Here is a 40,879-nt window from a genome sequence, read left to right as displayed (position 1 = left end):
TCCACGGCGCGGCGAGCGCCGACGTCACGGTCGTCGACGGCTGGGTCGTGCTGCGCGCGGATGCGTCGAAGCGCGACCCAGCCGCCGCCATCATCGCGCGCGCGGGCGGCCAGCCCATCGAGGCGCAGGCCACCGCGAAGCCCGGCGCGGAAAAGCAGCAGTTCGCCTTCCACTCCTTCGGCGCGGTATTCGCGGAAGTGCATGTGGATGCCGATCTCGGCACGCTGCGCGTGGCGCGCATCGTCGGCGCTTACGACGTGGGGCAGATACTCAACGCCAAGACGGCGCGCAGCCAGTTGATGGGCGGCATGGTCTGGGGTGTGAGCACGGCGCTGCACGAGGAAGGCCTGCTCGACGCGCGCAGCGGACGCTTCGCCAATGGCAATTTCGCCGAATACCACGTGCCGGTGAATGCCGATATCGGCGATCTGGACGTGCTGTTCGTCGGGCCGCCCGATCTGCATTTCAATGCGCTGGGCGTGCGCGGCATCGGCGAAATCGGCATTACGGGCGTGCCCGCGGCGATTGCCAACGCCGTCTATCACGCGACCGGCGTGCGGGTGCGCGATTTGCCAATCACACTCGACAAGGTCATGCTGCCCGCGCACACGATGACCTAAGCGCTTGAGTGCCTCGCCGCGCCACACACAAATGCGCGCTTGCCTCACGCGCGGTTGCGCCGCACAATCTGCGTTCACCCCTCTCGCGCGGCGCACCCGCGGTACTCCCCATGGCCTATGCATCGCTCGCCACCGGCGTACTGCTCGCCGCCGGCACAGGTTCGCGCTTCGATCCCGAAGGTCTGCGCAATAAACTCCTCGCCCCGCTGCCCAATGGCATCGCCGTCGCTCATGAGGCCGCGCACCGGCTGCTGCTGGTCGTGCCGCGCGTGATCGCGGTCGTGCGGCCTGGCGCGGAAACGCTCGCCCACACGCTCAACGAAGCGGGCTGCGACGTGGTGTTCGCGGCTGACGCCGTGCGCGGCATGGGCGCGAGTCTCGCCGCCGCCATTGAAGCCGATACCGAAGGCGAAAGCTGGATCGTCGCGCTCGCGGACATGCCGCGCATCGCCGTCAGCACCATCGAGGCGGTCGCGCGCGAACTCGACGCAGGCAAGCCGCTCGTCGCGCCGTTCTACGAGGGGCAGCGCGGTCATCCGGTGGGCTTTGGCTTCGGGCATCGCGAGGCGCTGCTCGCGCTGGACGGCGACGCAGGCGCGCGCGCGCTGCTGACGTCGCAGACACTCACGCGCATCGACGTGAACGACCCCGGCATCCTGCGCGATGTCGATACGCCCGCCGATCTCGACGGACTCTGAAGCGCCCCGGCGTTCGACGGGAATCTGCATTGCGCGGGTGGTCGCGGGCCAGAAACTCCGCGCACGCGGTTTTTCATCGCCTACGCTATGAAGACCACCCACACGTCCTGCGCGGCACACGTCGCCGCCGCACGAGGTATCCGCGATGATCTGCTCGCATACGAACCCGCTTCCCGATCCGCTCGCCGATCCGACGCGCGATCCCGAACGCGATCCGCTCACGCCACCGCCTCCGGGCCACGTCGAGGAACCGCAGCGACCTGACGGGCCGCCGAACAAAGACCCGGTCTAAGCGGCTGGGCGCGCCTTCCTCGTCCGCTGTCCTGTCGTTTCCCTCGCCCGCCGCGGATGGTCTTCGCGGCGCGGTCGCCATGCATCAGTCTGTCCCTCAAACGGGCTGATTGATCCCCACCCGCACATGCTTTCGATCAGCTTTCTATGAAGCTTGCATCAGTCTCGCTCACTCCGTAAAATGCAAACGATTCGCATTTGCGATCAACTATTTACCTTCAATCCGACCGCCGACGCCATCGTGACCGTTTTGCTCCACGCGCCCGTTCCAGTCCGTCGGCGCACGCGCCGCTTTGCCAGCACGACCGCCCTATGAGACCGCTGCTGGTACGCCTGCATCGCTGGTTCGGGCTGGGCATCGCGGCCTTCCTGTTTCTGGCCGGTATAACGGGCGCGGTGATCGCCTGGGATCACGAACTCGACTCGGCGCTCAATCCGTCCTTCTACGACGCCAACACGCCCGGCACCCCGCTCGCGCCGCTCGAACTGGCGAGGCGCCTCGAAGCCGCCGATCCGCGCGCCACCGTGTCCTTCATGCCGCTTGCCGTGGAGCCGGGCCACACCTTCCAGGTGCGCGTCTCGCCGCGGCTCGATCCGCAGACGAAGCAACCGTACGCGCTCGACTACAACCAGGTCGCGCTCGATCCCGTCACGGGCGCCGTGCAGGGCCGACGCATGTGGGGCGCGCCGTCGCTCGCGCGCCTGAACCTGATTCCCTTCCTGTACCAGTTGCACTACACGCTGTTTCTGCCGACCAAAATGGGCATCGACTTCAGCGTCTGGACGATGGGCGTGGTCGGCATGGTCTGGCTGCTCGATGGGTTTATCGCCATCGTGCTGGCGTTCCCGAATCTGAAAAGCTGGCGCAAGTCGCTGGCGTTTCGTGTCAAGCGCGGCGGTTACGCGCTCACGTTCGACCTGCATCGCTCGGGCGGCGTGTGGCTGTGGGGGCTGCTGACGGTGATGGCGCTCACCTCGGTGTCGATGAATCTCGGCACTCAAGTTGTGCGTCCGGTCGTGTCGGTGTTCTCGACGCTGGCGCCCGACGCGTTCCGCTCCGTCGCGCCGGAAGGCGCGCTCGCGCCCGCCGACGAAGCCGCGGCGCGCGATCGCATCGTCGCCGATGCCACCGAAGCGGGCCGCCGCGCAGGCATCAGCGCGCCGCCGGGCGGCATGTTCGCAGTGCCGTCGCTGGGCTATGTCGGCGTGGGCTATTACGCAGCGGGCAAGGATCACGGCGATGCGGGTCTCGGCAATCCGTGGCTCATCATGGACGCGCACACGGGCAAGGTGCTCGCGAAGCAGATTCCCGGCGAGGGCAGCGCGGGCGACATCTTCATCCAGGCGCAGTTTCCGCTGCACTCGGGCCGTATTGCCGGGTTGCCGGGGCGCATCGCGGTCAGCTTCGTGGGCGTCATGGTCGCGGTGCTCAGCGTGACGGGCGTGCTGATCTGGCTGAAGAAGGCGCGCGCGCGACGCAAAGCCGCCGCCAAACCTGCGAAAAAGGCATCGGCGGTGCGCACCAGCGAACGCGCGACGGGCTGAATCGCGGTAGAAACCTCGCGCGAAAAACACAAAAGGCCTTGCAGCGATCACTCGCTGCAAGGCCTTTTTTACGGGCTAAGGCGCTGCCTTACTTCGCGATCTCGTCGAACGAGGCGAGCAGGCGCTCGACGTCGGCGGCGTGGATATCGCCCATCGTCGAGATACGGAACAGTTCCTTCGACAAACCACCCTGGCCTGCGTAGATCACGAAGCCGCGCGCCTTGAGCGCGTCGTGCAGCTTCGGATAGTCGATGCCAGCAGGCAGACGGAACGCGCGCAGAACCACCGACGATTCTTCCTTCGGCAGCACGCAATCCATGCCGCGCGCGGCCAGACCGGCACGCACCTGCTCGGAGAGCGCCGCATAGCGCGCGTGACGCGCCTTCCAGCCGCCTTCGTCGGCGAGTTCGCGCAGCGCTTCGACGAGCGCGTAGTACGCGTGCACCGACGGCGTAAACGGCGTATTGCGCTGATCCTGCAGCGTCGCGAGACGCTTGAGATCGAGGTAATACGTGCGGCTAGCAGCCGTGGCGAGCGCCGCGCGGCGCACTACCACGAAGGCCGCGCCAGGCACGCCGTGCAGGCACTTGTTCGCGGTCGCGGCCACAGCGGCGATGCTCGTATCGTCGAAATCAATCGCTTCCGAGCCGAAGCTGCTCACGCCATCGACAAGCATCTGCACGCCGCGCGCACGGCAGGCCTCGCCCAGCGCGCGCAGATCGTTCAGACGGCCCGTGGTGGTTTCGTGATGAATGATCGCGACGTGCGTGATCGACTTGTCGGCGTCCAGCGCGGCGGTGATACGCGCAAGGTCGGGCGCGTCCATCCACTCATGCTTCACGACTTCATGCGCGATACCGTACTGCGTGGCGATGGCGGTGATGCGCTCGCCATACACGCCGTTTTCGACGATCAGCAGCTTGCCGTTGGCGGGCACGAGCGAAGCGATCATGCTTTCGACCGCCGCCGTGCCGGAGCCGGTCATGAGCACCGCTTGCCACTGCGCCGGATCGAGATCGTAGACGCCGACGAGACGCGTGCGCGCCTCTTCCTGCACGTCGAAGAACTCGCTTTCGCGATGGCACAAATCTTCCTGCAACAGGCTGCGACGCACGCGTTCAGTGAGCGTGACCGGGCCGGGATTGAGCAACAGCATGGGCTGAGTGTCCTTAATGAGCGGCAGCGCCGATGTGGCGCATCAGACGCGTCTTGACGTCGGGCGGCGTGATGGTCGGGCGCGGCAGGCCGTCGGGCGTGCCGCGCTTGATCGTCAGGCATACGAAACGCGTGCCCGCGACGCCGCTTGCGCCCTTTGCGCGATCCTGCGCGGCGGCCAACACGGCGTCGAGCGTGGCGAGTTCGTCGCCTTCCACGGCATCGGCGTAACCGCATGCGGCGGCCACGTTCGCGAACGAAACCTGCTGCGAGACGGTGGCCTGACCGCCGGTCGAATCGTGCGCGCCGTTATCGAGCAGCACGTGCGTGAGGTTCGACGGACCATAAGCGCCGAGCGTCGCGAACGCGCCCATGCGCATGAGCGCCGCGCCGTCGCCGTCGAGCGCGACCACGTTCAGATCCGGACGCGCGAGCGCAAGACCGAGCGCGAACGGCGTCACGCAGCCCATCGAGCCAACCATGTACAGCTGGTTCGAACGATCGTCGATGGCGTAGAGTTCGCGGCCGCAGAAGCCCGTCGATGCCACCACGACCGTCGATTCGGCGGGCGTTGCGGCGATCACGCGTTCGAGCGCCTGCTGGCGCGTCGGCAGTTCGTCGTAGCCACGGCCCGTGAACTTCGACTGCGCGACCGGCAGCGCATGCTTCGCGGGCATCGCGCCGCCGCCCTTGAGTTCGTACGACGCCACGCTGCCCTTCTGCATCACGAGCGCGTACGGGCGGCCCGTTTCGTCCATGTGCTTGACGGCGCGTTCGAGCGCGGGCGCGATCTGGTCGGCTTCCGTGGGGAACAGCTCCCAGGGAATCTCCATCGTGTCGAGCATCTGCGGCGTGACCGGGCCCATCAGCGCGTGCTGCGGCTCATCGGCGACGCCGGGCTGGCCGCGCCACGTCACGATCAGCAGTTGCGGCAGACGGAAGGTCCAGGTGAGCGACGTCAGCGGGCTCACCGCATTGCCGAGACCCGAATTCTGCATCATCGCGATGCCGCGTTTGCCCGCGAGCGCCACGCCCGCCACCAGCGCGACCGCGTCGCCTTCATTGGCCGCCGAGACGTAATGCAGCGTATCGTCCTGCAGCACGTAGTTGATGAACGGCGTGAGGTACGAGCACGGCACGCCTGCGTACCATTCGAAGCCGCGCTCGCGCGCCGCTTCGACAAACTGTGCTGCTTCGATCATGCCTTGGCCTCCGGCTTCGCGCCTGCCGTGCCGCCGCCGATCGGCGTTTGTGCGTGCGCGAAATCACCCGCGCGACGGAAGTCTTCGAGGTCGTTCACGCCGCGCCAGTGGCCGCGCACGTATTGCACTTCGATCTTCTCGCCGTCTTCGATCAGCGCATTGAGCAGCGCCGGCATGTCGAGCGAGTCGAAATCGGCGCGCGTCTGCAGTTGCGCAATCTTGGCCTTGAGCTTGTCGCGGCCCGCGCCGCGCACGCTCGTGAGACCGATCCAGCGGCCGCTCGGCGCGGTGGCTTGCGATGCCTCATCCGACGACACGCGTTGCAGATACACCTTGTTGCCGAACAGACCGCGATCGTCGCCCGCCGAGCACCATGCGAAGTCGCGCACGCTGGCGTTTTCCGATGCCGGCGACGAGTCGATCACGACGCTGAATTCGGCATCGCTATCCACCAGATCGCGCAGGATGTAGCTGCGGAACAGCAGATCGCCGTACGAAATCACCGTGTCGTTGTCGAGCGCATTGACGGCGCACGCGAGCGAGGCGAGTTCGTTGGTCTGCGCATAGCGTTCGTTGCGCGCGAGCTTGATGCCGGCCGTGTCGATCGCTTCGGCCTTGTAACCGCCCACCACCGTGATGTCGTTGATCGCTTCCTTCTTGAACGCGTCGACCAGCCAGCGCAGCAGCGGCTTGCCCGCGACCGGCAGCATGACCTTCGGCTTGTCTTCGGTGACGGCGTCGAGGCCCGATCCGCGGCTGGCCGCCAGCACGATCGCCGAGCCCGCCGAACGCGTGGTCGACAGGTAACGGTTTTCGGCTTCCGAGTATTCGTCGGCGTCCTGCAGACGGAAAATTTCGTTGACCGTAGCAATGCGGTCTTCGACGTCGACGAGCGTTTGCGTTTCGTAGATCGTCTTGGTCACGGCCTGCATCGCCGAAACGGCTGCGCGGATCTGGTGATTTGCCCAGATGATCGTGCTGATACCCGCCTTGCGGAACACGTCGGTGGGCGTGCTGTAGTACTTGGTCGGCACGATCACGAGCGGACCGCGGCCTGCCCATTCGCGTGCAAACGTGAGGATCTCGTCAGCTTTCGAGAGCTTGCTGTGGATCAGGATCGCGTCCGCGCCTGCCTGGCGATAGGCTTCGGCGCGCTTGAGCGCTTCGTCCATGCCCCAGCCGGCGATCAGCGCTTCCACGCGTGCGACGATCGAGAAATTCTCGTCCGTCTGCGAGTCCTTGCCCGCCTTGATCTTGCCGCAGAATTCGTCGATGTCGGCGAGCGGTTGCGCTTCGCCGCCGATGAAGCTGTTGGTCTTCGGGAACACCTTGTCTTCGATACAGACGCCGGCGATGCCGCGCTGTTCGAGCTTGCGCACGAGGCGGCGCACGTTGTTGAAGTTGCCGTAGCCGGTGTCGCCGTCCAGCAGGATCGGCAGATCGCTGGCGTCGGCCATGAATTCGAGGTTATCGACCACCTGCGTCCAGCTCGCTTCGTTGTTGTCACGCACGCCAAACTGCGCCGAAATCGATAGGCCCGAACCCCAGATTGCCTTGAAGCCCGCTTCGCGCGCGATACGCGCGGACAGACCGTTGTGCGCTTCCATCAGGAATTCGAGTTCGTTGCTCAACAGCATCTGACGCAGGCGTGCGCTGCGCGAGGTGGCCGAAGTCGGAAGTGCGTTGGAAACCATCGAGGGTTCGCGTGCGTTCATTTTTTTACTCCAGTGGACGTCGTCGCGCCGCGCTTTAAAAGGCTGCGTCGCGTGCGTCGCATCGTTGGTTAAACCGGTTTCTGGCCCGTGGATCGCCAATGCGCAAATCGATTTTTGTGGCTGCCATTAAATGTGGAATTCAAGGCGGCGATCGATGCAAAGACTCATTAAAACGAGTCAAAAAACAGCGCTGGCTTTGGGCCGAAGCCGCGACTATAGCGGAAATGATTCGCACTTGCCGTCGATCCCCACCAGAAGTGGCAAATCATGGTGTTGCAGTGAAATTTGTGGCTTTTAAAGGCTTTTTGCGCCATTTTTTGTGCACTTTCGCGGCAAGCCAAATGGTGCTCTACAAGAGCGTTGGTTTCCTAAGAGGAAACAGGGTTCGTCCCAGGTCACGCGGCGGTTTGTGCAGGCCGTAAACACAGGAAGGCGAAGCGTCCCATTCGCTGGATGAAAAGCTGGCTAGAAGCCCCACGCCCCTCTGACCGACCAAGCAGACGATGACTCTCAACAAGAAACTCCGCTCGATGATCGCGATCCTCTGGATCGGCCTGCTTCTGATCGTTGCCTTCGGCGCATGGCAAAGCCGCGACGGCATGATCCGCGAACGCCGCGCGCAACTGACGACGCTCGTGGACGAAGCCACCAGCATCGCCAACTACTATTACGGCCTCTCGCAGCACAACGTCATGCCCGAAGCCGATGCGCAAAAACAGGCGCTCGCCGTGATCGGTTCGATCCGTTATGGCAAGGACGGTTATCTGAGCATCAACAACTCGCAGGCCGTGATGCTGATGCATCCGATCAAGCCCGAGCTGAACGGCAAGGCGCTCACCGATTTCGCCGATCCTTCGGGCAAACATGTTTTCACGGCGCTTTCCGAAGCGGCCAACCAGCCGGGCGGCGGCTTCGTCAACTACCTCTGGTCCAAGCCCGGTCATAGCGAACCCGTGCCGAAGCTGAGCTTTGGCAATCGCTTTGCGCCGTGGGACTGGGTGATCGTCACCGGCATGTATATGGACGACGTGAGCGCCGCGTTCTACAGCAGCCTGCTGCGCTGGGTGCTCGTGACCTTCGTGCTGGGCGGCGCGGCGACCGTGGTAATGGTGTTCGTGGTGAAGAGCGTGCGCGGCAGCATCGGCGGCGAACTGGAAACCGCGGTGGAAACGGCCAATCGCATCGCCCAGGGCGATCTCACCTCGCGCGTCGAGGTGCACGGGGCGAACGATCACAGCCTGATGCGCGCGCTCGCCACCATGCAGGGCGCGCTGGTGCAGACGGTCGCGCGCGTGCGCAGCGGCGCGGAAAACATCAACGTGGGCGCCAACGAAATCGCCGCGGGCAACACCGACCTTTCGCAACGCACCGAAGAACAGGCGGCCGCGCTGGTGCAAACCGCGTCGAGCATGGACCAGATGACGGCCAACGTGCGTCAGAACGCGGATAGCGCGCAGCACGCAGCCACGCTCGCCAGCCAGGCCGCCGACGTCGCCACGCGCGGCAGCGTCGTCGTGGACGACGTGGTGCGCACGATGGGCGACATCACGCACAGCTCGCAGCAGATTGGCGACATCATCGGCGTAATCGACGGTATCGCCTTCCAGACCAATATCCTCGCGCTCAACGCGGCGGTGGAAGCGGCGCGCGCGGGCGAACAGGGACGCGGCTTCGCGGTGGTCGCGGCGGAAGTGCGCAGCCTCGCGCAGCGCTCGGCAGCTGCGGCGAAGGAGATCAAGGCGCTGATCGAGAAGTCGACCGGCACCGTCACCGAAGGCCAGCAACTCGTGACCAACGCGGGCACGACGATGAGTGAAATCGTCCAGTCCGTGCGGCGCGTGCATGAGATTCTCGAAGAGATCAGCAACGCCTCGCGCGAACAAAGCGCGGGCATCGAACAGGTCAATCGCGCGGTGGGCGAGATGGATCAGGTGACGCAGCAGAACGCGGCGCTGGTGGAAGAGGCTGCGGCGGCGGCACATTCGCTCAAGGATCAGGTGAGCGGGCTGCGCGAGTCGATTGCGAGCTTCAGGCTGCCGGCGATGGCGTGAACATGTGTGGGGGACGCCGCGGATCGGGGGACGCGGTGACGCCCCTACTTAATAAGTTTCATGCTCGCAGTTTTGGCGGCTTTGGTATCGAATGTCGCCGTGTATTCACACTGCGCGTCGTGGCAACTCCGCTCGATCAAGCAGTCGGCGAAATCGGCTGAAGATCCCGCATAGACCCGCACGGCCTTCCAGACGGTCTCTGCCACCTCGACAATCAGTTCGCGTGCTCTCAGCACTGTCTCGATCACGTGCACGATCTCTTCGCGACCCAGGTCATAGGCGCGCGCGAGCACCCACACCGTTTCGATAAGCGCCACCTGCGTGATGTAGCCGGGCTGCTCTGCAGTCAGCGATTCGATCAGGGCGGTCGCCTTTCTCGACTGAACGGGGTCGTCCTGAGCAAAATAGCGCACGAGGACATTGGTATCGAGGCCAATCATCGCGAGGCGCTGCCTTGCCGGGCAATGACCTCGTTCATTTCTTCAATCGTCACCGCTTTGCGTGGCTTACGCACGATGCCTTTAAGCGAAGTCACTGAACAGGTGGCTGGCACGACTTCGTAATGTCCCGTCGCTTCATTGAGGATGAATTCAACGCGGTCGCCAGTTGAAAGTCCCAGGTGCGTGCGTACATCGGCAGGTATGGTGATCTGCCCCTTTGATGTCAACGTTGCGGAAGCCATATCGATCTCCGTGGAATGTCCTTACTTTAGGGTAAGGCGCTGCGTCCGGCAATTTTCCTCTGTGCGTATTGGCGTTTTCCTGAGGCTACGCAAAAACGCTCACGTTCGAACAATGAATTGCCACCTAAAATTTCATTTTAATTACTCTATGTTTACAATAATATTCTAGCCACCCCCTGCTCCACCCCGATGATCCGTTCCAGGAAACCGCCGCGCGATCCGCACGCCACCGCGACCCGACATCCGATGCTGGCGCCGCAATTGCCCGCGTGGCGCTCGAAGCTTGTCGTGTTTATCACCTTTGCGGCCTTCGCCGCACTCGCGGGCCGCGCGCTCTGGGTTCAGGTCGTCAATCACGGTTTTTACGTCAAGCAGGGGCAAAAGCGCTATCAGCGCACGCTCGAACTCGACGCCATGCGCGGGCGCATCGTCGACCGCAACGGCGCGCTGCTTGCCGTGAGCCTGGAAACGTTCGAAATCTGGGCCAATCCGAAACTGCTCGACGAAGCGGCACACGGCCCGCTGGCGAAACTGCTCGACATGCCGGTTTCCGAGCTGCGCCACCGTCTGCCGCCCGAGCGCTCGTTCGTGCTGCTCAAGCGCCAGGTGGACGCCGAAACCGCCGCCCATATCGACGAAATGGCCACCGGCGGCATCACGCTGATCGCCGATTCCAAACGCTTCTATCCCGAAGGCGAATCCGCCGCACACGTGGTGGGCTTTACCGACGTCGAAGATAAGGGCCAGGAAGGCGTCGAGCTGGCCGCGGATAAGCGCCTGCACGGCACGCCGGGGCAACGCGAAGTGATCCGCGACCGGCTGGGCCGCGTGATTTCGGAGCCGAGCGAGCGCATCCAGCCGCACAACGGCGACACAGTGCAGCTCACCATCGACCGCCGCGTGCAGCAGCTCGCTTATTCGCAGCTGAAGGCCGCCGTTGCGAAGCATCACGCGGAAGCCGGCAGTGTCGTGGTGCTGGACGCGCAGAACGGCGATATTCTCGCGCTCGCGAACTGGCCGTCGTTCGATCCGAACAACCGCTCGCGCCTCACGGGCCGTCAGCTACGCAACCGCGCCGTGATCGACACGTTCGAGCCGGGCTCGACGATCAAACCGGTGGTCGCGGCGCTCTCGATGGATTTGCGCAAGGTCAACGCCAACACCCTCATCGATACGACGCCCGGCACCTTCCGCATCGGTCCCGCCGTGATCCACGACACCTCGAACCACGGTCGCATGACGGTGGCCGAGGCGATCCAGAAGTCGAGCAATATCGCGCTTGCGAAGATGGCGCTCAACCTGCCCGCTCAGACCATCTGGAACAAGTATCAGGACTATGGTCTTGGCTTGCGGCCCGAAGTGACCTTCCCCGGCGCCGCGGCGGGCCGCGTGCGACCGTGGGCGCGCTGGCGTCCGATCGAGCAGGCGACCATGGCCTATGGATATGGGCTGTCGGCTTCGCTGCTGCAGATCGCGCAGGTCTACACGGCGTATGCCGGCGACGGCACGATGTATCCCGCGAAGCTGCTGCATGACAGCGCGCCCGGTTCCGCCGCGACGCAGCCGCGCACGGTCACCACGCCGGCATCGGCGGCCGCTTTACGCGCCATGCTGGAATCGGCCACGCGTGAAGGCGGCACGGGCCGCGCGGCCAATGTCGAAGGCTATCGCGTCGGCGGCAAGACCGGCACGGCGCGCAAGCAGATCGGCGCAGGCTACGCGAAGAACCGCTATCGCGCGCTGTTTGTCGGCATGGCGCCGATGAGCGCGCCGCGTGTGATCGTCGCCGTCATGATCGACGATCCGGCGGGCGGGTCGTTTTATGGCGGCACCGTTGCGGGCCCGGTGTTCTCGGGCGTGATGCAAGGTACGCTGCAAATGATGGGCGTTCCGCCCGACGCATGAAAAAGCGCCGCTTCGATGCGGCACTTTCGTTGACAACCCGGTCATGCGGATTCACTACGCAGCTTAATGATGCTGGTACGCAGGCGGCTCCGCACTGCGCAACGCGGCCACCGGGCCGCCCGCTTCGCTGGTCTGCACCGGCTGCGCGCCGTAACCCGATTGCGCGATATCGTTTTGCGGTTGCTGCTGGGCAACGCGCGCTTCATCGGCGCGTTTCGCTTCGAGGCGGCGCAGCGCGGCCTGAATGTCATCGGGATAATTGACGTCGTTGCCCGACGCCGGGCTGTAGCCAACCGACTCGAGATCGACCAGTTCCTGCACCACCTGCGCACGCGTCACCGGGCCATTGTGGATCGATTGTGCAAACGATATCGCCGGAATCACTGCGATCATCGAAACCAGCGCCGTGCGTAGCATTGCGTTCTTCACCGTACTCTCCTGTGGTCTGAACGGACTCGCTGCGCGGGCGATCTGCCGTGCGAGCGGCGAGTCGATGCGACAAGTCTACGCAGCACGCGCGCCCCTAAAAACCGGGTTGCGAGGGGAGGACTGTTCCAGTCTATGGAAGATTGGTGAGGACTTCTGCGCGAGGAGTGCGGTCCTGGCGCGCCCACAATGTGACCGGGACGTCACGCTCGCAAGCCGTGATCGCGAAGCTATTCGCTGCTACCCGCTACCAGATTTTCAGTGCCTGCGTGAGCGTGGATGGAGGAAGTTTCAGGCTTTCCCACCCTGACTAACTGATCCGTTTCCGCCACAACCGATAGACGATGCGTGATCGCAATCACAGTGACTTCTTCAGCCAGGCCTCGCACATGGTCCATGACATCGCGTTCGGTTTGCTCATCAAGTGCGGAACTCGCTTCGTCAAGAAAAAGAATCGCTGGCTTCCCGTAGAGCGCGCGCGCTATCGCGATACGTTGTCGCTCTCCACCCGATAACTTCAAGCCTCTTTCTCCGACCGTCGTCTCGAATCCGTCGGGAAGGTTGTTGATAAACGGCAGGATCGCGGCTTTCGCCGTTGCTTCAAGCAACCTGTTTTCGTCGCGTGGCCGGCCAAGAAGAATGTTATCGGCCAGGCTCTCATTCAACAGAACAGCATCTTGGGGCACAACGGCCACGCGCTCATACCAGAGCGCCGATGGAATGATCTTTAGATCGATGTCGTCGACCAGGATGCGGCCTGCGCTGGCTTCGATTGATTTCAACGCAAGTTTGAAAACCGTCGATTTACCCGATCCAGTTTCTCCTACCAGAAAAGTTATCCGTCCGCGTTCGGCGATCAAATTGACTCCGAATACGCCGCGTCCGTTTTCATACCGATAGCTCACGTTATCAAATACGACGCGGCCTTCGCTCAGCAAAATGTCGCAATCGTGAGAGACCTGGCTCTCTTCCGGCGCGCGCCACATAGCGACGAATGGCGCGAGAGATGCCCTGACGCGCGTCATTTCGTCAATGGTATGCGCAATCATCTCGAATGGCTGATTGAGTTGTAGCAGCAGCGTGTTGAACAATACGATGCTGCCAATCGTGATCGTTCCTTCAGAATAACGTGGCAGAAGCAGATAGAACGTCACTCCAAACTGCAGCATTAATGCAATACCAAGCCAGCCAACATATCCAGTTCGCCTCAGTACGTAGGCGCGCCAATTGTCACGCACCTCTTGCGCGGTCTCAGAGAATCGTCGGCTCATCCAGCGATGGCTACCGAAATGCCGGAGCGTCTCCATTGCGTTGATGGCGCCGCCGACGAAGCGGGCACTACGCTGTCCGGCCTGCACCGCACTGTCCAGAAAGGCACGGGAACGCTGCACAGAGAGGGTTGTAATCGTTACGGCCACCACTCCATAGACAACGACAATCGCGACAATCTGTAAATTGATCAGGGTTCCTAATGTGATCAGCGTAAGGGCGATCTGGATGACGCCCGGAATCAGGCTACCGAGACATAACTGCACAAGCATCGTAAGCGCTGACCGACCTTGAGCGTTGGCACTCTGGATCTCGACCGGATTGTGCTCGATGAAGAATGCTGTGGTCTTTTTTAGAATTCGCTCGAAAAAACGTGTGCTGGTGATGAATCCGAGATTTTCGGCACTCATGTACGCCAGATACTGGGCAACGCGCTGGAGCGAACTGGCAAGGCCCAGCAGAACAGGATAGAGCGCAAGACTCCAGACGACTGTCGCCAACACATGCGCGCGAGAAAGCCGATCGATGAATCGAGAAAAAACATAGGGGCCGGCGACGGCGCTCACACTCGCAAGGATGACAACGGCCGCGACGACAAGCAACATCCGTCGATCGGACTTCCAGTAAGCGCGAAGAATCTCGGTCGCTGGATTGGGAGAATCACTTTTCGCCATTATTTAGACCAGGGAGCGATGCTTAATGAGACTAGAGTTGAAACCATTTCGCATAAAACACAGATGAGACGTATTCTCATTCAACCTTATGTTATACACTATCTACCCAGAAAATTTATTAAGCCGGATTTCAATACCGGACATTGAAGGCGACCCAATGCCAAAACACGATGACACACATCGAAAGACAGTCAGTCGGCTCGACAAGTTATTGGTACTGGCTATGCTCGCCGGGTCAATGGCGCTCTGCGGCTATATTTGGCACGACTTGATTGGCTGCTTATGCCTGCTGGGTATTAGCCTGATTCTTTGCTGGATCATTATTAAGTCAACTGAGATATTTGTCAGCGAACTTGATGAATAACATTTGAAGAATGCATACCTGAACTTCAGGTGTTTCGGATCGCAGTCACGTTTCCAGCAGGTCTGGTTTCTAGCGTGGATGCCGACTTCTTGTGCGTGCGCGATCAAGGTGTCCTGTTCATATGGTGAATCCAATGTTGCGATTTGTCGTCGTCCGCGGGGTCCTGGCGTGGGGACTTACTAGTGCTCTTATCTTCACCGTCATTCAATTTTTCCAGGGCCGCGAAATCGGAGCATTGGATGCCGCAAGGAATGCCGGCATATTTATGATCGGTGGAATTTTTTGGGGCATCACGATGTGGTGGTTTATCAATCGCAAAAGAGGGAATTCGCGAGACGATTGATAAAGATCTCAGTCGACGAAATCGCGCGATAGTCGGCCAGAAAGAGGGGTTCGACTTCGATGGAAACGGCTAGCGGCCGATTTGGCTGGTGCAAGCTCACCAAATCGGTGAAGCGCACGCTTCACAGACGAGGCTCATAGATGGGCGCAAGTGCGCATGTTGATACGCGAATATTCGCTTTCATCTTCGTTGTGTTCGTCGCCGCAGTTTTCAGATGGTTGCGGTGGCGAAACGCAAAGATTTCAGGGCTGTCGCGATCACAGATCGCTGACATCGAATTGGCGCCCGGAGAGAAGTTGTTACGTCAGGCCCAATGGTCTCGGATGTCTGGGTGGATTCTCGTATTCCTCCCGATCGTCGGGGGAACAATATCGCAAATTCATCACCCGGTTACTCTTTTCATGTTGATTGGGGAAATCGTGCTTTTGGAGATTTTTCTCGGCGGACTGGGGTGGTTTCTCTTGTGGAACGCCAGGCAGATCGAGGAACGAGCACGCCAGATGGGGGCTATTGCTTAGAGCGAGCACCCCTGTCGCGAGGCGGAGCCGCCCCGGTCAATATCCGATGCACCGTGCCCAACGGCCGCTCCTGGGCCGATGAGGTCGTTCTCAGCCCGCAGGCAGCAATCGATGTCCCTACCCCCAAGCCCATCAAATGAAGGCTTTTTGAATTAAAAATGACACGTTATTGAAATGTTGCGGACACAACGGTCATGAGGCTTCGGGGTCGGCGATCGGTCGAATGTAACGCCTCTTGACAACCCGACCCTTTGAAACCGAACGGCAAGGTTCAGAAACAGCCTGTAATCCGTTTTGCATCAAGGCTTAAACGTCAAATCGGCCTTTTTTGGGGACGGATCGCTCGAAATGAAAGCTTACAAGTGCTCACGTATTCACCGACTTCCGCCCGATAAGCTTGGGTCCATGGTCGAACGCAACGCAGCGCACCACGCACTGCAAGAAGCGGACGACGGACTTCGATGAGGAGGAAAGAATATGAACACGAAGAGCTGGAAGACCCCCGCACGCGCTCTCGCAGCCGCGCTGCTGGCAGGCGGCGCGCTGATGGGTGCCTCGAGCGCCTTCGCCCAGTCCGCTCCGTACGGCTTGCGTGCCGATTCGGCGCCGCAATATGGCGAAGCGCACATGATGCCGGTAGGCGTGCAAGTGTCGATCGGCTGGCACGACAACCGTTACTGGGACGGCCACCGTTACTGGGAACACGACGAGTGGATGCACCACCATCCGCACGATCCGGGTCCCCCGCACTGGCACGGCGACGACCATCGCCCGCCCCCGCCGCACTATTGATCGACTAGCCGATCAAGTGTGACACTACCGAGGCCGGTTGCTTCCGCGAAGAAGCAACCGGCCTCGTTGCATTTCGACATCTGAAGCGCTTCGGGTCAGCAAACCTCTGATGGGTTTCTCATTTCACTTGCTTACTCGACATGTTTCGTAATTGTCGATCGAAACCCCATTAAATTGATTCGATATCCGAATTGATTTACAGGCCGAAAGACGCTGAATAAGGGACTCGCGCCGTCGAACCTTCGCCGAATAGTGGATCGTGGACGAATATCCGCAAACCTCGGCGCTATGCCGATTGCACGTCCACGGTAATGCAGGGTAATGGGCTGGCGTTGCTTCGCTCGCGCGGTGACGGTAACGTAGTTGGGCGTTTCGTTCCCCGGAGCGCACGGTGTATTCTCATTGCCCCGACCACCACTGGTTGGGGCCTTTTTTTTGGCCGTTGCGAACGTAACCGTAACGATCAGTCGATGAGCTTGTTCAACGTAGCGAATTCGATCAGCGCCGCCAGCGAAGACACACCCAGCTTGTCGAGCACACGCGTCTTGTAGGTGCTCACGGTCTTGTCGGACAGACCCAGACGTGCGGCCACGCCCTTGTTGCTCATGCCGCGCGCGAGATACTGCAGCACTTCGACCTCGCGCGGCGACAGCCCGTTGAGCGCCACATCGCGGCCGCCGCCGCAACTGCCCGCCGGGAAGCAGTCGTAGCCCAGCAGCACGGCCTTCACCACGCCACACAACTCCTCCACCCCACGGCTCTTGCTCACGTACCCGTTCGCGCCCGCAATGCGCGTGTGATTGGCCATGACCTGCTCGGGTTTCGCGGACAACACCAGAACGCGCGTGCCGGTCTGTTTCGTGCGAATGCCGCGGATGACCGAGAGGCCATCGAGCTTCGGCAATTCGAGATCGAGAATCACGAGATCCGGCTGCAAGGCGTGGACAAGACGCAAGCCTTCCTCACCGTCACCGCATTCGCCCACCAGTTCATATTCGGTATGCAGGACGTTGGCGAGCATCTTGAGGACGATCGGGTGATCGTCGATAACCACGATGCGCTTCATTTTTTGTTCCATGTTTTCGGAGGCGTGAATGCGAAGCGCCTTTCGGCGCGAAAACTACAGCCTGAACGACGCACTCCCCTTTTTGCATAGGAAAAATCTGAAACGCCTCCAGCCGATTGTCAGGGGTTAACCCGACAACCCACCGACAAACTGTCATCCCCTGGCGGCAACCGCTGCTTCACGCGGCAACCAGCCGTTACCTTTCCCTCGCAGGTTTGACGCGCGACAATAAAGCTCCCCCTGTTCCATCCGCAACCAATCGTTAAATCCATCGTTCACGAGAGTCACGCATGAATCAGGCATCGCCCGCCACACCCCAGGACATCGTCGCCGCCGACGCCCTCGAACTGTCGCAATGGATTCGTCTGCGCAAGGTCTCGTGCCGCGAAGTCATGACCGCCTTCCTCGATCACATCGCGCGCGTGAATACGCCGGCCAACGCAATCGTGTCGCTGCGCGATCGCGCGGCGCTCCTCGAGGAAGCCGGCGAGCGCGACGCGCAACTCGCGCGCGGCGAGTATCTGGGCTGGCTGCACGGCATTCCGCAGGCGCCCAAGGACCTCACCGCCACCGCGGGCATCGCCTCGACGCAAGGCTCGCCGATCTTCCGCGACGAAGTGCCGAAGGCCGACGCCCTGGTGGCCGCCCGCATGCGCGCGCAGGGCGCGATCTTTATCGGCAAGACCAACTCGCCGGAATTCGGACTGGGCTCGAATACCTACAACACCGTGTTCGGCACCACGCTCAACGCCTATGACGCCACGCGCAGCGCGGGCGGCAGCAGCGGCGGCACGGCCGTTGCACTCGCGCTGCGCATGCTGCCGGTGGCCGACGGCAGCGACATGATGGGGTCGCTGCGCAACCCGGCGGGCTGGAACAACGTGTTCGGTTTCCGTCCCTCGCAGGGACGCGTGCCGTCGGTGCCCGCCGTCGATCTCTACTACAACCAGCTCGGCTACGCGGGCCCGATGGGCCGCAGCGTGACCGACCTCGCCATGCTGCTGTCGACGCAAGCCGGCTACGACGCACGCGCGCCGCTCTCCATCGCTGAAGACGCAGCGCAATTCGCCCAGCCGCTCGCGCGCGACTTCGGCGGGGCGCGCATCGGCTGGCTCGGCGATTACAACGGCTATCTGCCGATGGAAGACGGCGTGCTCGCACTATGCGAAACGGCGCTCGGAGATTTCGGTGCGATCGGCTGCAAGGTCGAGGCCGCGCGCCTCGACTATCCGATGGAAAAGCTGTGGGAATGCTGGCGCACGCTGCGTCATTTTTCGGTGGCGGGTTCGCTGGGCGCGCTCTATCGCGATCCCGCGAAGCGCGCGCTGCTCAAGCCCGAAGCGCAGTGGGAAGTGGAAGGCGGCTTCGCGCTCTCGGGCGAGGACGTGTGGAATGCGTCGGTGGCGCGCAGCCAGTGGTACAACGCGCTGCTCGCGCTATTCGAACACCACGACTATCTAGCGTTGCCGAGTGCGCAACTGTTCCCGTTCGACGCGAACCAGCATTGGCCCAAGTCGATTGCGGGCCGTGAGATGGATACCTATCACCGCTGGATGGAAGTGGTGATCGGCGCGAGTCTCGCCGGTTTGCCGGTGATCAGCGTGCCGGCCGGCTTCAACACGCAGGGCTTGCCGATGGGCATTCAGGTGATCGGCAAGCCGCAGGCCGATCTGTCCGTGCTGCAAGTCGCGCACGCCTACGATCAGGCGACGCAGTGGGTCAAGCGGCGCATACCGTCGGTTCTCGCGGCATAAAAAACGAGGCGCGCAGCCACGCGCCTCGTTTCATCGTCATATCGGCGCGATCACTTCAGGCCGAAATCCACCCGCGTCGTCGCGCCCTTGTCGTCGATACCCTTGGCATCGAGCTTGGGCGCGACCACGAACACGCGGCTCGGATCCACCTTGCCCTCGAAGTACTGCTGCACCGCCTGCGCACGCTGTTGCGCGAGATCGCGCAGCGACGCGTCGTCCACGGGTGCGTGTTCGGCCAGCGCCTGCTTCATGTCGTCCACGGGCAGAGACTTCGTGAAGCCGATCATGTTGTGAGGCTTCTTGAAATCGCCTGCCTTATACGCCTTGGTCAGGTATTTTTCGTATTCCTTCTGATCGACCTGCACCTCGGACGTGTCCACGCTTTCGCCATTGCCCACGGTGTCCTTGATCTTCTGCTGGCGCACCAGCCGATCCACATACTTCTCGCGCAACGCAGGCGTATCCACGGCCGGATCGACGCGGCCAATCAGATCGATCTTGATCGAAGGCTTGTCCTCAAGCGCCTTGGCGATGGTGTCGAGCTTCTTGTCGTCGGCGTCGGTGAGTTTCGCCGAGCCTGCCGCAAACTCCACATAACCCAGTTCCTGACCGCCGCCGCCGAATGCATTGGCGAGCAGCGAGAACGGCGCGGTCACGGCCTTGGCGATCAGGTTGAGCACCGCCTTCCAGATCAGTCCGCCCAGACTGAACTCCGGATTCGAGAGCGAGCCCGACACCGGAATATTCACGTCGATTTCGCCGCGCCGGTTCTTGAGCAGCGAAATCGCCAGGCGCACCGGCAGCTTCGTCGCCGTATCGTTATCGACGTGATCGCCGAAAGTCAGCTGGTCGATGAAGATATGGTTGTTCGCCGAGAGCTGGTCATCGGCAAGCTGATAGTGCAGATCGACGTTGAGCTTGCCCTTGGTGATCGGATAGCCCGCGTACTTGGTCGAATACGGCGTGAGGTTGGTGAGTTCGATATCGTGCGCGCTCGCCGTGAGGTCGAGCGAGGGCTTGGCGATGAGCGGATTCACCGTGCCCTTGATCGCAATCGGTCCGTTCGCGGCCAGTTTCGCCGATACATCGACCGGCGCAGGCGTGGTCGATTCCGTGCCGAACGCGCCCACCGTGCCCTGGATCTGCACGAGGTCGGCGGTGTAGTTCGGCTTGATGAAGTTGTCGGTGTAATTCACGCGGCCCGCCTGCAACACCAGCTGGCCGAAATGCAGGTGCACCGGTTTCGATGGCGGCTGCGCGGCGGTCACGGTCGTGGCCGCGCCCGAAGCCGGCACCGGCGCGGAAGCCAGTTCAGGCGCGCTCGCCGCCTGCGGCGTGAGCGGCACCGGCTCGCGGCCGTCCTTCGACGCGCTCGTGTCGCGCGTGAGCGACTGCGCTTCGCCGCTTTGATGCGCCACCACGTCCTTGAGATTGAGCTTGCCTTGCGCGTCCAGCAGCACACGGCCGTAGAAGCCAGCGAAGGTCACGCGGCTCGCATCGACGTCGGTGCCGCGCGCGTCGTCGTAACTCACCTTCATGTTCGACAGCGCAAGCGAGCGCCAGCCCGCGAACGGGTCCGAGGTCGCCTTGTCGAGCATGCGCACGTCCACCAGCGCCGCGTCGCCGCGATAGTTCGCCTTGAGCGCCTTACCCTGCTCCACCGCCAGTTGTCCCTTCATGTTCAGCAGCGCGCTCGCAATCACGGCGTTGAGCTGGTTGCCGAAATACGGCTCGAAGGCGGCGGCGTCGAGCCGGTTTGCGTCGATTTTCAGTTGCGCCTTGAGCGGCGTTGGGTTCACATCGCCGCTGAGCGCGAGCGTGCCTTTGCGATTGACGGTCGCCTTAAGGTCGATGGGCAGCGCATGACGCATATCGTCGCTGATCTGCTGAACCTTCAGGTCGAGCGGCGTAATCGCGAGCTTGACCGGGCGCGGCGTCGTGCTGTCCGTGAAATTGACCGAGCCGCCGCTCACGCTGACGTTATCGATCTTGTAGTGCCAGGCCGGGCCTTCCTGCACCGACTTCTGCGCGGCGTGGATCGCCGTGCGCTGCGGCGCGGCTTCGTGCGGCGCCGCCAGCTTCATCAAATCGATGTCGCCGTTCTTCAGGCGTTCGACGTTCAGCGCAAGGCCGTTCGCTTCCACCGATGCGATCTGCGCCGTGCGCGCCGCGAGATCGACCTGGCTGACCTGCACCGTGCCTTTGGCGAGCGCCAGCGCGGGCGTCTTCGCCCCACGCGCGGCGATCTTGAGCGAATCGAGGCCGAGCGTGCTCGCGCCCACCTGCACCGCGGCGGGCGACTTCGACCAGTCCGCCGTCACGGTCGAATCGAGCGTGAGCTTGCCATCCACTACCTGCGCGGCAGTCGCGCTATCGATATACGGCTGCCAGACCGGCAACGGCAGCGCCTTCACGGCGATCTTCGCGTCGGCGCGCTTCGCCGCCATGCCGAAGTTGCCCGCAACCTGCACTGTGCCGCCGTTACGGTCATCGAGCGCGAGCGTGTACGGCGCGCCCGCTTTCGCCGTAGTCGAGAAGTTGGCGAGCGTCGCGGTAATGTTATTGAGTTCGTGATCGACAGGCCGCGACGCGGCTTCGTCATGCACATGCAGCGTGCCGCCCGCGATCGCCAGTTGATGAACCGACAGGTCGAGCGGCGGCGCTTTTTCTGCCGGCTCCGCCGCCCTGGCACTCTCGCCCGATGCCGGTGCAGGGGCGCTCGCAGCCTTCGCTTCGGCGGGATTTTCGCCCTTCGCTTCGGCCTTCGCGGCCGGCGCGCCCACCAGCTTTTCGACGCTCAGCACACCGGCCTTGTCGCGCGACAGCCAGACCGACGGCGCATCGAGGCGAATCGTGTCGAAGCGATAGACGTTGCCAAACGGTTCGAGCGACGCCGCCGCCACGTGCAGCCCGTGCGCGCCAAAGAACGGCGCATTGGCGTTGTCGGTTGCGTCGATATTATTCAGATCGGCCGTGCCGGAAACGCGCAAGGTGGGCTTCTCGCCCGTCATCACGAAATCGAGTTTCAGATTTGTCGACAGCAGGCCGCTCTTCACCGTGACGGGCAGTTTCGTCGGCGAATAGGTGAGCAGTTTGGGCACATCGAGATCGGTCAGACGCAGCTCGACTTCGGACTCGCGCGAGGCGGCGAAGGGCTTGGTCTTGCCGTCGATGGCGAGCGTGCTCGCGCCGTCGATGCGCGCGCGCAACAGCGGCTCGACGAAGATGTCGGTCTTCGACGCCAGCGTGGCGATGAACGGAATGCCCAGCGTCCAGCGGTCGATCACATGCTTCTCGTTGAGCAGGCGATCGTCGAACGTGATCTGGCCGTTTTCGACGCGAATGTTCGACACCGAAAACTGCGCGGGCTTGCTGCTGGGCTTTTCCGACGGCTTCGAGAATTTGTCGATCAGATCCGAAAAATTGAAACGCTGCGCATCCATGCGCACGATGGTGACGCGCGGCGAATCGAGCCGGACTTCATCGACGATGGGCGCAAAACGAAAGATCGACGACCACGACGGCTTCACCACGAGCCGTTCGACATCGACGAAATCGCCCTGCCCGCCGCGCTCGCCGATATGCACGCGATCCGCTTCGAGCCGCAGCGTGTAGGGGTTCAGGGCGATACGCGCGATCGTTACAGGACGATCGAGCTGCTGGCTCAATTGCTGCTCGGCGATATGGCGGATCAGCGGCGGCGCGGCAAAGAAACCGAGCAGGCCAAAAATCACCAGGAAGATCAGGATTCCCGTGAAGATGCGGCGGGTGCGCGGCGCGCGGGCGACGGCGCGCACCGATTGCAGGGAGGTTGTCAGCGATGCTTTGTTGAGACTTGCCATGCTTGCTGGCCAGTGACGCGGCGACAGGCGCACCGCGGATGGTGGAACGGCTTGGGCCGCGCCCGGCCGAACAGGCAGCCCCACGCAACTCCAGGCGGCATTCGGCAGACGGATTGGCCCGACAGCCGGAAGTATAGGCCCGATGCCGCTTTGCGCGGCTGTAAAACGCCGGGTGGCGCGAGCGTGACGGAGGGAAGAAAGCACACACCGCAGAACGCGGCAGGCAAAGAAAAAAAGCGGCGTGGCCGCCGCTTCATGAGCTTCGCGGAGCGGCGTGCGCGCCGCTCCGCTGACCTCTTACCGACGCATCACTGACGCTCGATGGCAGGCGGCTGCCAGCTGCCGTCGGTTGCCTGCGGCTTCGGTGCGTACATGCGCAGCACGAGACGGAAATCGCCCTTTGGCGCAGGCACCCAGTTGCTGCCGCCGCGCGGACGATCGGCGCTCACGTGCACGTCGATCGAACCGTCGCGGTTGCGGTGCGCACCATTGCGATCGCCGAACGCAATGCGCACCGGCGCGTCGCCGTCGAGCGCGCCGTCCGTCGTGTAGGCCGTGATCGACCAGAAGCCGCGCACCGGCGGCACCTGCTTCGCGGAGAAGTGGATCACATAGCGGTTCGCGCCGTTGAGCGCGTGACCGTCCGTGTCCTGCGCGACGCGTGCGCGCACTTCGTCGCGGCTCGTCGGCAGACCCGGCGACGCCCACGCCGCGTAAGCGCGCAGCGCGTAGTCCGGACCATAGTTGCCCGCATCGTCGCCGATCCACGTCCAGCCGTTGCCCGCCAGCAGGTTCGACGGCGGCGTCGCCACGCGCGTGCGGCCATCGGCCAGGCCCGCATTGACCAGCGCCATGTCCTTGCTGCCCGAGGGCAGTTGCGCCGCGTCGCCGGCCTGCACGCCGATGTCGCCGAGAATCTTGATCGCGTGCTGATCGTCGGGCACCGGCGCGTTGTCTTCCATCGCCAGCGCCAGGCGGCTGAAGAAGCCATTGGCGTCGAGCGCCGCAACCTGCGCCGACGGCGTGCCCGTGGCGACCGGATCGCCGCTCAGGCCCGCGCCCGTCTGGGCGTCGGCCTGCGCGGCGCGCTTGCCGTGAGCGTCCCACGCCGACAGCGGCGCCACGCGCAGGCTGCGCTGCAGACGGCGCACCGCGTTCAGATCCGCGCCGCCGCGCGTCTGGATGCGCGCGATGAACCACGCATAACGCGTGCTGACGTCGATACGCTTCACGCGCGCGGGCAGCGTGCCCTTCCAGCCAGCGGGCACGAACGCAATCGTTTGCGCCTTCAGACCGTTCACACGTTCGTTGGCTTGTGACGCCGTCGACCAGAGCACATTGGTCCACATGTCGAGCGCGCGCGCATCCATGTAGCGGCCATGCGTGTCAGGCAACGAAATCAGCACCGGCTCGCTGCCCAGATCGAGCCAGCCGGATGACACGAGCGTGTCGAGATTCGGTTCGGGCGGGCTCGATGCGCCAACCGGCGGCAGCGCTTGCGCATTGCGCAGCGTGTTCGCCGCGGCCTGGCCAGGCGCGCTGCCGGTGGCGGCCGCGCGCGACACGTCCATCAGCACGAGCGGATAGCCGAACACATAAGAATCGGAAACCTCGTCCTTGACCCAGCCGTTGCTTTTGGGCGCAACGCTTTCAGGCGTGGACGCGCATCCGGCGATGAGCGCTACGCCCGCCAAAGCGGCGCAGGCGCGAAAAAAAGGAATAGTGCGACGTGTTGTTGTCATTTGTTGGTTCTATACGAAGCGGGCGGTCCATGAAGTGACGTCGACCGGCCTCAAACGCCACGCGCCAGCCCCCCCAAGGGCTGTTGGTCCAGTGCGCGCAGCGGGGCCAATGCCGCCGGATGGTATCGTATCGTCCGCTTCGGCCCAAGAAAAGTGTGATGGGTGGAATTCTGAGTTACGGCGGGGACGGGTGATCGCGGGGTTTGAGCCACCGGCCAGCTCAAGGCTTGCGATCGATCTGCTTGTGTGTCGCGACGCGCCTCAAGGTCGCGAGCGTGCCATCGAGTTCGAGCGAAATCTTGTACGCACGATTGACGGTCACATCGATGGTGTAGAGCTTGGGATTCTTGTAGCCGCCAAGCGAATGAAACCGGCGGCCGGGAGGAATGGGATTTTTGAGCAGATCCCGCAACACCTGATCGACCTCGTCCCGCAACTCATGGCTCAGCGCCTTGTATTCTTTCTGGAAGCGCGCCGTGAACTGAACGGATTCGATCGCCAAGGCTTATCCCTTCAGGGCTGCGATCAGGTCCGCGGCGGATGTGTGCTTGCCGCCCGCGACTTTATCGAAATCGGCTTCGTGCTCGCCCAGCGCCCAGCACAGGTCGTTCAGGGCGTTATGGGCGGCAGCCAGTGCATCGAGCAGGCCGTCGAATGCCTCGACAACGCCGTCGTCTTCATGCAGTTCGGGATTCTGCGCGGCAGTCGCGCGCAGTTCGGAATGCGCCTCGAACGAGCAGCCGAGCGCGTCTCGGGCGGCTTCGAGCTTCACCAGCGCCGAGCCGTCCTGGTCCAGCGGCCCCTTTGCCCGCTTGAGCGCCTGGATAAATTCGTGCGCCGTGCCCGTCAGCGAAATCAACTGATCGCGTTCCGCCCAGCACGCATAGATGACGTCGTCGATCGCCGCGAGAAGCTCGACACTGCGGGCGGCCTGAAACTCGACAAATTGCCCGAAGGACCGTAAGTGCGAAATCTCATTGCGAATCATGGCGTACTCCGCACCGCCAGCGGCGGCTCCCGGGATTGTTTACAAAGGCGTGATCCATCATCTTACCGGGAAGTTCAGGGTTCTATACCGTCGCCAAAGCCCGCGAGCGCATCCGCATCAATCGCGCCCCATTTGCAATAACACGTCGCCCTTGACCTTCCCATCATGGGAACGTAGATACTGCTTCATATCGAATCAGATCGCCTTTGCGTTTGAACATCATGAACGAACCCCTTCTCGTCGCGAACGCCGAAAAAGCCGGGCAGGCACAGCTCGACATTCGCGGCATGACCTGCGCATCGTGTGCGATGCGCGTGGAAAAGGCGCTGGCGAAAGTGCCCGGCGTCACGCGCGCCAGCGTCAATCTCGCCACCGAACGCGCCACCGTCGAAACCACCGCCGATCCTCACAGCGTCAGCGCCTTGAGCCAGCAACTCGTAGCCGCCGTCGAGAAGGCCGGCTATGAGGCCACGCCCGTTGCAGCTCCCGAACCCGCTGCCGTCGAAGACGACAGCGCCAGCTTCGCCATCGGCGGCATGACCTGTTCGGCGTGCTCGAATCGCGTCGAAAAAGTGCTCGCACGCGTGCCGGGCGTGACCAGCGCCAGCGTCAACCTCGCCACCGAAGAAGCCTCGGTGCGCCTGGATGCGCCGTTCGACGACGCCATGCGCGAGCGCCTCGTTGCCGCCGTGCACAAGGCCGGCTACGAAGCGACGCCCATCGACAAAAACCCGCCCGCCGCCGTAGAACCCTCGTCCGCTACCGAAGCGCCGCCCTCTCGCGCGGCCCTCGCTGAAATCGCCGCGCGCCGCGAACTGCGCGCCGTGCTGATCTCAGGCGTCCTCACCGTGCCGCTCGTCGTGCCGATGTTCGGCCACTGGCTCGGCCTGCACTGGATGCTGCCCGCCGCCGCGCAATTCGTGCTCGCCTCGGTCGTGCAGTTCGGCTTCGGCGCGCGCTTCTACCGCGCCGCCTGGAAAGCCGTGCGCGCCTTCGCGGGCAATATGGATCTGCTGGTCGCGCTGGGCACCTCGGCGGCCTGGGGCGTGAGCGTCTACGCGATGCTCGCGCATCCCGGCCAGACCGCGCATCTGTACTTCGAGGCCTCGGCGGTCGTCATCACGCTGGTGCGCTTCGGCAAATGGCTCGAAGCGCGCGCCAAGCGCCAGACCACCGACGCGATCCGCGCGCTCAACGCCCTGCGCCCCGAGCGCGCGCGCATCCGCGAGCACGGCGTGGAGCGCGAGGTGCCGCTCGCGCAGGTGCGCGTCGGTGCAATTGTGGTCGTGCGTCCCGGCGAGCGGATGCCAACCGACGGCGTCGTGCTCGAAGGCCGCAGCCATATCGACGAATCGCTGATTACAGGCGAGAGCCTGCCCGTGCCGAAGTCGCCCGACGACAGCGTCACCGCCGGTTCGATCAACGGCGAAGGGCTGCTGGCCGTGCGCACGACCGCCATCGGCGCGGAAACGACGCTCGCGCGCATCATCCGTCTGGTCGAAAACGCGCAAGCGGAAAAAGCGCCCATCCAGCGTCTGGTCGATCGCGTGAGCGCGGTGTTCGTGCCAGCAATCCTCGTGATCGCCGCGCTCACGCTGGGCGGCTGGCTGCTCGCGGGCGCTTCCGCCGAAACGGCGATTCTCAACGCCGTGGCCGTGCTGGTGATCGCCTGCCCGTGTGCGCTGGGGCTTGCCACGCCTGCCGCGATCATGGCGGGAACGGGCGTCGCGGCGCGCCACGGCGTACTCATCAAGGATGCCGAAGCACTTGAAACCGCGCACGACGTCGGCGTCGTCGCCTTCGACAAAACCGGCACGCTGACGCTCGGCCAGCCTTCGCTCGCGGCGTTCGAGACGGCGGACGGCGTCGCGCACGCCGATGCACTGGCGCTCGCGGCGGCCGTCCAGCAGCACAGCGATCATCCGCTCGCGAAAGCGGTCGTCAACGCCTTCGCGGCAGAGGCGCAAGGCGCGGCGCTCCCCGCCGCCGCCAATGCTCGCGCGGTGCCCGGACGCGGCGTGGAAGCGCATGTCGATGGCCGCCGCCTCGCGATCGGCAGTGCGCGCTGGGTCGACGAACTCAAATTCGCGATTGCACCGGCGCTCGCCGAACGCGCCCATGCGCTCGAAGCGCAAGGCAACACGGTGTCATGGCTGATGGACACGCAAGCGCAAACCGTCCTGGCCCTGCTCGCTTTCGGCGACACTATCAAGCCGACCGCACGCGACGCCATCGCGCGCCTGAAGGCAATGGGCATCCGCAGCGTGCTGGTGACCGGCGATAACGCGGGCAGCGCACAGGCCGTGGCAACGCAGCTCGGCATCGACGAAGTGCATGCCCAGGTGCTGCCCGACGACAAGGCGCGAACCGTGCGCGACCTGAAGATCCGCACGGGCGCGATCGTCGCGATGGCAGGCGACGGCATCAACGACGCGCCGGCGCTCGCCGCCGCCGACATCGGCATCGCCATGGCCACCGGCACCGACGTCGCCATGCAGGCCGCCGGCATCACGCTGATGCGCGGCGATCCGGCGCTGGTGGCCGCCGCCATCGACATCTCGCGGCGCACGTGGCGCAAGATCCAGCAGAACCTGTTCTGGGCTTTCGTCTATAACCTGATCGGCATTCCGCTCGCCGCGTTCGGCCTGCTCAACCCGATGCTCGCGGGCGCCGCCATGGCGTTTTCGAGCGTGAGCGTGGTGACCAACGCGCTGCTCCTGCGCACCTGGCGCGAGCGTCGCTAACGCGGCCGCGCAAGGCGCGGCTTCGCACGAGCCGCGCCAGCCCCCCATTCCTTAGACGATTGCGCACGCAACAAATAATTATTTCAGCGTGCGAAATATCTCAGCGGTTATAACGCTTTCTGGGCGCTGCTTCGCCGCGCATCCAGCGCCATGCCTGGCGCTCCGGGGTCTCGCGTTCGCACCCCATATAGACGCATGCCGCGATAACGACGCAAACGTTCGCGCTTTTTACGTCGCACCCCTCAAGGATCGCAAAAGCTGGCCGTAATCCGTATGCCAGCGCTTCGAAAGCGCCAGTTCCCAGCATCGTTTTTTCAGGAACCGCTTCAATGATTTCATTCGTCCAGCGACGCACCAGTGTCGGTGTGCGCCTCGCGCTGCTCTCGTGCGTGATCGTCGCGGCGATCTTTATCGCCTTCACCCTGGCGCTCACCCATAGCGCCTCCACCCAGGTTGGCGAGCAGGTGCGCGCGCGCATCGCCGAAAAGGACAATTCGGTTGCCTCGACAATCTCGCTGATCGACAGCGCGCTCGACGCCGAAGTCGACCGCGCGATGACGCTCTTCGCGAGCTTCCTGCCCGGCGACTTCGCGCTCGATCCCACGCAGACCGTCGATATCGGCGGCAAGGCCACGCCGACCTTCAAGGTGGGCGATCACGTGCTGAACCTCGACTTTTCGATTCCCGATCAGTTCCTCTCGCGCAGCGGCGCGATCGCCACCGTGTTCGCACGCAGCGGCGACGACTTCGTGCGCGTGACGACCTCGCTCAAGAAGCAGGACGGCTCGCGCGCGATCGGCACGCTGCTCGACCGCAAGGGCCCGGCCTACGAGCCGATCATGGGCGGGCGCAGCTACTCGGGCCTCGCGCAACTGTTCGGCAAGCAGTACATCACCGAATACAAACCCATCACCGACGCGAGCGGCAAGGTGATCGGCGCGCTCTTCGTGGGCGTGGACGTGGACAAACAGATCGCGGCGATCAAGGCCGAGATCGGCAAGCTCAAGCTCGGCGACACCGGCTATTACTTCGTGATGGACGCGTCCGGCGGCCCCGCGCGCGGCACCTTCCTCGTGCATCCGGCCGCGGCGGGCCAGCATTTCGACGATGCCAACGCGCCCTGGTCGCGCATGCTCGACGCGCACGAAGGCACCTTCGATTACACCAGCGCCGACGCCACGCTCGGCGAGCGCGCGCCGCGCGCGAAGCTCGTCTCGTTCGTGAGCGCGCCGCAATGGCAGTGGATCGTGGGCGGCGTGGTGCCGCGCGACGAAATCATGGCCGAAGTGAACGCCACGCGTAACCGCTTCCTGGCGATCGGCTTCGCGCTCGTCGTGCTGTTTGCGGCGCTGGCGATCTACGCGGCGCGACGCATGGTGAGCCAGCCGCTCGACGCCGCCGCGCACGCCGCGGGCCGCCTGGCGGCGGGTGACCTGACCGTGCGGATCGGCGCGGCACAACACGCGAGCGCCTCGCACGGTTCGCTCGATTCGCTCGCGGGCGCTTCGGGTGCGTCGGCAGTTTCTGCCGCCGCGCAGAGCGCCGACGAAATCGGCCGCCTCACCCAGGCCATCGACGGCATCGGCGTGGGTCTTGCGCAGATCGTCGCGCAGGTGCGCGGCGCGAGTGCGCAGATGAGCGACGACACCGGACGCATCGCCGCCAGCAGCGGCGAAATCGCCGAACGCATCGCCAGCCAGGCGAGCAGCCTCGAAGAAACGGCCGCGAGCATGGAGGAAATCACCTCGACGGTGCAGCAGAACGCCGATCACGCCCAGCGCGCCAACGCCGTGGTGACGGGCGCCGCCGACGCGGCGCTCGACGGCGGTCGCGCAGTCGAACGCGTGGTCGCGACGATGCAGGACATCAGCCGCGCCTCGCAAAAGATCACCGACATCACCAGCGTGATCGACGGTATCGCGTTCCAGACCAATATCCTCGCGCTCAACGCGGCCGTGGAAGCGGCGCGCGCGGGCGAACACGGCAAGGGATTCGCGGTGGTGGCGAGCGAAGTGCGCGCGCTCGCGCAGCGCAGCGCGGCGGCGGCGCGCGAGATCGCGGTGCTGATCGCGGAATCGTCGGAGACGGTCGATACGGGTTACCGCATCGCGGGCGAAGCGAGCACGACGATGCGCGACATCGTCACGCGCGTGGAGGAAGTGCGCTCGATCATCGCCGAGATCAGCGTGGCGTCGCGCGAGCAGTCGGGCGGCATCGAGCAGGTGAACATCGCCGTGTCGCAGATCGGCGAGGCGACGCAGCAGAACGCCATCCTCGTGGGCGACGCCGAGCGCGCCGCTGCGGCGCTGTCGGAACAGGCCGCCACGCTCGCGCAGCTGGTGAGCGTGTTCAAGCTGCGCGGCGAGCGGTAATTCAGCGTGGGCGCTTGATCGACACTCAAGCGCCCACCTTGCGACTCGCGAGCGTTACTGAACGATGGTCGCGCTCTGCACCAGCGATTTGACGAGCTTTTCTGCGCCCGCGTCCATCGCCTCGGCGGTCAGTTCGCGACGGATTTCGTCCTTCACCTCGTTGAACGGCTGCACCTTCATCGCGCGCTTGTCCTGGAGCTTCACCACCACCCAGGCCTGATTCGAGCGCACCGGCTGCGGCGCCACGCCGCCCACCTTCAGTTGCGCCAGCGCACGGGCGAAATCGGTCGGCACGCCGTGCGTCTGGCCGTCCTTGACCGGCGTCTTGAAGCTGACCCACGGCATTTCGCCGCCATTGGCCTTCGACGGCACCATGCTGTAATCGCGAGCCAGCGCGTCGAACGGCTGCCCCGCCTTCGCCTTCGCGATAACGTCCTGCGCAAGCTTCTGGTCGGCCACCACGATCACCTGCGGCTTGAATTCGAACTTGCCGAGTTCGACATTGGTGCTGTCATAGCGCGCGCGGATTTCGCGCTCGGTCGGCGCGGGGACGTGCACGTTGTCCTGCATCCAGGAACGGATCTCAATGTCGGTCTTGCTGGCGTCATTGGCCTGAACGACTTCGGGGCGCTGGTCGTAGTGCGCCTTGACGGCTTGCTGGCGCATTACTTCGCGCACGATCAGCTGCTGCTTGAGCGCCTTGCGCAGTTCGGGCGTATCGGTTGCGTCCTGGTTGTGGCTGATGACGGTCTGCACCGCGGTATCGAGCGCGGCTTGCGGAATCTGCACGCCGTTGACCACGGCCATCGCGCCGGCCGGCAGGCCTGAAGCAGCACCTGCTGCGGTGGCGCTGGCCGCGCTGGCAGGAGCAGGCAGCGCCTGCGCGAAGGTCGGCAGCGAGGTGGCGAACATGGCACACGCACCGAGCGCACGCAGCAGTGGGGACAAATGCAACTTCGGAAACTTCGGGAACATCGACTTGGACTCCAATGGTGGGAGGGCCAGCGGCCCGCGCCCGGCATTATCGCCCGTGCGGGGTGGCGCAGACGAAATGGGCGCGGCGGGACCGTTGCAAGCTGTGTTGGCGCGCTTCGTGGCCGTTGGAGAAAAAACCCATCGGATCAATAGCTTGAGCAGGATGCGGACAGGTTTTCCACAAGGCTGTGAACAAAAACTGTGGATATCCCTCCTCACCTGACCCATGCGCCGACCCTCCATCCGCAACATAACGCAACGTTTTGCCCGTCCCGCCCGCTCGCCCGCTTGCGCCTCAGACCTTTACCGGGCATAGCGTCAGCCCGACTTTCGCTTGCGCAGGATCAACAGCCTCCGCGCGCGCCCACAGGCGGCTTGCGAGATGCTGCTAACTTTCGCCGTCATTTTCAGCGCGCCTCAAAACCGCTCGCCTTGCCCCAAACGTCATGCCCCGATTCGCCCACTCCACCCGGTCCACCCGATCCACCCGACTATCCGGGCCGCCAGCCGCCGCTTCACTCTCGTCGCGCAGCCTGGACGCCGTCATTGGCCTGCCCGCGCGCATCGTCTGCGCCGAAGGTCTCGCCGCGCAGGCCGTCACGCGCCATGGCGCCTGCGCACTCGGCCTCGCGCATACCGGGCCGCTGCCCGAGGGCGCGTGGGTGCTGGCTTCGGACGGCGCGGCGCGCGCGGTGATCGATTCGGGGCGAGCGCGAGCCATCGACGCGGCGCTCGATCTGCTCGACGCCATCGCCCGCGGCGATCTCGACGAGACGCACGCGTCAGGCGGCCTGGCCCGCTATTTCGCGGTCGTGAGCCGGCACGCTGATATCACACTCGCAAAATAAACAAAGGATTCCGAAGCGACTCCGAAATCGCACATCCGGGCGATTCCGGCGAGACCATCCCGCCATGAAACCCACCGACGACCTCCACCACTCCGTCTTCGCGCGCGGTCTTTGCGCGCGCATCCACGACGCCGTCGAACTGCGCCGCCAATATCGGTTAATGAGTTTTTGCCGCGGCCACGCGCAGGCGATCGCGCGCCACGGTCTGGCCGCGCTGCTGCCGCCGCAGGTCGAGCTGATACACGGCCCCGGCTGCCCCGAGTGCCTGCTGCCCGCCAGCCAGGTCGATCGCATCATCGATCTCGCGCATGGACAGGGCGTCACGCTCTGCGTGAGCGATGCCATGCTGCGCGTGCCGGGAGCGGTGCACGCGAATGTGCTTGAGGCCCGTACGGCGGGCGCGGACATCGTCGTGCTCGACACGCCCGGCGATGCATTGGCGCTCGCACGCGCCCAGCCGCAGCGTGAAGTCGTCTATCTCGCCACCGGCTTTGAAGCGGCCATGCTCGCGACCGCCGACGCGCTGATGCAGGCGCGCGCGCTCGCGTGCCCCAACTTCACCGTGCTCGGTAGCCATATGCTGACGCCCGCAGCCATGCGCCATCTGGCCGCCGACGATGCCATCGGCGAACACGCGCAACTCAACGGGTTTCTCGCGCCTTCGCATGTCAGCCGGGTAATCGGCGTGGCGCCTTATCGGTCGATTTCGCGCGATTTCGTCAAGCCGGTCGTGATCGCGGGACCGCAGACCATCGACGTGCTGCAAGCCGTGCTGATGCTCGTCACGCAGATCAACGAATGCCGCGCCGATACGGAAAACCAGTACGCACGCGCCGTGACCGAAGCCGGCGACATGCATGCGCAAAGTCTGGTGGATGAGGTATTCGAGGTGCGCGAGTCGTTCGTCTGGCGCGGCCTCGGGCGTGTGCCGTACAGCGCGCTGGCGTTGCGGCCCACGTTCGCGCAATGGGACGCCGAACGGCGCTACGCGCTCCCGTGGGCCGAAAGCGCCAGCGCCGCATCGGCGCATACGCATACGCTGACGCTTGCCGCGTAAGGGAAATGGCGCGATGGGGGCGCCGTTCACGCGCCCCCGCGCGTCCCCTTACCGCGCGACGCTACCGCGTCAGTTGTTCTGCGGCGGCGTGTACTGGGCCGGCGCGCCGCCGCTCGAATCGTTATCGTCAGGCGTCGGCGTGGGCGCGAGCGACGGCTCCTGCGACGGATACGGCGGCTGCTGCGACGACGGCGACGGTTGCGCAGCGGGAGCATGCGACGCCCCCGACGGCCCGAGTATCGGCGGCAGGTTCGACGCTGGCGGCGTCACGCCGTTCAGGATCGCAGACGCTGCCGCCGCCTCCGATGCCGCCGCCGCTTCCGAAGCCGCCGGGCTCACCGCCTGCACGCCGCTCGACGGCGGCACTTCGGACGGCTCCGGCGCCGGAGCGCGCTTGATCGGCGTCACCGGACGCGGCGCTTCAGGTTCCTTCGACGCGAACAGCGAATCCATCCAGGTCTTCAGACGATCGCGGAACTGCTCGAACGCACCCGGCGTGACTTCGGTATCGAAGCGCGCACGCGGATCGACGATGCGCTGACGCAGCGCGCGCTGGAAGAAGTCGCCGACGATCGGCAGCGCGCTGCGCGCGCCCTGCCCCCAGTAATCGCTATTGAGCGTCACGCGGCCATCGTCGAAGCCCACCCACGCGCCCGCCACCAGTTGCGGGTCCATCAGGATGAACCAGCCGTCCGCATTGTCCTGGGTCGTGCCGGTCTTGCCCGCCACGTCGGCGCGAATGCCAAAGCGCGTGCGGATGCTCGAACCCGTGCCGCGATTCACCACATCGCGCATGGTATCGAGCAGCGTGCGATCCGCGTCCGCCGACAGGGCTCGCTCGGGCGAGGCGCTGCCGAATTCCGCCAGCACATCGCCCTTGCTGTCCTCGATACGCGTGACCATGCGCGGCTCCAGATAGACGCCGTCGTTGGCAATCGTGCTGTACGCCGACACCATTTCCTTGAGCGTGACCGAGCTGGTGCCGAGCGCCAGCGACGGCACCGCGTTGAGCTGGCTGTCGCGCACGCCCATCGCCCGCGCGAGACGCGCGACCTTGTCCGGCCCCACCGCCTGCATCACCTGCGCGGTGATGCGGTTGCGCGAAAACGCCAGCGCGTCGCGCAGCGACATCGGCTTGTTGCTGGGCGGCACATCATCGTTAGGACGCCAGATTTCGCCGCCTTCGAGCGGCATTTCCACCGGCTGGTCGATGATCGTGTCGGACGGCTTCGCGCCATTGGCGAACGCCGCGCCGTACACAAAGGCCTTGAACGTCGAACCCGGCTGACGGCGCGCCTGCTGCACGTGATCGAAGGGCTCGTCCTGGAAGTCGCGGCTGCCCACCCACGCCTTGATCTGGCCGTCACGCGGATCGATGGCGATGAAGCCCGCCTGCACATCGGTTTTCGCCTTGCACAGGCCGCGCATGAAATTGCGGTCCGAGGCAAGCTTCTTGAGTGCGTCCGCGTCGCTTGCGCCCGCGTCGTGCGCCGCCTTGTAATCGGGCGTTTCGCGCATGAAGCTCTTGAACAGATCGTTATCCGCCGAGCAGCCGTTACGTCCGCTCCACGCGCCGTTCGCGATGCCCTGCAACTGATTGGCGTGCTGCTTGAGCGAGGCCGTGGCCATCGCCTGCAGACGCGAATCGATCGTGGTCCGAACCACCAGACCGTCGGAATAGATGTTGTAGTCGTTGCGGTCGGCCCACGCGATCAGCCACTTGCGCAACTGCTGCGCGAAATGCGGCGCGGGGCCCGGCGGCTCCGTCTGACGCTCGAAATCCAGACGCAGCGGCTTCTTCGAAAGCGTCGCGAACTGCGCGGGCGTCAGCTTGCCGTACTTCACCATCTGCGAAAGCACAGTGTTGCGGCGCGCGAGCGCGCGCTCGGGATTGATCACCGGGTTGTAATAGGCGTTGCCCTTGAGCATGCCGGTGAGCGTGGCGGCCTGCAGCACTGTCAACTGATCCGCCGATACGCCGAAGTACGTGCGCGCCGCCATCTCGATGCCGAACGCGTTGTACAGGAACGGCACCGTGTTCAGATAGGTTTCGAGAATCTGCGGCTTGCTGTAGACGGCCTCGATCTTGGAGGCGGTAATCGCCTCCTTGATCTTGCGCGTGAGCGTGGGCGCGCGGCCGATTTCATCGGGATACAGATTGCGCGCGAGCTGCTGCGTGATGGTCGAGCCGCCCTGGCGGTCGCCCGAGAAGGTATGCAGCGCCGCGCCCGCCGTGCGCTTGAAATCGATACCGTGGTGTTCGTAGAAGCGGTGATCCTCGGTCGAGATCAGCGCGTCGACCATATGCGGCGATATTTGCGCGAGCGGCACCCATTCGCGGTTCGAGGGCTTGAATTCGGCGAGCACTTTGCCATCCGCCGAGAGAATCTGCGCCGGTTGATCGACGCGCGCCTTGCGGATGTCGCCGATGCTGGGCGTAAACGGAATCAGCACCAGCACGTAGAGCACGACGGCGGCGGGCACGGCCGCCACGGCGATCAGCACGCCGCGCCGGGTCGGATGACGCAGATGATGGAAAGCCTGCGCGAGGCGTGGGCGCGCGAGTGCGCAGACTCGCGACATCAAAGGCTTCAGGCGGGAGGACCACTTCGCGGCTTGGGCGCGGATAAACGACACGGAACGCTTCACGCGGGCAACAGGATGGCTGGCAAAGCGTGCATCGTACCAAAACTGCGCGACGGCCCTTTCAGGCGACCTTCAAAACGCGCACCTGGCTCGCGGTTAGAGCACCAGCGACAGCGCAATCGAGATCCACACCGCGCCCGCACCGGCCACGAATGCGCGACGCGCCAGCAGGAAACGCCGCTCGTCGCCGGGCGGCGCGGGCGAAGTGGCCAGCCACGGCACGCTGCCGAGACACGCGAACCCGGCCAGCGCCAGCAGCACGATCACGCGGTCGCCAATGCGCCACGGCGACGGCTCGTGCAGCCCCCAGTAGCCAAGAAAGATCATGCCGATCGAAAACATCGTCGAGGCCGCCGAACTGAGCGCCACGACCGAGCCGGTCGGAGATTGCATGGACTGTCTCCCCCGCGCGACGCGCGATGTGGGGCCATTATCGGCGCGTGCGGCGTGGGGAGCAATGCGGGCGATCCGCGCGCCCCGTGCGCTCAGGCGCTGGGCCGCACCATCTGGAACATCTCGCCGATCTGCGCATAGTCCGCGCGATAGCCGGCGCGCATGATGGGTTGCGCGGCGTGGGTATCGAAGAGACCGTCCTTCAGAAACTCCTGGCGGATATGCACGCCCACCACCTGGCCGAGCGCGAGCCAGTTGTCCATCGGCGTGCCGTCGAGCGCGTTCAGGCGCACGATCTGCAGCAGCTTGCATTCGAGCGCGGCGGGCGCTTCGGCCACGTGCGGGACCGCGACGTTGCGGCCCGGCGCGGGCGTGAGGCCGGACAGCGCGAATTCGTCGACATCGGCGGCAACGGGCGCGGAACTGCGATTCATCTGCTCGGCGAGCGGGCGCGAGGCGAGATTCCAGACGAACTCGCCGGTGGCTTCGATATTGCTAATGCTGTCCTTGCGGCCTTCGCTGCAAAAGCCAATCACAGCGGGAAATGTGGCGAAGGCGCCAAAAAAACTGTACGGCGCGAGGTTCAGCACGCCTTGCGGCGACTGGCTGGAGATCCAGCCGATCAGACGCGGCGCGACGATGGCCTTGAAGGGATCGTGACGCAGACCGTGGCCGGCGGCGGGGTCGTAAAAGTAGGTGTCGGACATGATGCGAGTTCTGATTTAAGGCGGCTCACACTATGACATGGGGTGCGGGATCGTGCAGAGGACGGGAATCCGGGATAGGCTGCCAGGTGTCCACGGTATACTTTTGCGCTCGTTTTTTGCCCCATTTCGTACCAAGGATCACCGCCATGAGCACCCTTCCCGCCTGCCCGCAATGCAACTCCGGATTCACCTATGAGGACGGCGATAACTTCGTCTGCCCGGAATGCGCACATGAATGGCCGCGCCAGGCGACCGAGCTAACCGAAGCGGCAAAGGTCTATCGCGATTCGGCGGGCAATGTGCTTCAGGACGGCGACACGGTGACGGTCATCAAGGACCTGAAGCTCAAGGGCTCCTCGGGCGTGGTCAAGATGGGCACCAAGGTGAAGAACATCCGTCTGGTGGACGCCGACCACGACATCGACTGCAAGATCGATGGCTTTGGCGCAATGAGCCTGAAGACGGAGTTTGTGCGGAAGGTGTGAGGGCGGGGGTTTCAGCACGCCCGGTTATCCACAGATTTTCTGGACAGCCTTGTGGGTAACACCGGGAAATCCGCGCCAACCTGCTGATGTAAAAGAACAAATCCTCAAACATCGCATTGCAGGCGCCCGCCACCCCAGAAAAGTTTTCCACAGAAATTGTTGAGAGGCTTGTGGATAAGCTCTGGGCGATTCACCCAAGTGTCTGAGCCAAAACGAAAACCGCGCCGTGCACCGGCGCGGCGTCCCTGGCCTGTGACACGCCCGCAAATCAGCGGAAATAGGCCTTAGTGTTCTCGTGAACGTCATCCTGCGCCAGCAGCGCGTCGGGCCACAGCCACGCATATTCGCTGTGCTGCTCGGGCCGCCCGACGCTGCGCGCATTCTCGATCGCCATGATGTGCGCCAGCACCACGTAGTGCGTCGGCACGCCTTCGCGACCCGCGAAGTTGTCGGGGTAGTGATGCTCGTAGAGCCCGTAGAACGACGCCTGCCTGCGCGAGACGTCCGCCATGCCCAGTTCGGCCTCGACAATGCGCGTGAACGCCGCATCGAGCGTCTCATTCTTGCGGATGCGCCCGCCCGGCACGAACCAGCTGCCGCGCGCGGGCCGGTTGCGCCGATAGCCCACCAGCACGCGGCCCGCCTCGTCGGTGATGATCAGGTCGATGGCCACCAGCGGCGTGAGCCGCACCGCCGACAGAAACTCGCCTTCATCGAGCGCGGGCGAGCCATCGCTGAACGGCTCGGCTATCGCCGCATCAAGCGCCCGCACCAGCGTGAGTGGCGCGGTGCTCATGCCACCTTCGTCCGCTGCGCGGCCGCCTCCGTCTCGAACGCCAGCTCTTCGAGGTAGCGCTCGAAGCCCTCGCCCACTTCCGGATGGCGCAGCGCGAACTCGACGGTCGCCTTCAGATAACCGATCTTGCTGCCGCAGTCGTAACGCTTGCCGCGAAAGCGATAGGCCAACACCTGTTCACGCGCGAGCAGCGAGAGGATCGCGTCCGTCAGCTGGATTTCGCCGCCCGCGCCCGGCGTGAGGCGGCGCAAATGCTCGAAGATGCCTGGCGTGAACACGTAGCGCCCCACCACACCGAGGCGCGACGGGGCATCGGCGGGGTCCGGCTTTTCGACGATACCGTTCATGCGGAAGATGCGATCGTCCCACGCGCGGCCGTCGATCACGCCATACGAGCGGCTCTCGTGCGGCTCGATCTGGTCGACGCCCACCACCGAACATGCGTAATGGCCGAACACATCGAGCATTTGCGAGAGCACGGGCGGCTGGCCGTCGAGCAGATCGTCGGCGAGGATCACGGCGAACGGCTCGCCATCGACGATCTTTTCCGCGCACATCACCGCATGGCCGAGACCCAGCGCTTCGGCCTGACGCACGAACAGGCAGGTCACGTGACGCGGCTTGATGCTCTGCACGACGCGCAGCAGTTCGGTCTTGCCGCGGCTCATGAGTTCGGCTTCGATTTCGTAGGACTTGTCGAAATGGTCTTCGATAGCGCGCTTGCTGCGCCCCGTCACGAAGATCATTTCCGTCACGCCCGCCGCCGCGGCTTCTTCCACGGCGTACTGGATCAGGGGCTTGTCCACGATGGGCAGCATCTCCTTCGGGCTCGCCTTGGTGGCCGGAAGAAAGCGCGTGCCAAGACCCGCGACCGGAAAAACCGCCTTGCGTATTGTGCGCATCGTTATTTCCTCGACGTAGTGGTGCCGTAGCGTTGAATGTCGCCCCGTAATTCGAGCGTATGGGCAAGGGCGCGATCGCGCTCGCCATTGCCTCGCCGGTGGCGGCCACCGCTGTCACTCGCTGTTTGTTAACGTGCGCAAGCGCACAAGAATCACCCGGGCGTTGCACTCCGAGGGTGTCGATGTCGCACAACGCCGAGACCGTGGCGCACATCGGCGCTTTTGCGGCAGTAGCATCGATCGAACCATTCAGCCTGTGCGGACGGCCGCCGGCGTTCGCCCCGACATTCGCAAGCATTCGCCACGATGAAGCCAGGGCTTAGCACCTTCCTCGATCTGTCGCGCTGGTTCGCCGCGTTGCTGGTGGTCGTCAATCACGCACGCGCGCTCGTGCTCGCCGATTTCGCGGCCACCGGCGCGCATGGGCCGTTGCTGCGCGCGTTGTATTTCTTCACCGGCCTGGGCCACGAAGCGGTGGTGATCTTTTTCGTGATCAGCGGCTTCCTGGTGGGCGGATCGACGTTGCAACGCTGGCAGCAGCGCGGCCCGGATCTGCGCGCCTATGCCTCCGCGCGCGCGAGCCGCATCTATACGACGCTGATTCCGGCGCTGATCGCGGGCATCGCGCTCGACAGCATCGGACTGCGCTGGTTCAACGCAAGCGGCATCTACACGACGATGCCCGAGCCGCCCATCGCGACGATCACCTACGTGATCGCCTCCACGATGAATCTGCCGACCTTTCTCGGCAATCTCTTCATGATGCAGGGCGTGCTGACGCAGACGCTCGGCAGCAATGGCCCGCTCTGGAGTCTCGCCTGCGAGTGGTGGTACTACTGCGTGTTCGCGCTGGGCGCCTATGCGCTCAAGAGCGCGAAAGGCCGCCGTGCTGGCTGGGCGTTGGCGGCTGGTGCGCTCGCCTTGCTTTTGCCGTTTTCGATCATGCTATGGGGCGTCGTCTGGTTGATCGGCGTCCTGACTTTCCGCTGGGTGAATTCGGGCGCCTGGCGTCCTCACCCGCTCGTAGGCTTCGCCTTGTTCGCGCTCGCATTAGCCGCTTCGCGCATGACACACGGCATCAGCGCTATCGAGACTCATCTGTTCGCCGCATTCGCACGCGACTTCGTGCTCGGCATCGCCTATGCGGCAGCGCTCGCGAGCGCGAGCCGTCTGACGCGCGCGCTGCCGTTCGCCGCATGGCATCACCAGCTCGCCGAGTTCTCATACACCACCTATCTGTTCCACTTCCCGGCGCTGCTGCTGATCTGCGCGGCAGCGGCGCAAAGTTTCGCCTTGCATTTCACGCAGCGTC

General features: G+C 64.1%; 32 protein-coding genes (1 of these 32 running past the window's edge). 14 read left to right on the top strand and 18 right to left on the bottom strand.

Annotated elements, in window-relative coordinates:
* From F3J17_RS30655 to F3J17_RS30640, 4 genes are all read left to right on the top strand, one after another.
* A partial coding sequence (locus tag F3J17_RS30655; RefSeq protein WP_167068409.1) for a molybdopterin cofactor-binding domain-containing protein occupies nucleotides 1-620 on the top strand: 620 nt, incomplete at its 5' end.
* Between the two features lie 110 nt (nucleotides 621-730).
* Nucleotides 731-1,318, top strand: coding sequence for a nucleotidyltransferase family protein (locus F3J17_RS30650; RefSeq protein ID WP_167068406.1), 588 nt, complete (start codon nucleotides 731-733; stop codon nucleotides 1,316-1,318).
* Nucleotides 1,319-1,463: 145 nt separating this feature from the next.
* Nucleotides 1,464-1,610: a hypothetical protein gene (locus tag F3J17_RS30645; protein WP_167068403.1), complete on the top strand. Its 147-nt coding sequence runs from the start codon at nucleotides 1,464-1,466 to the stop codon at nucleotides 1,608-1,610.
* Between the two features lie 311 nt (nucleotides 1,611-1,921).
* Nucleotides 1,922-3,154 carry a PepSY-associated TM helix domain-containing protein gene (locus F3J17_RS30640; RefSeq protein ID WP_167068398.1) on the top strand — a complete coding sequence of 411 codons (1,233 nt, stop codon included), beginning with the start codon at nucleotides 1,922-1,924 and terminating at the stop codon, nucleotides 3,152-3,154.
* An 88-nt stretch (nucleotides 3,155-3,242) separates the two neighbouring features.
* Here F3J17_RS30640 and F3J17_RS30635 read toward each other — a convergent pair whose 3' ends face one another.
* From F3J17_RS30635 to aepX, 3 genes are read right to left on the bottom strand one after another with little or no spacing between them, the layout of a single operon-like run.
* Nucleotides 3,243-4,310 carry a 2-aminoethylphosphonate aminotransferase gene (locus tag F3J17_RS30635; RefSeq protein ID WP_167068395.1) on the bottom strand — a complete coding sequence of 356 codons (1,068 nt, stop codon included), beginning with the start codon at nucleotides 4,308-4,310 and terminating at the stop codon, nucleotides 3,243-3,245.
* 13 nt (nucleotides 4,311-4,323) lie between these two features.
* The gene (aepY, locus tag F3J17_RS30630; RefSeq protein WP_167068392.1) at nucleotides 4,324-5,511 is read right to left on the bottom strand and encodes a phosphonopyruvate decarboxylase; all 1,188 of its coding nucleotides are present in this window, start codon (nucleotides 5,509-5,511) and stop codon (nucleotides 4,324-4,326) included.
* A complete protein-coding gene (gene aepX, locus F3J17_RS30625) occupies nucleotides 5,508-7,226 on the bottom strand; it encodes a phosphoenolpyruvate mutase (RefSeq protein WP_167068389.1) in 1,719 nt (572 codons plus the stop codon). Before aepX ends, aepY begins: the two co-directional genes overlap by 4 nt.
* 503 nt (nucleotides 7,227-7,729) lie before the next feature.
* Between aepX and F3J17_RS30620 the strand changes: the two genes are divergently transcribed.
* Nucleotides 7,730-9,277: a methyl-accepting chemotaxis protein gene (locus F3J17_RS30620; RefSeq protein ID WP_167068386.1), complete on the top strand. Its 1,548-nt coding sequence runs from the start codon at nucleotides 7,730-7,732 to the stop codon at nucleotides 9,275-9,277.
* Between the two features lie 44 nt (nucleotides 9,278-9,321).
* Here the strand turns inward: F3J17_RS30620 and F3J17_RS30615 are convergent, their stop codons facing one another.
* A complete protein-coding gene (locus tag F3J17_RS30615; protein ID WP_167068383.1) occupies nucleotides 9,322-9,717 on the bottom strand; it encodes a type II toxin-antitoxin system VapC family toxin in 396 nt (131 codons plus the stop codon).
* Nucleotides 9,714-9,959: an AbrB/MazE/SpoVT family DNA-binding domain-containing protein gene (locus F3J17_RS30610; protein ID WP_167068380.1), complete on the bottom strand. Its 246-nt coding sequence runs from the start codon at nucleotides 9,957-9,959 to the stop codon at nucleotides 9,714-9,716. Before F3J17_RS30610 ends, F3J17_RS30615 begins: the two co-directional genes overlap by 4 nt.
* A 189-nt stretch (nucleotides 9,960-10,148) precedes the next feature.
* Between F3J17_RS30610 and F3J17_RS30605 the strand changes: the two genes are divergently transcribed.
* Complete coding sequence (locus tag F3J17_RS30605) at nucleotides 10,149-11,864, top strand: penicillin-binding protein 2 (RefSeq protein ID WP_167068378.1); 1,716 nt, start codon at nucleotides 10,149-10,151, stop codon at nucleotides 11,862-11,864.
* Nucleotides 11,865-11,927: 63 nt separating this feature from the next.
* On the opposite strand, the gene F3J17_RS30600 is transcribed toward F3J17_RS30605, so the two are convergent.
* Both F3J17_RS30600 and F3J17_RS30595 read right to left on the bottom strand, forming a co-directional pair.
* Nucleotides 11,928-12,281 carry a DUF4148 domain-containing protein gene (locus F3J17_RS30600; RefSeq protein ID WP_167068429.1) on the bottom strand — a complete coding sequence of 118 codons (354 nt, stop codon included), beginning with the start codon at nucleotides 12,279-12,281 and terminating at the stop codon, nucleotides 11,928-11,930.
* Between the two features lie 239 nt (nucleotides 12,282-12,520).
* Nucleotides 12,521-14,233: an ABC transporter ATP-binding protein gene (locus tag F3J17_RS30595; protein WP_167068375.1), complete on the bottom strand. Its 1,713-nt coding sequence runs from the start codon at nucleotides 14,231-14,233 to the stop codon at nucleotides 12,521-12,523.
* 1,702 nt (nucleotides 14,234-15,935) lie between these two features.
* Between F3J17_RS30595 and F3J17_RS30590 the strand changes: the two genes are divergently transcribed.
* Nucleotides 15,936-16,250, top strand: coding sequence for a hypothetical protein (locus F3J17_RS30590; protein WP_167068372.1), 315 nt, complete (start codon nucleotides 15,936-15,938; stop codon nucleotides 16,248-16,250).
* 463 nt (nucleotides 16,251-16,713) lie between these two features.
* On the opposite strand, the gene F3J17_RS30585 is transcribed toward F3J17_RS30590, so the two are convergent.
* Nucleotides 16,714-17,316, bottom strand: coding sequence for a response regulator transcription factor (locus F3J17_RS30585; protein WP_167068370.1), 603 nt, complete (start codon nucleotides 17,314-17,316; stop codon nucleotides 16,714-16,716).
* A gap of 290 nt (nucleotides 17,317-17,606) precedes the next feature.
* On the opposite strand from F3J17_RS30585, the gene F3J17_RS30580 reads away from it, so the two are divergent.
* A complete protein-coding gene (locus F3J17_RS30580) occupies nucleotides 17,607-19,070 on the top strand; it encodes an amidase (protein WP_167068367.1) in 1,464 nt (487 codons plus the stop codon).
* Nucleotides 19,071-19,120: 50 nt separating this feature from the next.
* Here the strand turns inward: F3J17_RS30580 and F3J17_RS30575 are convergent, their stop codons facing one another.
* From F3J17_RS30575 to F3J17_RS30560, 4 genes are all read right to left on the bottom strand, one after another.
* Nucleotides 19,121-22,912, bottom strand: coding sequence for a DUF748 domain-containing protein (locus tag F3J17_RS30575; RefSeq protein ID WP_167068364.1), 3,792 nt, complete (start codon nucleotides 22,910-22,912; stop codon nucleotides 19,121-19,123).
* Between the two features lie 308 nt (nucleotides 22,913-23,220).
* The gene (locus tag F3J17_RS30570; protein WP_167068361.1) at nucleotides 23,221-24,654 is read right to left on the bottom strand and encodes a DUF1254 domain-containing protein; all 1,434 of its coding nucleotides are present in this window, start codon (nucleotides 24,652-24,654) and stop codon (nucleotides 23,221-23,223) included.
* 220 nt (nucleotides 24,655-24,874) lie between these two features.
* On the bottom strand, nucleotides 24,875-25,156 hold the full coding sequence (locus F3J17_RS30565) for a hypothetical protein (RefSeq protein WP_167068358.1): 282 nt from the start codon (nucleotides 25,154-25,156) through the stop codon (nucleotides 24,875-24,877).
* Nucleotides 25,157-25,159: 3 nt separating this feature from the next.
* Complete coding sequence (locus F3J17_RS30560) at nucleotides 25,160-25,642, bottom strand: hypothetical protein (RefSeq protein WP_167068355.1); 483 nt, start codon at nucleotides 25,640-25,642, stop codon at nucleotides 25,160-25,162.
* A gap of 221 nt (nucleotides 25,643-25,863) precedes the next feature.
* Here F3J17_RS30560 and F3J17_RS30555 point away from each other — a divergent pair, with 221 nt between their 5' ends.
* Complete coding sequence (locus F3J17_RS30555; protein ID WP_167068352.1) at nucleotides 25,864-28,386, top strand: heavy metal translocating P-type ATPase; 2,523 nt, start codon at nucleotides 25,864-25,866, stop codon at nucleotides 28,384-28,386.
* A gap of 329 nt (nucleotides 28,387-28,715) precedes the next feature.
* On the top strand, nucleotides 28,716-30,758 hold the full coding sequence (locus F3J17_RS30550) for a methyl-accepting chemotaxis protein (protein WP_205195036.1): 2,043 nt from the start codon (nucleotides 28,716-28,718) through the stop codon (nucleotides 30,756-30,758).
* 54 nt (nucleotides 30,759-30,812) lie between these two features.
* On the opposite strand, the gene F3J17_RS30545 is transcribed toward F3J17_RS30550, so the two are convergent.
* Complete coding sequence (locus F3J17_RS30545; protein WP_167068349.1) at nucleotides 30,813-31,733, bottom strand: peptidyl-prolyl cis-trans isomerase; 921 nt, start codon at nucleotides 31,731-31,733, stop codon at nucleotides 30,813-30,815.
* 446 nt (nucleotides 31,734-32,179) lie between these two features.
* Between F3J17_RS30545 and F3J17_RS30540 the strand changes: the two genes are divergently transcribed.
* Nucleotides 32,180-32,581, top strand: coding sequence for a hypothetical protein (locus F3J17_RS30540; RefSeq protein ID WP_167068346.1), 402 nt, complete (start codon nucleotides 32,180-32,182; stop codon nucleotides 32,579-32,581).
* 64 nt (nucleotides 32,582-32,645) lie between these two features.
* On the top strand, nucleotides 32,646-33,638 hold the full coding sequence (gene hypD / locus F3J17_RS30535; protein ID WP_167068313.1) for a hydrogenase formation protein HypD: 993 nt from the start codon (nucleotides 32,646-32,648) through the stop codon (nucleotides 33,636-33,638).
* Between the two features lie 69 nt (nucleotides 33,639-33,707).
* On the opposite strand, the gene F3J17_RS30530 is transcribed toward hypD, so the two are convergent.
* From F3J17_RS30530 to F3J17_RS30520, 3 genes are all read right to left on the bottom strand, one after another.
* On the bottom strand, nucleotides 33,708-36,221 hold the full coding sequence (locus F3J17_RS30530) for a transglycosylase domain-containing protein (protein ID WP_167068310.1): 2,514 nt from the start codon (nucleotides 36,219-36,221) through the stop codon (nucleotides 33,708-33,710).
* A 159-nt stretch (nucleotides 36,222-36,380) separates the two neighbouring features.
* Nucleotides 36,381-36,677 carry a hypothetical protein gene (locus F3J17_RS30525; protein WP_167068308.1) on the bottom strand — a complete coding sequence of 99 codons (297 nt, stop codon included), beginning with the start codon at nucleotides 36,675-36,677 and terminating at the stop codon, nucleotides 36,381-36,383.
* Nucleotides 36,678-36,769: 92 nt separating this feature from the next.
* The gene (locus F3J17_RS30520) at nucleotides 36,770-37,384 is read right to left on the bottom strand and encodes a flavin reductase family protein (RefSeq protein WP_167068305.1); all 615 of its coding nucleotides are present in this window, start codon (nucleotides 37,382-37,384) and stop codon (nucleotides 36,770-36,772) included.
* A 146-nt stretch (nucleotides 37,385-37,530) separates the two neighbouring features.
* Between F3J17_RS30520 and F3J17_RS30515 the strand changes: the two genes are divergently transcribed.
* Nucleotides 37,531-37,869 carry a zinc ribbon domain-containing protein YjdM gene (locus F3J17_RS30515; RefSeq protein WP_167068302.1) on the top strand — a complete coding sequence of 113 codons (339 nt, stop codon included), beginning with the start codon at nucleotides 37,531-37,533 and terminating at the stop codon, nucleotides 37,867-37,869.
* A 268-nt stretch (nucleotides 37,870-38,137) separates the two neighbouring features.
* On the opposite strand, the gene F3J17_RS30510 is transcribed toward F3J17_RS30515, so the two are convergent.
* Together F3J17_RS30510 and galU are read right to left on the bottom strand one after the other, a co-directional pair.
* Nucleotides 38,138-38,665: a GDP-mannose mannosyl hydrolase gene (locus F3J17_RS30510; RefSeq protein ID WP_167068299.1), complete on the bottom strand. Its 528-nt coding sequence runs from the start codon at nucleotides 38,663-38,665 to the stop codon at nucleotides 38,138-38,140.
* Nucleotides 38,662-39,567 (bottom strand): UTP--glucose-1-phosphate uridylyltransferase GalU, encoded by a 906-nt coding sequence (gene galU / locus F3J17_RS30505; protein WP_167068296.1) that lies wholly within the window; start codon nucleotides 39,565-39,567, stop codon nucleotides 38,662-38,664. The genes F3J17_RS30510 and galU overlap by 4 nt, the downstream gene beginning before the upstream one ends.
* A gap of 306 nt (nucleotides 39,568-39,873) precedes the next feature.
* Here galU and F3J17_RS30500 point away from each other — a divergent pair, with 306 nt between their 5' ends.
* Nucleotides 39,874-40,879: the 5' portion of an acyltransferase family protein gene (locus tag F3J17_RS30500; RefSeq protein ID WP_167068293.1), read on the top strand. The gene runs 182 nt beyond the window's last position; the window shows 1,006 of its 1,188 coding nt (coding positions 1-1,006); the start codon lies at nucleotides 39,874-39,876; its stop codon lies off the right edge, out of view.

This window comes from Burkholderia sp. Ax-1719 (assembly GCF_011753055.1).
GTDB lineage: Bacteria > Pseudomonadota > Gammaproteobacteria > Burkholderiales > Burkholderiaceae > Paraburkholderia.
This window is presented reverse-complemented; position numbering and strand designations above follow the sequence as displayed.

Excerpts from the sequence above, each read along its gene's own strand:
- F3J17_RS30650 (WP_167068406.1), top strand. The coding sequence starts at position 731 with ATGGCCTATGCATCGCTCGCCACCGGCGTACTGCTCGCCGCCGGCACA.
- F3J17_RS30645 (WP_167068403.1), top strand. The coding sequence starts at position 1,464 with ATGATCTGCTCGCATACGAACCCGCTTCCCGATCCGCTCGCCGATCCG.
- F3J17_RS30640 (WP_167068398.1), top strand. The coding sequence starts at position 1,922 with ATGAGACCGCTGCTGGTACGCCTGCATCGCTGGTTCGGGCTGGGCATC.
- F3J17_RS30635 (WP_167068395.1), bottom strand. The coding sequence starts at position 4,310 with ATGCTGTTGCTCAATCCCGGCCCGGTCACGCTCACTGAACGCGTGCGT.
- aepY (WP_167068392.1), bottom strand. The coding sequence starts at position 5,511 with ATGATCGAAGCAGCACAGTTTGTCGAAGCGGCGCGCGAGCGCGGCTTC.
- aepX (WP_167068389.1), bottom strand. The coding sequence starts at position 7,226 with ATGAACGCACGCGAACCCTCGATGGTTTCCAACGCACTTCCGACTTCG.
- F3J17_RS30620 (WP_167068386.1), top strand. The coding sequence starts at position 7,730 with ATGACTCTCAACAAGAAACTCCGCTCGATGATCGCGATCCTCTGGATC.
- F3J17_RS30615 (WP_167068383.1), bottom strand. The coding sequence starts at position 9,717 with ATGATTGGCCTCGATACCAATGTCCTCGTGCGCTATTTTGCTCAGGAC.
- F3J17_RS30610 (WP_167068380.1), bottom strand. The coding sequence starts at position 9,959 with ATGGCTTCCGCAACGTTGACATCAAAGGGGCAGATCACCATACCTGCC.
- F3J17_RS30605 (WP_167068378.1), top strand. The coding sequence starts at position 10,149 with ATGATCCGTTCCAGGAAACCGCCGCGCGATCCGCACGCCACCGCGACC.
- F3J17_RS30600 (WP_167068429.1), bottom strand. The coding sequence starts at position 12,281 with ATGCTACGCACGGCGCTGGTTTCGATGATCGCAGTGATTCCGGCGATA.
- F3J17_RS30595 (WP_167068375.1), bottom strand. The coding sequence starts at position 14,233 with ATGGCGAAAAGTGATTCTCCCAATCCAGCGACCGAGATTCTTCGCGCT.
- F3J17_RS30590 (WP_167068372.1), top strand. The coding sequence starts at position 15,936 with ATGAACACGAAGAGCTGGAAGACCCCCGCACGCGCTCTCGCAGCCGCG.
- F3J17_RS30585 (WP_167068370.1), bottom strand. The coding sequence starts at position 17,316 with ATGAAGCGCATCGTGGTTATCGACGATCACCCGATCGTCCTCAAGATG.
- F3J17_RS30580 (WP_167068367.1), top strand. The coding sequence starts at position 17,607 with ATGAATCAGGCATCGCCCGCCACACCCCAGGACATCGTCGCCGCCGAC.
- F3J17_RS30575 (WP_167068364.1), bottom strand. The coding sequence starts at position 22,912 with ATGGCAAGTCTCAACAAAGCATCGCTGACAACCTCCCTGCAATCGGTG.
- F3J17_RS30570 (WP_167068361.1), bottom strand. The coding sequence starts at position 24,654 with ATGACAACAACACGTCGCACTATTCCTTTTTTTCGCGCCTGCGCCGCT.
- F3J17_RS30560 (WP_167068355.1), bottom strand. The coding sequence starts at position 25,642 with ATGATTCGCAATGAGATTTCGCACTTACGGTCCTTCGGGCAATTTGTC.
- F3J17_RS30555 (WP_167068352.1), top strand. The coding sequence starts at position 25,864 with ATGAACGAACCCCTTCTCGTCGCGAACGCCGAAAAAGCCGGGCAGGCA.
- F3J17_RS30550 (WP_205195036.1), top strand. The coding sequence starts at position 28,716 with ATGATTTCATTCGTCCAGCGACGCACCAGTGTCGGTGTGCGCCTCGCG.
- F3J17_RS30545 (WP_167068349.1), bottom strand. The coding sequence starts at position 31,733 with ATGTTCCCGAAGTTTCCGAAGTTGCATTTGTCCCCACTGCTGCGTGCG.
- F3J17_RS30540 (WP_167068346.1), top strand. The coding sequence starts at position 32,180 with ATGCCCCGATTCGCCCACTCCACCCGGTCCACCCGATCCACCCGACTA.
- hypD (WP_167068313.1), top strand. The coding sequence starts at position 32,646 with ATGAAACCCACCGACGACCTCCACCACTCCGTCTTCGCGCGCGGTCTT.
- F3J17_RS30530 (WP_167068310.1), bottom strand. The coding sequence starts at position 36,221 with ATGTCGCGAGTCTGCGCACTCGCGCGCCCACGCCTCGCGCAGGCTTTC.
- F3J17_RS30525 (WP_167068308.1), bottom strand. The coding sequence starts at position 36,677 with ATGCAATCTCCGACCGGCTCGGTCGTGGCGCTCAGTTCGGCGGCCTCG.
- F3J17_RS30520 (WP_167068305.1), bottom strand. The coding sequence starts at position 37,384 with ATGTCCGACACCTACTTTTACGACCCCGCCGCCGGCCACGGTCTGCGT.
- F3J17_RS30515 (WP_167068302.1), top strand. The coding sequence starts at position 37,531 with ATGAGCACCCTTCCCGCCTGCCCGCAATGCAACTCCGGATTCACCTAT.
- F3J17_RS30510 (WP_167068299.1), bottom strand. The coding sequence starts at position 38,665 with ATGAGCACCGCGCCACTCACGCTGGTGCGGGCGCTTGATGCGGCGATA.
- galU (WP_167068296.1), bottom strand. The coding sequence starts at position 39,567 with ATGCGCACAATACGCAAGGCGGTTTTTCCGGTCGCGGGTCTTGGCACG.